The 53,849-nt window shown below is 70.9% G+C and carries 62 protein-coding genes (1 of these 62 running past the window's edge); 30 read left to right on the forward strand and 32 right to left on the reverse strand.

The window, feature by feature from the left end:
- Positions 1–209, reverse strand: a 209-nt coding sequence (locus IEY91_RS28785; protein ID WP_189176242.1) for a DUF2637 domain-containing protein, incomplete at its 3' end; no start/stop codon positions are given.
- Positions 210–451: 242 nt separating this feature from the next.
- Between IEY91_RS28785 and IEY91_RS28790 the strand changes: the two genes are divergently transcribed.
- Together IEY91_RS28790 and IEY91_RS28795 are read left to right on the forward strand one after the other, a co-directional pair.
- Positions 452–1,135: a L,D-transpeptidase gene (locus IEY91_RS28790; RefSeq protein WP_189176243.1), complete on the forward strand. Its 684-nt coding sequence runs from the start codon at positions 452–454 to the stop codon at positions 1,133–1,135.
- Between the two features lie 125 nt (positions 1,136–1,260).
- Positions 1,261–1,782, forward strand: a complete 522-nt coding sequence (locus tag IEY91_RS28795) for a hypothetical protein (protein ID WP_229697314.1) — start codon at positions 1,261–1,263, stop codon at positions 1,780–1,782.
- A 92-nt stretch (positions 1,783–1,874) separates the two neighbouring features.
- Here IEY91_RS28795 and IEY91_RS28800 read toward each other — a convergent pair whose 3' ends face one another.
- Together IEY91_RS28800 and IEY91_RS28805 are read right to left on the reverse strand one after the other, a co-directional pair.
- Positions 1,875–2,768 carry a DUF3558 domain-containing protein gene (locus tag IEY91_RS28800; protein ID WP_229697289.1) on the reverse strand — a complete coding sequence of 298 codons (894 nt, stop codon included), beginning with the start codon at positions 2,766–2,768 and terminating at the stop codon, positions 1,875–1,877.
- A 125-nt stretch (positions 2,769–2,893) separates the two neighbouring features.
- The gene (locus IEY91_RS28805) at positions 2,894–3,922 is read right to left on the reverse strand and encodes a DUF3558 domain-containing protein (protein ID WP_189176245.1); all 1,029 of its coding nucleotides are present in this window, start codon (positions 3,920–3,922) and stop codon (positions 2,894–2,896) included.
- A gap of 225 nt (positions 3,923–4,147) precedes the next feature.
- Here IEY91_RS28805 and IEY91_RS28810 point away from each other — a divergent pair, with 225 nt between their 5' ends.
- A complete protein-coding gene (locus IEY91_RS28810; RefSeq protein ID WP_189176246.1) occupies positions 4,148–5,341 on the forward strand; it encodes an RtcB family protein in 1,194 nt (397 codons plus the stop codon).
- On the opposite strand, the gene IEY91_RS28815 is transcribed toward IEY91_RS28810, so the two are convergent.
- The 3 genes from IEY91_RS28815 to IEY91_RS28825 all read right to left on the reverse strand — a co-directional run bounded on the left by IEY91_RS28815 (position 5,342) and on the right by IEY91_RS28825 (position 6,808).
- Entirely contained in the window at positions 5,342–5,551 is a 210-nt protein-coding gene (locus IEY91_RS28815; RefSeq protein ID WP_189176247.1) for a hypothetical protein, read from the reverse strand.
- Positions 5,551–6,330 (reverse strand): SDR family NAD(P)-dependent oxidoreductase, encoded by a 780-nt coding sequence (locus IEY91_RS28820; protein ID WP_164322071.1) that lies wholly within the window; start codon positions 6,328–6,330, stop codon positions 5,551–5,553. The genes IEY91_RS28815 and IEY91_RS28820 overlap by 1 nt, the downstream gene beginning before the upstream one ends.
- 142 nt (positions 6,331–6,472) lie before the next feature.
- Positions 6,473–6,808 (reverse strand): YnfA family protein, encoded by a 336-nt coding sequence (locus tag IEY91_RS28825; RefSeq protein WP_189176248.1) that lies wholly within the window; start codon positions 6,806–6,808, stop codon positions 6,473–6,475.
- A gap of 80 nt (positions 6,809–6,888) precedes the next feature.
- On the opposite strand from IEY91_RS28825, the gene IEY91_RS28830 reads away from it, so the two are divergent.
- Positions 6,889–7,380 carry a hypothetical protein gene (locus IEY91_RS28830; RefSeq protein WP_229697290.1) on the forward strand — a complete coding sequence of 164 codons (492 nt, stop codon included), beginning with the start codon at positions 6,889–6,891 and terminating at the stop codon, positions 7,378–7,380.
- 46 nt (positions 7,381–7,426) lie between these two features.
- Here the strand turns inward: IEY91_RS28830 and IEY91_RS28835 are convergent, their stop codons facing one another.
- Positions 7,427–7,981: a GNAT family N-acetyltransferase gene (locus tag IEY91_RS28835; protein ID WP_189176249.1), complete on the reverse strand. Its 555-nt coding sequence runs from the start codon at positions 7,979–7,981 to the stop codon at positions 7,427–7,429.
- Positions 7,982–8,048: 67 nt separating this feature from the next.
- Entirely contained in the window at positions 8,049–8,867 is an 819-nt protein-coding gene (locus IEY91_RS28840) for a helix-turn-helix domain-containing protein (RefSeq protein WP_189176250.1), read from the reverse strand.
- Positions 8,868–8,983: 116 nt separating this feature from the next.
- Between IEY91_RS28840 and IEY91_RS28845 the strand changes: the two genes are divergently transcribed.
- On the forward strand, positions 8,984–9,580 hold the full coding sequence (locus tag IEY91_RS28845) for a TIGR03086 family metal-binding protein (protein ID WP_189176251.1): 597 nt from the start codon (positions 8,984–8,986) through the stop codon (positions 9,578–9,580).
- 64 nt (positions 9,581–9,644) lie between these two features.
- Here IEY91_RS28845 and IEY91_RS28850 read toward each other — a convergent pair whose 3' ends face one another.
- Both IEY91_RS28850 and IEY91_RS28855 read right to left on the reverse strand, forming a co-directional pair.
- On the reverse strand, positions 9,645–10,529 hold the full coding sequence (locus IEY91_RS28850) for a serine hydrolase (protein WP_189176252.1): 885 nt from the start codon (positions 10,527–10,529) through the stop codon (positions 9,645–9,647).
- Positions 10,526–11,488 carry a LysR family transcriptional regulator gene (locus tag IEY91_RS28855; protein WP_229697291.1) on the reverse strand — a complete coding sequence of 321 codons (963 nt, stop codon included), beginning with the start codon at positions 11,486–11,488 and terminating at the stop codon, positions 10,526–10,528. The genes IEY91_RS28850 and IEY91_RS28855 overlap by 4 nt, the downstream gene beginning before the upstream one ends.
- An 85-nt stretch (positions 11,489–11,573) precedes the next feature.
- Between IEY91_RS28855 and IEY91_RS28860 the strand changes: the two genes are divergently transcribed.
- Positions 11,574–12,677: a CE1 family esterase gene (locus IEY91_RS28860; RefSeq protein ID WP_189176253.1), complete on the forward strand. Its 1,104-nt coding sequence runs from the start codon at positions 11,574–11,576 to the stop codon at positions 12,675–12,677.
- Positions 12,674–14,149, forward strand: coding sequence for a peptidoglycan D,D-transpeptidase FtsI family protein (locus tag IEY91_RS28865; protein ID WP_189176254.1), 1,476 nt, complete (start codon positions 12,674–12,676; stop codon positions 14,147–14,149). The genes IEY91_RS28860 and IEY91_RS28865 overlap by 4 nt, the downstream gene beginning before the upstream one ends.
- A gap of 58 nt (positions 14,150–14,207) precedes the next feature.
- Here the strand turns inward: IEY91_RS28865 and IEY91_RS28870 are convergent, their stop codons facing one another.
- Positions 14,208–14,645 carry a hypothetical protein gene (locus IEY91_RS28870; RefSeq protein WP_016640275.1) on the reverse strand — a complete coding sequence of 146 codons (438 nt, stop codon included), beginning with the start codon at positions 14,643–14,645 and terminating at the stop codon, positions 14,208–14,210.
- Positions 14,646–15,012: 367 nt separating this feature from the next.
- Here IEY91_RS28870 and hemL point away from each other — a divergent pair, with 367 nt between their 5' ends.
- The 10 genes from hemL to IEY91_RS28920 all read left to right on the forward strand — a co-directional run bounded on the left by hemL (position 15,013) and on the right by IEY91_RS28920 (position 25,381).
- Positions 15,013–16,347 (forward strand): glutamate-1-semialdehyde 2,1-aminomutase, encoded by a 1,335-nt coding sequence (hemL, locus tag IEY91_RS28875; protein WP_164328297.1) that lies wholly within the window; start codon positions 15,013–15,015, stop codon positions 16,345–16,347.
- Complete coding sequence (locus tag IEY91_RS28880; protein ID WP_189176256.1) at positions 16,344–17,042, forward strand: histidine phosphatase family protein; 699 nt, start codon at positions 16,344–16,346, stop codon at positions 17,040–17,042. Before hemL ends, IEY91_RS28880 begins: the two co-directional genes overlap by 4 nt.
- A 194-nt stretch (positions 17,043–17,236) precedes the next feature.
- Positions 17,237–18,565, forward strand: coding sequence for a polysaccharide deacetylase family protein (locus tag IEY91_RS28885; RefSeq protein WP_189176257.1), 1,329 nt, complete (start codon positions 17,237–17,239; stop codon positions 18,563–18,565).
- Between the two features lie 113 nt (positions 18,566–18,678).
- A complete protein-coding gene (locus IEY91_RS28890; protein WP_189176258.1) occupies positions 18,679–19,323 on the forward strand; it encodes a TlpA family protein disulfide reductase in 645 nt (214 codons plus the stop codon).
- Positions 19,324–19,385: 62 nt separating this feature from the next.
- Positions 19,386–20,108 carry a cytochrome c biogenesis CcdA family protein gene (locus IEY91_RS28895; RefSeq protein ID WP_164328295.1) on the forward strand — a complete coding sequence of 241 codons (723 nt, stop codon included), beginning with the start codon at positions 19,386–19,388 and terminating at the stop codon, positions 20,106–20,108.
- 3 nt (positions 20,109–20,111) lie between these two features.
- Entirely contained in the window at positions 20,112–21,977 is a 1,866-nt protein-coding gene (gene resB / locus IEY91_RS28900) for a cytochrome c biogenesis protein ResB (RefSeq protein ID WP_189176259.1), read from the forward strand.
- Positions 21,974–23,131: a c-type cytochrome biogenesis protein CcsB gene (ccsB, locus tag IEY91_RS28905; RefSeq protein ID WP_189176260.1), complete on the forward strand. Its 1,158-nt coding sequence runs from the start codon at positions 21,974–21,976 to the stop codon at positions 23,129–23,131. The genes resB and ccsB overlap by 4 nt, the downstream gene beginning before the upstream one ends.
- A 77-nt stretch (positions 23,132–23,208) precedes the next feature.
- Positions 23,209–23,844, forward strand: a complete 636-nt coding sequence (locus IEY91_RS28910; protein WP_189176261.1) for an RNA polymerase sigma factor — start codon at positions 23,209–23,211, stop codon at positions 23,842–23,844.
- Entirely contained in the window at positions 23,841–24,791 is a 951-nt protein-coding gene (locus IEY91_RS28915) for a CU044_5270 family protein (protein ID WP_189176262.1), read from the forward strand. Before IEY91_RS28910 ends, IEY91_RS28915 begins: the two co-directional genes overlap by 4 nt.
- A gap of 53 nt (positions 24,792–24,844) precedes the next feature.
- Complete coding sequence (locus IEY91_RS28920; protein ID WP_189176263.1) at positions 24,845–25,381, forward strand: SRPBCC domain-containing protein; 537 nt, start codon at positions 24,845–24,847, stop codon at positions 25,379–25,381.
- Positions 25,382–25,400: 19 nt separating this feature from the next.
- Here IEY91_RS28920 and IEY91_RS28925 read toward each other — a convergent pair whose 3' ends face one another.
- Both IEY91_RS28925 and IEY91_RS28930 read right to left on the reverse strand, forming a co-directional pair.
- Positions 25,401–26,321, reverse strand: coding sequence for an isopenicillin N synthase family dioxygenase (locus IEY91_RS28925; protein WP_164322040.1), 921 nt, complete (start codon positions 26,319–26,321; stop codon positions 25,401–25,403).
- A 252-nt stretch (positions 26,322–26,573) separates the two neighbouring features.
- The gene (locus IEY91_RS28930) at positions 26,574–26,870 is read right to left on the reverse strand and encodes a PLDc N-terminal domain-containing protein (RefSeq protein ID WP_164322038.1); all 297 of its coding nucleotides are present in this window, start codon (positions 26,868–26,870) and stop codon (positions 26,574–26,576) included.
- An 88-nt stretch (positions 26,871–26,958) separates the two neighbouring features.
- Between IEY91_RS28930 and IEY91_RS28935 the strand changes: the two genes are divergently transcribed.
- Genes IEY91_RS28935 through IEY91_RS28945 form a run of 3 tightly spaced genes read left to right on the forward strand, consistent with a single transcriptional unit; the run spans position 26,959 to position 30,030 of the window.
- Entirely contained in the window at positions 26,959–28,410 is a 1,452-nt protein-coding gene (locus IEY91_RS28935; RefSeq protein WP_189176264.1) for a menaquinone biosynthesis decarboxylase, read from the forward strand.
- Complete coding sequence (gene mqnP, locus IEY91_RS28940) at positions 28,407–29,315, forward strand: menaquinone biosynthesis prenyltransferase MqnP (protein ID WP_164322035.1); 909 nt, start codon at positions 28,407–28,409, stop codon at positions 29,313–29,315. The genes IEY91_RS28935 and mqnP overlap by 4 nt, the downstream gene beginning before the upstream one ends.
- Before the next feature lie 25 nt (positions 29,316–29,340).
- The gene (locus tag IEY91_RS28945) at positions 29,341–30,030 is read left to right on the forward strand and encodes a UbiX family flavin prenyltransferase (RefSeq protein WP_164322033.1); all 690 of its coding nucleotides are present in this window, start codon (positions 29,341–29,343) and stop codon (positions 30,028–30,030) included.
- Here the strand turns inward: IEY91_RS28945 and IEY91_RS42400 are convergent.
- Complete coding sequence (locus IEY91_RS42400; protein WP_268240930.1) at positions 30,027–30,155, reverse strand: hypothetical protein; 129 nt, start codon at positions 30,153–30,155, stop codon at positions 30,027–30,029. The genes IEY91_RS28945 and IEY91_RS42400 overlap by 4 nt on opposite strands.
- Before the next feature lie 139 nt (positions 30,156–30,294).
- On the opposite strand from IEY91_RS42400, the gene IEY91_RS28950 reads away from it, so the two are divergent.
- The 5 genes from IEY91_RS28950 (at position 30,295) to IEY91_RS28970 (ending at position 35,077) form a co-directional block, all read left to right on the forward strand.
- A complete protein-coding gene (locus tag IEY91_RS28950; RefSeq protein ID WP_164322031.1) occupies positions 30,295–30,750 on the forward strand; it encodes an Lrp/AsnC family transcriptional regulator in 456 nt (151 codons plus the stop codon).
- Positions 30,751–30,805: 55 nt separating this feature from the next.
- Positions 30,806–31,969: an aminofutalosine synthase MqnE gene (gene mqnE, locus IEY91_RS28955; RefSeq protein WP_189176265.1), complete on the forward strand. Its 1,164-nt coding sequence runs from the start codon at positions 30,806–30,808 to the stop codon at positions 31,967–31,969.
- 105 nt (positions 31,970–32,074) lie between these two features.
- Positions 32,075–32,368 (forward strand): DUF4229 domain-containing protein, encoded by a 294-nt coding sequence (locus tag IEY91_RS28960; RefSeq protein WP_164322027.1) that lies wholly within the window; start codon positions 32,075–32,077, stop codon positions 32,366–32,368.
- A gap of 381 nt (positions 32,369–32,749) precedes the next feature.
- Positions 32,750–34,075, forward strand: coding sequence for a dicarboxylate/amino acid:cation symporter (locus tag IEY91_RS28965; RefSeq protein ID WP_189176266.1), 1,326 nt, complete (start codon positions 32,750–32,752; stop codon positions 34,073–34,075).
- Between the two features lie 384 nt (positions 34,076–34,459).
- Positions 34,460–35,077, forward strand: coding sequence for a TetR/AcrR family transcriptional regulator (locus IEY91_RS28970; RefSeq protein ID WP_189176386.1), 618 nt, complete (start codon positions 34,460–34,462; stop codon positions 35,075–35,077).
- Here the strand turns inward: IEY91_RS28970 and IEY91_RS28975 are convergent.
- Complete coding sequence (locus IEY91_RS28975) at positions 35,063–35,974, reverse strand: MaoC family dehydratase (protein ID WP_189176267.1); 912 nt, start codon at positions 35,972–35,974, stop codon at positions 35,063–35,065. The two genes, IEY91_RS28970 and IEY91_RS28975, sit on opposite strands and share 15 nt — an antisense overlap.
- A gap of 55 nt (positions 35,975–36,029) precedes the next feature.
- The gene (locus IEY91_RS28980; protein WP_189176268.1) at positions 36,030–37,424 is read right to left on the reverse strand and encodes a 3-oxoacyl-ACP reductase; all 1,395 of its coding nucleotides are present in this window, start codon (positions 37,422–37,424) and stop codon (positions 36,030–36,032) included.
- Positions 37,425–37,710: 286 nt separating this feature from the next.
- Between IEY91_RS28980 and IEY91_RS28985 the strand changes: the two genes are divergently transcribed.
- Positions 37,711–39,276, forward strand: a complete 1,566-nt coding sequence (locus IEY91_RS28985) for an alpha/beta hydrolase (protein WP_229697292.1) — start codon at positions 37,711–37,713, stop codon at positions 39,274–39,276.
- Positions 39,277–39,298: 22 nt separating this feature from the next.
- Here the strand turns inward: IEY91_RS28985 and IEY91_RS28990 are convergent, their stop codons facing one another.
- Positions 39,299–40,168, reverse strand: coding sequence for a helix-turn-helix transcriptional regulator (locus IEY91_RS28990; protein ID WP_189176270.1), 870 nt, complete (start codon positions 40,166–40,168; stop codon positions 39,299–39,301).
- A gap of 151 nt (positions 40,169–40,319) precedes the next feature.
- Between IEY91_RS28990 and IEY91_RS28995 the strand changes: the two genes are divergently transcribed.
- On the forward strand, positions 40,320–41,759 hold the full coding sequence (locus IEY91_RS28995) for an MFS transporter (protein ID WP_189176271.1): 1,440 nt from the start codon (positions 40,320–40,322) through the stop codon (positions 41,757–41,759).
- Positions 41,760–41,797: 38 nt separating this feature from the next.
- Here the strand turns inward: IEY91_RS28995 and IEY91_RS29000 are convergent, their stop codons facing one another.
- The 7 genes from IEY91_RS29000 to IEY91_RS29030 are packed head-to-tail and all read right to left on the reverse strand — an operon-like array spanning position 41,798 to position 48,118.
- On the reverse strand, positions 41,798–42,052 hold the full coding sequence (locus IEY91_RS29000) for a hypothetical protein (protein ID WP_164322013.1): 255 nt from the start codon (positions 42,050–42,052) through the stop codon (positions 41,798–41,800).
- Positions 42,039–42,299 carry a hypothetical protein gene (locus IEY91_RS29005; RefSeq protein ID WP_229697293.1) on the reverse strand — a complete coding sequence of 87 codons (261 nt, stop codon included), beginning with the start codon at positions 42,297–42,299 and terminating at the stop codon, positions 42,039–42,041. The genes IEY91_RS29000 and IEY91_RS29005 overlap by 14 nt, the downstream gene beginning before the upstream one ends.
- An 11-nt stretch (positions 42,300–42,310) precedes the next feature.
- Entirely contained in the window at positions 42,311–43,174 is an 864-nt protein-coding gene (locus IEY91_RS29010; RefSeq protein ID WP_164322011.1) for a peptidoglycan-binding protein, read from the reverse strand.
- A gap of 54 nt (positions 43,175–43,228) precedes the next feature.
- Entirely contained in the window at positions 43,229–45,640 is a 2,412-nt protein-coding gene (locus IEY91_RS29015) for a hypothetical protein (protein WP_189176272.1), read from the reverse strand.
- Positions 45,627–46,454, reverse strand: coding sequence for a hypothetical protein (locus IEY91_RS29020; protein ID WP_189176273.1), 828 nt, complete (start codon positions 46,452–46,454; stop codon positions 45,627–45,629). Before IEY91_RS29020 ends, IEY91_RS29015 begins: the two co-directional genes overlap by 14 nt.
- Before the next feature lie 5 nt (positions 46,455–46,459).
- Positions 46,460–47,611: a hypothetical protein gene (locus tag IEY91_RS29025; RefSeq protein WP_229697294.1), complete on the reverse strand. Its 1,152-nt coding sequence runs from the start codon at positions 47,609–47,611 to the stop codon at positions 46,460–46,462.
- A 30-nt stretch (positions 47,612–47,641) separates the two neighbouring features.
- Positions 47,642–48,118 (reverse strand): hypothetical protein, encoded by a 477-nt coding sequence (locus tag IEY91_RS29030; protein ID WP_189176274.1) that lies wholly within the window; start codon positions 48,116–48,118, stop codon positions 47,642–47,644.
- 33 nt (positions 48,119–48,151) lie between these two features.
- Between IEY91_RS29030 and IEY91_RS29035 the strand changes: the two genes are divergently transcribed.
- Positions 48,152–48,730: a hypothetical protein gene (locus IEY91_RS29035; RefSeq protein ID WP_164322002.1), complete on the forward strand. Its 579-nt coding sequence runs from the start codon at positions 48,152–48,154 to the stop codon at positions 48,728–48,730.
- Positions 48,731–48,767: 37 nt separating this feature from the next.
- On the opposite strand, the gene IEY91_RS29040 is transcribed toward IEY91_RS29035, so the two are convergent.
- The 7 genes from IEY91_RS29040 to IEY91_RS29070 all read right to left on the reverse strand — a co-directional run bounded on the left by IEY91_RS29040 (position 48,768) and on the right by IEY91_RS29070 (position 51,996).
- Positions 48,768–49,091 (reverse strand): hypothetical protein, encoded by a 324-nt coding sequence (locus IEY91_RS29040; RefSeq protein WP_189176388.1) that lies wholly within the window; start codon positions 49,089–49,091, stop codon positions 48,768–48,770.
- 65 nt (positions 49,092–49,156) lie between these two features.
- Positions 49,157–49,447, reverse strand: a complete 291-nt coding sequence (locus IEY91_RS29045) for a hypothetical protein (RefSeq protein WP_164322000.1) — start codon at positions 49,445–49,447, stop codon at positions 49,157–49,159.
- Positions 49,448–49,519: 72 nt separating this feature from the next.
- Complete coding sequence (locus IEY91_RS29050) at positions 49,520–50,155, reverse strand: phage tail tube protein (RefSeq protein WP_164321998.1); 636 nt, start codon at positions 50,153–50,155, stop codon at positions 49,520–49,522.
- 90 nt (positions 50,156–50,245) lie between these two features.
- A complete protein-coding gene (locus IEY91_RS29055; RefSeq protein WP_164321995.1) occupies positions 50,246–50,647 on the reverse strand; it encodes a hypothetical protein in 402 nt (133 codons plus the stop codon).
- Positions 50,648–50,873: 226 nt separating this feature from the next.
- Positions 50,874–51,065 carry a MerR family transcriptional regulator gene (locus tag IEY91_RS29060; RefSeq protein ID WP_164321993.1) on the reverse strand — a complete coding sequence of 64 codons (192 nt, stop codon included), beginning with the start codon at positions 51,063–51,065 and terminating at the stop codon, positions 50,874–50,876.
- Complete coding sequence (locus IEY91_RS29065) at positions 51,062–51,709, reverse strand: hypothetical protein (protein WP_189176275.1); 648 nt, start codon at positions 51,707–51,709, stop codon at positions 51,062–51,064. The genes IEY91_RS29060 and IEY91_RS29065 overlap by 4 nt, the downstream gene beginning before the upstream one ends.
- On the reverse strand, positions 51,706–51,996 hold the full coding sequence (locus tag IEY91_RS29070; protein ID WP_164321989.1) for a WhiB family transcriptional regulator: 291 nt from the start codon (positions 51,994–51,996) through the stop codon (positions 51,706–51,708). Before IEY91_RS29070 ends, IEY91_RS29065 begins: the two co-directional genes overlap by 4 nt.
- Positions 51,997–52,237: 241 nt before the next feature.
- On the opposite strand from IEY91_RS29070, the gene IEY91_RS29075 reads away from it, so the two are divergent.
- Entirely contained in the window at positions 52,238–52,684 is a 447-nt protein-coding gene (locus IEY91_RS29075; protein WP_164321987.1) for a helix-turn-helix domain-containing protein, read from the forward strand.
- A 36-nt stretch (positions 52,685–52,720) separates the two neighbouring features.
- Positions 52,721–53,179, forward strand: a complete 459-nt coding sequence (locus IEY91_RS29080) for a hypothetical protein (protein WP_189176276.1) — start codon at positions 52,721–52,723, stop codon at positions 53,177–53,179.
- A 171-nt stretch (positions 53,180–53,350) separates the two neighbouring features.
- Here the strand turns inward: IEY91_RS29080 and IEY91_RS29085 are convergent, their stop codons facing one another.
- On the reverse strand, positions 53,351–53,849 hold the final stretch of the coding sequence (locus IEY91_RS29085; protein WP_164321983.1) for a lipase family protein. The gene runs 692 nt beyond the window's last position; 499 of the gene's 1,191 nt are visible here — the last part of the coding sequence; its start codon lies beyond the right edge, outside the window — the gene reads right to left on this strand; it ends in the stop codon at positions 53,351–53,353.

Genomic DNA, 53,849 nt, shown 5'->3' on the forward strand with positions numbered 1-53,849 from the left:
AGCAGCAGATCGAGGGCGAGCAGCACACAGATGCCCGCGTCGATGCCTATGGGGAAGACGATCGAGAAGGTGCCGAAGCCCTTCTTCTCCGCCAGTTCCCGCACGGCCGCGTACGACCCCGCGAAGCCGATCCCGGCGATGACCAGAGCCCCGGCGACGACCACCCCGATGAGTACCCGGTGTGTGCGTGTCAGTTGCATCGCGGCCACCCGCGAACCCCTCCCTGCTCGGTGTGTTGCGAGCGACAGCCTGGCACACGCGTACGGGAGCGCGTGGCCCGGTACGGGTACAGCCCGGCTCGGGGGCGGTGCGGCGGGGCGAGTTGAGGGGACCTTTCTCCACAAACGCCGCGGCGCGTGCGGGTGAAGTTCGGTTCCGCGGGGCTAGGCCCCGGTGCGGCGGTGCACCTGTAGGCACTATGCGGAACTTCCTGCGGGCCAGGCTTCTTAAGGTGCTGATCCCCGTCACGGCGTCCCTTGTGACGGCTGCCGGAATGCCTCCCGCGCAGGCCGCGTACGTATCCCACGTACCGCACACGGGCGTCCGTGACAGCTGCGCGCGGGCCGGCGGCCCCTATCAGCGCCAGGTCGAAGGGCTGTTGCGACTGCGTGTCGACGGGGTGCAGTCGGCCGCCGACTGCCTCGCGATCCAGCGGTACCAGAAGAGCCAGGTCATCGTCCCCGCCGACGGCTTCGCCGGGCCGATCACCTACACGGCCCTGTACCGGGAGTGGGCGCTGAACCACCCCGGACAACTGCACGGCTGCCCCCCGAAGCGGGGCCGGGTCGCGTGCGTCGACCTGGGCCACCAGATCATGTGGGTCCGCTCGGCGGGGAAGGTGGTCTTCCCGCCCGTCGCCATCCGCTCCGGCCGGGCCGCGTACGCCACCCGCACGGGCTGGTTCCGCGTCGGACGGCGCATCCTCGACGAGTGGTCCACGCGGTATCGGGCGCCGATGCCGTTCAGCCAGTACTTCAGCGGCGGCCAGGCCATCCATGGCGTCTACAGCAACCTCTATGCGGGCCCCGGCTCCCACGGCTGCGTCAACCTTCGCTACGACGACGCCCGACGCCTCTGGAAGGCCATCAAGCGGGGCACCCCGGTCCACGTGTGGGGGCGCAAGCCCGGCACCTGACGCCCGCTCCGGACGCCGCTTCCGATGGCGGCCTCTCGGGGGCTGATGCATCGTGACAAACACTCACAGAACGCACCTGCTGAAGGAACAGATCAATGAACGCTCGTGCTCGTAGGGCAGCTCGCGTGGTGGTGGCCTCGGCCGTGGTGATGGGTGTCGGCGTACTGGCGGCTCCGACCGCCTCGGCCGTCGCACCTCCCGGCGGTGACGACGACTGCAAGCGCAAGGGGCAGCACATCATTTGCCGCGGCCCGCAGGGGCCCGCCGGTCCGCAGGGCCCTGCGGGGCCGAAGGGCCCTAAGGGTCCCAAGGGGGACATGGGGAAGAAGGGCGAGAAGGGGGACAAGGGCGAGAAGGGCGACAAGGGTGATCAGGGTCCCGCGGGGCCGTCCGGAGTGACGAAAGCGCCCTTCCACGTATACAGCGCCATCACTCGCGTCGATCCCGGCAACTTCTCGTCCGCCATCGCCAGGTGTCCGGCCGGAACAGGCGTCACCGGCGGCGGCTTCCAATACAGGACCGAGTACAGCGGTCTTTCCGTGGTGACGTCCCACAGGGTCGGACAGGACTGGATCGTCACGATGAACAACACGGGAACCGAGGAACGCAATTTCCAGGCCCAGGTGATCTGCCTGCCGATCGGCTGAGCGGGCGGGAACGGCGGGAGCCCGGCCGCGTGGGCGACCGGGCTCCGGCAACTCATGTGCGTACGCAGCCGATTCGGGCTGCTCGCGAGTGACTAGCTCTTGGGCTTGGCGTCGGACTTCGGCTTGGCGCCGGAGCCCTCGTTGGACTCGTCGCCCTTGCCGCCCTTGTCGGCGGAGCCCTTGTCCGAGCCGCCCGACGGCTTGCCCGCACCCGAAGTGCCCGAGCCGCCCGCCTTGTTGGCGGCGGCGACCGCCGCGACGGCCTCCTTGCCGGCCTTCTGCGTGTCCTTGGCCAGGTCCGCCGCTTCCGGCGACTTGTCGCCCGCGAGACCCGCGCCGTTGTAGTCGACCGTGACGACGGCGTTCTCCACGCGGGCCACCAGCGTCTGCTGCTTGAAGGTGTCCTTGTCCTTCTTCACGTCATAGCTGACCAGCGTCGCCTGGTCGCCCACGCCCTGCACCGGCGTGGTCTTCACGCCCTTGGCGCCCTTGGCCGCCTGGGCGTCGGTGACCTGCTTGGTGAAGTTCGTCTGGGCGCGCTTGGCGCCGCTGCCGAGCGACTGGTCGGACTCGAAGCGGTTCAGCGAAACGCGCAGCCAGCGGAACTGCGAACCGTCGACGCCGTTGTTGTCGAGGCTGTCCCAGGTGCAGTTGCCACGCGTCGACACATCGTCCGACGTGCCCGTCTTGCCGGTCTTGTCCTTGGCGGCCGGGACCAGGTCGCCGAGCGTCTTCTTGGAGAGCGTGGCGCAGGGCTCCGGGAGCTTGGCGAAGGCCGCCTTCTCCACGGTCGCGGCCTTGTCGCCGGAACCGCCGGTGCCGCCGCCGGACGCGGACGCCGAGGGCTTGTCGCCGGAGTCCTTCTTGTCCCCGTCCGAACCGGAGTCGCTGCTGCAGGCGGAGGCGAAGAGGATCACCGGTACGGCGGCCGCGCCCACAAGAACGCGGGTGAGTCGCTGTCGCTGTCGCTGTGCGGGTCGGTGCATGGTTCCTTCACTCGTGTTCGCTCGTTGGCGGCCGTGCCGTTCGATGGGTCCGTTGGGTCACGGTACGCGGTGTGCGACGCGGGTGGCCCGGCTTCCCGGCAGCCCGTACGCGCTCCGGGCGGACGTCAGTCGTCGAACCTGTCGGCGAGGTTTTCGGCCAGTTCGCGCGCGTTGTCCTGCATTTCCTTGGAGTCGGGGACCTCCGTGCGGCGGGCCGGCTGCTCGTCGTACTCGACCGTCACGATCACGTTCGACGTGCGGAACACCACAGTCACGGTGCGCTGGCGGGTGGACGAGGCGGCGGTGGTGAGCACGTCGTCGAGGAAGGCCACGTCACCGAGGTCGTCCAGGGTGCGCGGCTCGTAGCCGGGGGGAGTGGCCTCGCCGGTCGCGCCCGAGCCGTCGCCGTCGCCGTCGCCCTCGCCGGAGGGGGAGACGCCGGGCTCGTCGTCGCCCTCGGGGGCGGGGGCGCCGTCGCCCTTCTTGGCGCCCTTCTTGAGGTCCTTCTTGACGTTCTTGGCGCTGACGGCGGAGGCGCGCTGGGCCTGGCGGGAGCTGTTGTCGCCGCCGGCGTCGTCAGAACCGTCAGAACTGCCGGATTCACCGGGACTCCCCGACTTGCCCGGCTTGCCGGACTCGTCCGAGTCATCCGGCTCATCCGGCCCCTCCGAGTCATCCGAATCATCCGGCTCGCCCGACGCGGACGGCTCCGGAACCCCCGCGTCGCGGAGCTTCGTCCGATAGATCTGCTGCGCCCGGTCCTCGTCGCTGACGGTCCCGTCGTACGACACCACGCGCTCGAAGTCGACGAGGAGGTGGTGGGTGGCGTCCGGCGCCTCGACCTTCCAGCGGCAGCCCACGCGCCGGTCGGTGTCGTACGTGGCCGTCGCGGAGCCCTCGTACGCCTTCTCGCGCTGCTCGGTGTTCTCGATGTCCGCGAGGCCGGGGAGCATCGAGTCGAGCGTCGAGCTGTCGACGGAGCCGCAGGGCTCGGGCAGGGTGTGGTACTTGCCGGGCTCGGCGGCCGCTGTGGAACTGCCCGAGTCGCCGGACTTGCCGTCGTCGTCGTTCGCGGTCCCCGAGCTGCCGGTGCAGCCGGCGAGCAGCGCCACGAGGAGCGCGGCGACGCCCGGTACGTAGACCCTCCGCTGCACCGTGCTGGCTCCTCTCGACGTGGACGGTTCCGGTCGGTCGGCCGTCGGGCCGGTCCGCCGGGCCTGTCCGGCCTGGTTATTCGGTTGCCGCCGGCGGACGGCCGGTGGACACAATGTGTATCGCACGCGCCGCTGTGGATGCCGGTCCGTTATCCCATACGTCGACCTTGGCACCAGTAATTGCGCTTCAAGTCTTTTGTTGTCGTACGGGGGAATGAGGAAGCTATGTCGTACGTGGAGATGCCGGGTGCGAACGTACCCATCCGGATGTGGGCGGACCCGAAGACGGTCGAGGGCGCGGCGATGCAGCAGCTGCGGAACGTCGCCACACTCCCCTGGATCAAGGGCCTCGCCGTCATGCCGGACGTCCACTACGGCAAGGGCGCGACGGTCGGCTCCGTCATCGCGATGCAGGGCGCGGTGTGCCCGGCGGCGGTCGGCGTCGACATCGGCTGCGGGATGTCGGCGGTCAAGACGTCGTTGACGGCCGCCGACCTGCCCGACGACCTTTCGCGCCTGCGGTCGAAGATCGAGCAGGCGATTCCGGTGGGGCGGGGGATGCATGAGGATCCCGTTGAGCCGGGGCGGTTTCATGGGGTGCCGACGGGAGGCTGGGACGACTTCTGGGGGCGGTTCGACGGCGTGGCGGATTCGGTCAAATTCCGTCAGGAACGAGCCGTAAAGCAGATGGGATCGCTCGGAAGTGGCAACCACTTCATCGAGTTCTGTCTCGACGAGTCGGGCTCGGTCTGGCTGATGCTGCACTCCGGCTCCCGGAACATCGGCAAGGAACTCGCCGACCACCACATCGGCGTGGCCCGCGAACTGCCGCACAACCAGGGCCTGGTGGACCGTGACCTCGCTGTGTTCATCGCGGACACCCCGCAGATGGCGGCGTACCGGAACGATCTGTTCTGGGCGCAGGAGTACGCGAAGTACAACCGCGCGCTGATGATGGCGCTCTTCAAGGACGTGATCCGCAAGGAGTTCAAGAAGGCCGCGCCGAGCTTCGAGCAGGAGATCTCCTGCCACCACAACTACGTGGCGGAGGAGCGGTACGACGGCATGGACCTGCTGGTCACCCGTAAGGGAGCGATCCGCGCGGGCTCCGGGGACTACGGCATCATCCCGGGCTCCATGGGCACCGGCTCGTACATCGTGAAGGGTCTCGGCAACGAGGCGTCCTTCAACTCCGCCTCGCACGGCGCGGGCCGCAAGATGAGCCGCAACGCGGCGAAGAAGCGGTTCTCCACCCAGGACTTGGAGGAGCAGACGCGGGGCGTGGAGTGCCGCAAGGACTCCGGTGTCGTGGACGAGATCCCCGGGGCGTACAAGTCCATCGACAAGGTCATCGAGCAGCAGACGGACCTGGTCCAGGTGGTGGCGAAGATCAAGCAGGTGGTGTGCGTGAAGGGCTGACTACTTCCCGTGCGTCACCGCGTAGATCATCACGAACGCCACGATGTGGATGCCGAAGAGGAAGTACGCGAGGTACCACCACACCAGGCGTTCGTTCTTCTTTTCCTGGGCCAGGCGGCGGGACTCCTGTTCGTAGCGGAGTCGGTCCAGGGGGTCGGGGGAGTCGGGCGAGCCGCCGGGGGTGCCGGGGTCGTCGGCGGCGTACGTCATCACTGCTCCCGGTGGACCTTCGTGTTGGAGGCCTGGGCGCGGGGGCGGACCACGAGGAGGTCGATGTTGACGTGGGGCGGGCGGGTCACCGCCCAGGTGATCGTGTCCGCGACGTCGTCCGCCGTCAGGGGCTCGGCCACGCCCGCGTAGACCTTGGCGGCCTTCTCCTCGTCGCCGCCGAAGCGGTTCAGTGCGAAGCCCTCGGTCTTGACCATGCCGGGGGCGACCTCGATCACGCGGACCGGGGTGCCGACGATCTCCAGGCGCAGGGTCTCGGCGAGGACGTGTTCGGCGTGCTTGGCGGCGACATAGCCCGCGCCGCCCTCGTACGTGCCGTGGCCCGCCGTGGAGGAGACGACGACCACCGTGCCGTCGCCGCTCGCGGTGAGGGCGGGGAGCAGGGCCTGGGTGATGTTCAGGGTGCCGATGACGTTCGTCTCGTACATCTGGCGCCAGTCCTCGGGCGAGCCCGTCGCCACGGGGTCGGCGCCGAGCGCCCCGCCCGCGTTGTTCACCAGGACCGCGATCTCGCGGAACGCGGTCGCGAAGGTGTCGACCGCCGCGCGGTCGGTGACGTCGAGCGGGTACGCCGTCGCGTCGTGCCCCGCCGCCGTCAGCTCGGCGGCCAGCGCCTCGATGCGGTCCTTGCGGCGGGCGGTGAGGACGACGCGGTGGCCCGCTGCCGCCAGTCCCCGCGCGGTCGCCGCGCCGATGCCGCCGCTGGCACCGGTGACGATCGCGATACCGGGCTTGCGGGGCGTCGCTTCTGCGGCGGACATGCGGGCTCCCTCGGAGTCGTGCGTACGCCGTTCCGTCAACGCGCGTACGTTGTTCGGTCAGCATAGGCGCGAGGTCCGTGGCGGTGGTGGGCGGACGGCTCGGCGCCGGGGCCCGCCCCCGGTGCCCGGTCCCGCGGCCGCCTCAGTCGCCGCGCGGCGCGTACATGATCACGGCCATGCCCGCCAGGCAGATCAGCGCCCCGGCCACGTCCCAGCGGTCGGGGCGGTAGCCGTCCGCGACCGCGCCCCAGGCGATCGAGCCCGCCACGAAGATCCCGCCGTACGCGGCCAGGATGCGGCCGAACTCGGCGTCGGGCTGCAGCGTCGCGACGAAGCCGTACGCCCCCAGGGCGATGACCCCCGCGCCGATCCACACCCAGCCCCGGTGCTCCCGCACTCCCTGCCAGACCAGCCAGGCGCCGCCGATCTCGAAGAGGGCGGCGACGAGGAAAAGGGCTGCGGAGCGGGCGATGAGCATGGTCAACAGGGTGGCATGTGGGGGTTTGGGGGGTCCGGAGGGGCGGTGGGTGGCATGGATCCCCGTGGCCGGTCTCGCTCGTGTTCGTCGTGGAGGTTGTCGTGCGGGTGCTCTGTGTGGGGGCCGTCGTCGTGGGCGCGGTGTTGTGGGGGAGCGGGGGCGCGGTGGCCGGCGGCGGTGGGCCGGTTCCGGAGGCGGATGTCGCGTACCACGGGCAGGTGGCCATGACCCGGGGGCTCGCGGCGGTCTCGCTGACGCCGGAGAACCACGGCCCCGACGACGTGCCGGGCGCCACGGTCCGGCTCTCGTGGTCCGTGCCGCTGGAGGACGCGATGCGGCTGCCGGACTCCTGCGTGCGGGCGGGCGAGCGCGGAGTGCTGTGCCGCACGGGCGCGCTGCCCGCGGCGGGCCGGGGCGGGCGGCTCGACCTCGCGGTCCGGCTGCGCGGGGAGCCGCGCGAGGTGACGGTGACGGTGGGCACCGTCTGGAACGGTGGCGCGGTCGACCGCAACCCGCGGAACAACGAGCACACGGTGCTGGTCCTGGACACCGGGGACTCGTACTTCTTCTGAGGTGCCCCACTTCTGAGGTGCCCCACGCCCACGCCTGCGCCTGCGCCTACGCCTGCTGCTCCAGGTCGAGGCGCCAGTCGTTGCACCGCATCCAGTGCCCCTTCGGATACTCCATGTCCTCCTCGCCGAGGAGCGTGAAGCCCGCCTTGCGGCACACGCCGTTGGAGGGCGCGTTGTCCGCGGCGGGGTACGCGTGCAGATGGCGGTGGCGGCCCGTGCGGCGCGCCTCGGCCACCGCCAGGCGGACCGCCGCGGCGGCGATGCCGCGGCCCTGGCACTCCGGCAGGACGCCCCAGCCGGCCTCCCAGACGTCCTCGCCCTGGTGCGTGGTCTCCCAGAAGCCGACGATGCCCGCGGTCTCGCCCTCGGGGTGCGTCACGATCCGGAACATCCCGCCCTGGCGGTCGTCGAGGCCCAGATAGCGCTGGTGGCGGTCGAGCAGCTTCTCGTGGGTCTCGGGGCCGCCCAAGTGGGCCGTCATCTCCGGTGCGTTGTGCCGCACGAGCAGGTCGAAGTCGCCCTCGGACCAGGGCACGAGCCGTACGTGCGACGACGTCTGTGTGCTCGCAGCGCTCTCTGTGCTTCCCGTTGCTCTCTCCATGTCCTCACGGTAGGCGGAGGGTCTGACAATCCCCGGTGCCGAACGCGCGCACCGCGCCCGCCGCGCCTCAGCCCGGCGCGTACGCCGTCGGCGGCACCCCCACCGTCGCCGTGAAGTCCCGTACGAGATGGGCCTGGTCGGCGTATCCGAGTCCGGCCGCGAGGTCCGCCCAGTCCACGGCCGCCGCCGACTCCGCGTGTTCCAGGGCCTCGTGGATGCGGTAGCGCAGGATGACCCATTTCGGGCCGACACCGACGTACGCCGAGAACAGCCGTTGCATGGCCCGCACCGACAGGCCCGCCTCGCGCGCGAAGTCGCCGACCCGCAGGGCCGTCCGGTCGGCGCGGATGCGGTCGACCAGGTCCATGGCGAGCTCGGCACGCGGGTCGGGCGCCGGGCCGTGGCGCAGCAGGAAGGCGTCGAGGGCGGCCACGCGCGTGTGCTCGTCGTCGGGGCCCAGAACGGCGCCCGCGGTGTCCGCCGGGTCCGGTCGTACGTCTTCGAAGACGTCCTCCAGGGGCAGCTCCCGCCCGGTCAGCTCCGTGACCGCGAGGCCCGGTGCGAAGGCGCGGAAGCCGCCCGGCCTGAACTGCACGCCGCACACCCGCCCCCGCCCGGCCAGCTCCTTGCTGAAGAGCCCGAGGCCGATGCCCGCCACCACTCCGAACGGCCGCTGCCCCGGCAGGTCCTGGAAGACGACGTTCACGGACGGGTGCGGCACGACGTGGGACACGTACGGCTCGGTGAGGTCCCAGTCGATCAGCCAGTAGTGCTCCAGGTGGCGGCGGAGCGGCTCGGCGGGCGCGTGGCGCCGGAAACGTACGCGCGTCATCAGGCCGGAGGCGTCGACGATGCCCCGGGTGTCGCGGCGGGGAGCGGCAGGCATGGCGCGAGCGTAGGACGCGGGTCTGACATGTCCCGCTCGCCACACTCCTGCGCCGAGCCCCGAGGCTGTCGCGTTTGTTCAAGACGGGGCGCGCCCCCGCTGCCTACCGTCGTCCCATGAACACCACCCACAAGACCGGCGATCTGCTCGGCATCGCCGCGGCCCACGCACTCCCGGTGGTCCACAGCCTCCCCGACGACCGCCTCGACGCCCGCACGCCCTGCGCCGAGTACGACGTACGGGCCCTGATGAACCACGTCTTCCACGTCGTCGTGCAGTTCCAGGAGCTGGCGGCCAAGCGGAACGCCGACTTCGGCGGCGACACGCCCGACTATCTGGCCCAGGGCGCCGACTGGCGCGAGCGGTTCGCGGCGGAGACGGAGAAGCTGGTCGCCGCCTGGTCCGAACCCGGCGCCGACGAGGGCCTCACCGGCGCGATGAACATGCCCGCGCGGACGGTCGGGGCGATGGTGCTGCTCGATCTGACGGTGCACGCGTGGGATCTGGCGCGGGCGACGGGCCAGGATTATGGGACGCCCTCTGGGCAGGAGGGCGCGGGCGACGTCGTCGGCGTACTGCGCGAAGCCGTCGCCGGACTGGGCCCCACCGCCCGCTCCATGGGCGTCCTCGCGGAGCCGGTGTCGGTGGCCGACGACGCGACGGAGTTCGAGCGGCTGCTCGCGGAGACCGGCCGGGACCCGTACTGGAGCTGAGTCCCCGGAGCCACCGGAGCCCCGGAGCCACCACAGACGAGGCCGACCTCAGCGGACGCACCGCTCACTGCCCCCGCAAAGCCTCCACAGCCATCCGCGCCGCCGTCCCGATCACCGCGTCCGCCGAAGGCAGCGTGGCCGCGGTGCGGGCGGCGCGGGTGAAGACGGCGACGGCGTAGCGCCCGCCGTCGGGGTACTCGACGACGCCGACCTCGTTGCGCACGGTCGGCAGGCTGCCGGTCTTGCCCGCGACGTGTACGTCGTCGAAGGGGAACCCGGCGGCGAGGCGGTGGGGCCAGACCTGGAGGCCGAGGACGCGGCGCATGGCCGCGCCGTGTTCGGGGGTGCAGGCCTCGTCCCGCCACAGGGCGCCGAGCAGGCGGGTCATGTCGCGCGGGGTGCTGTGGTTGGTGCGGGCGGGGTCCAGGGCGCGCAGGCGGGCGATGACGTAGGGGTCGGTGAGGGCCTGCGCCCCGGCGGGGCCCGCGTCCTCGCGCATGGACGCGAACATCTCGCGGAAGGTGTGCACGGCCCGGGTGCGGGTGAGGCCGAGGCGGGCGGTGGTGGCGTTGACGGCGTCCAGGCCGACGCGTTCCAGGAGGAGTTCGGCGGCGGTGTTGTCGCTGACGGCCATCATCAGGTAGGCGGCGTCGCGCAGGGAGAGGCGGACCGGGTCGAGCATGGCGGCGAGCCCGGTGGGGCCCGAAGTGCGGCCGTCCACGGGGCATTCGACCTGCTCGGTGAGGTCGAGGAGGCCCGCGGCGGCCTGTTCGTGGAGCGTGACGAGTACGCACAGCTTGTGGACGCTCGCGGTGACGACGGGCTGGTCGGCGCCCGCGCCGAGCTCCGCGCCGGAGTCGATGTCGAGGGCGTGGAGGCGGCCCGTGACGCCGGCTTCGGCGAACGCCTCCTGGAGGCGGGTGACGGTGTTGCTCGCGGCTTTGGTCACAGCCAGTACTCCGCGGTCGGGCGCAGGTGGAGCGGGCGCGGGGGCGTATCGGAGGTCACGGCGGCGGTGCTGCGCAGGGCGTCGGTGACGGCCTGCGCGAACGATGCCACGGCGGCGTCGCCGCGCCCCTTCGGCCAGGCCACGGAGTGCCGCCAGGCCAGCGGGGCGCCCGCGAGGGGCCGCCAGACGATGTCGGGATCCGCGCCCTGCGGTGTGTGCGTGTCCTGGGGGCTGAAGGCGACGGCGTGCGAGGACAGGAGCAGGCCGCGGACGAAGCTGGCGCCCTGGCCGTGCCGGACGGCGGTCGGGGTGTAGCCGTCGCGGGCGCAGGTGGTGAGCAGGTCGTCGTGCAGGGCGGGGGCGGCGGTGCGGTGGAAGAGCACCAGGTCGTAGCCGGTGAGCGCGGTGAGCGGTACCTCGTCGAGGGTGGCGGCGGGGGCGCCGCGGGGCAGCAGCACGCCGACCTCGCGGCGCAGCACGGGCCCGAGTTCGAGTCCGGCGACGTCGCAGGGGTGGTGGATGAGGCCGACGTCGAGGTCGTGGGCGGCGAGCTGGTCGAGCTGCTGGGCGGTGGTGAGCTCGCGCAGTTCCAGTTCGACGCCCGCGTGCCGCCGCCGGAAGTCGGCGAGGAGCGCGGCGACGGTCTCGCCCGCGATGTCGGGCGGGAGCGCGGCGCGCAGCAGTCCGCTCTCGCCGTCGCGGACGCGGCGCGCGGTGGCGAGCAGTGCCTCGGAGCGGGCGAGGAGTTCGCGGGCCTCGTCGAGCAGGAGCGTGCCTGCCTTGGTGATGGTGACGTGGCGGCTGGTGCGTTCGAAGAGGCGTACGCCGAGGTGGCGTTCCAGTCGCTGAATGCGCTGGGACAGGGGTGGCTGGGCCATGCCGAGGCGCTCGGCGGCCCGGCCGAAGTGTGACTCTTCTGCAACAGCCACAAAGCACTCCAGGTGCTTCATCAGGTCCACGAGCAGCGACGATATCGCAGATTAATGAATACGTAAGTGATATCGAACTTGGACATAGAGTGCGGGACGCTGTTCTGCTCGGGGCATGACCTTGCTCTCTTCGCCACGTCGTCCTTCCCTTTTCTCGGTACGTCGTCGAAGCACCGCCCGCCTCTGCTCGGGCCTGCTGGTGGCGGGCCTCGCGCTGGCCACGGGCTGCTCCGCGGAGGACGACTCCGGCTCCCCGAAGTCGAAGGCCGCCTCCTCGGGTGCCTCCTCCTCGAAGGCCGCGCCGACCGGCACCTCCGCCGACTCCCGCGAGCACCTGCGCGTCGGCGGCACCACCCGCGCCTACCTCCTGCACAAGCCCACCGCCCCGGCCTCGGGCCCCCGCCCCCTCGTCGTCGCCTTCCACGGACGCGGCGCGGACCCGGCGGAGATGCGCGAGCTGTCCGGCCTGAACAAGGCGGCGAAGGCGCGCGGCATGCTGGTCGCCTACCCCGAGGCCCTGCGCAAGGCGTGGGGCGCGGGCACGGCGCCGAACCGGAAGCGGCCCGACCCCGAGGCCGATGTGCGGTTCGCCGAGGCGCTGGTGGCCGAGCTGGTGCGGACGCGGCAGGCGGATCCGCGGCGGGTGTACGTGGTGGGGTTCTCCAACGGCGGTTCGATGGCGCTGCGGGTGGCGGCCGAGCGGCCGCGCCTGGTGGCCGGTGCCGTGTCGGTCGCGGGTCAACTGCCCACCGGGCGGGCGGAGGTGCGGCCGACGGGTCCGGTGCCGGTGATGATCGTGTACGGCGGCAAGGATCCCGTACGTCCTGTGACGGGACTGGCGCGCCCGGGTCCGGCGCCCAAGGGCGAGGAGCCGATCACGGCGACCATGTCGGCCCGCGCCAGCGCGCAGGCCTTCGCCACGGCGGGCCGTACGAAGGATCCGGCCGAGCAGGCCCGCAAGGGCTACGACCACACGGTGTGGCGTCCCGGCGCCGGCAAGGTCCCCGTCGAACTCCTCGTCGTGCGCGACGCGGGCCACACCTGGCCCGGCACGACCGTCACCCCGCCGAAGGGCTTCGGCCCGGCCAGCAAGTCCCTGGACACGACGGGCACGGTGCTCGGCTTCCTCAAGGATCAGGCACCCCGGCCCGCAGCCAATACCGCCGACACGGCCGACACGGCCGAGGCGTCCAAGTCCCCGGAGCGCAGCGACCGATGAACAAGACCGTCCGCCGCAGCGCCGTCTTCTGCGGCCTGCTCGTGCTGGCCCTGCTGGTGCGCGCCACCTGGGTGCAGTTCGTACAGAGCAACACCCTGGCCGAGCACGACCAGAACCGGCGCGTGAAGATAGCGAGCTTCGGTCAGCCGCGCGGCGACATCATCGTCGGTGGCGAGGCGATCACGGGCTCGGTGGCGACCACGGGCTCGGACTTCAAGTACAAGCGGGTCTACAAGAGCGGGCCGATGTACGCGCCGGTCACCGGCTTCTTCTCGCAGGCCCAGGGGTCGACGTTCCTGGAGGGCGTGCACGACGACGTGCTGAGCGGCGAGGACAGCCGGCTGCTCGGCTCGCCGGTGGACGCGCTGACGGGGGAGCGGCCCAAGGGCGGCGACGTGGTCACCACCATCGACCCGAAGGCGCAGAAGGCCGCCTACAAGGGCCTCACGGACCTGGACGCGAAGGGCGCGGTGGTCGCCCTCGACCCGCGCTCCGGCAAGATCCTGGCGATGGCGAGCACGCCCTCGTACGACCCGTCGGTGTTCGCGGGGATCTCCGGCAAGGACGGCCGTGCGTTCAAGAAGCTGAACGAGCGCAAGGACAAGCCGCTCAACAACCGGGCGTTCCGCGAGGCCTATCCGCCCGGCTCGACCTTCAAGATCCTCACCGCGGCCGCCGCCCTGGAGCACGGCACGGTCGGCGACATCAACGCGCGGTCCGGCGCGCGGGCCCCCTACCGGCTGCCGCAGAGCTCCACGGAGATCGGCAACGTCGTGCCGAACGCGATGTGCGACAAGGCGTCGATGAAGACCGCGATGCAGTGGTCGTGCAACAACGTCTTCCTCGACGCCGCGCTGAGGACCGGCAAGGACAGGATGCGGGAGACGGCGGAGAAGTTCGGCTTCAACGAGGAGCAGTTCATGCCCGTACGCACCGCCGCGAGCGGCTACCCGGAGGAGCTGGACAAGCCGCAGACCGCGCTGACCGGCATGGGCCAGGGCAGTGTGACGACCACGCCGCTGCAGATGGCCATGGTCACCGCCGGGCTCGCCAACGACGGCAAGGTGATGAAGCCGTACCTGGTGGACGAGTTGCGGGGCGCCGATCTTTCGACGATCGACAAGAGCGAGCCCGAGGAGCTGGAGCAGGCCGTCTCGTCGGACACGGCGCGCACGGTGCAGCAGATGATGGAGTACACGGTGACCGACGGCACCGGCGACAAGGTGGCGATCGACGGCGTCACGGTCGGCGGCAAGCCCGGTACCGCGCAGCACGGCGCGGACGTGCGCGACGAGCGGCCGTACGCGTGGTTCGTGTCCTACGCCAAGCAGAGCGACGGTTCGTCACCGGTGGCGGTCGCCGTCCTCGTCGACCCCGAGGACATGGACATCTCCCGCTCCGAGATCGCGGGCGGCAAGCTGGGCGCGCCCATCGCGAAGGCGGTGATGGAGGCGGTCCTGAAGAAGTCCTGACGTCAGGCCCTGCCTGGTGTCCTCAAGGCCCTGCCCGGTGTGCTGCTCCGGTGCGGTGCTAGGGCCACACCAGGCAGTACGCCTGGTGCCCCGCGTCGTGCAGGCGGTGGCTGAAGTCCTGCCACTCGTGCAGGAGTTGGTAGACGTTGAAGGCGTCCCGCGGGCCGCCGCGGTCGGGGACCGTGGACCAGATGAACGCCGCCGCGCCGACCGACTCCTCGCCGATGCCGCGCAGCGGGTCGACGACCGTCATGGGGAGCTTGACGACGGCGTAGTCGGGGTGGAGGACGACGAGTTCCAGCGGGGGGACCTTGTGCAGGGGTATGCCCTCGATGCCGGTGAGGACCATCGCGGCCATCGTCTCCGGCTTGATCTTGGTGAACATGCCGCCCATGCCCAGCTCGTCGCCGCCGAGCTCCTCGGGGCGCATCGAGATCGGGACGCGGGCCGCCGTGGCGCCGTCCGGGGCGCCGAAGTATTTGTACGTCACCCCCACCCCGCCGCTCCTGTTTCCCGCACGGTCACGCTTCACCCTGTCCGGCGTCCGCTGCTCGGGGGCCGGGACCGCCTCTGCCTCTCGCCGGTGCTTTCCCCGCCGGGCACGCCGGGGACCCAGGCCGTCGGTCCCCTCGCCCAGTCCGCCACCGCGCTGCATATCTCCACCCGACTGCTTTTCTAGGGTGCCCGGACCCTGCCGCGCAACCCGATCATCGTGTCAGTGACCTCCCCCACGGTCACCCGCCGAAACGTGGGGTGAAACACCAGTCCACGGGATTTCCGCGCATACGGCCCCTGCCGGGGTCGGCAGCGCGGAAAGCCGCCGCACAGGAGGCCCGGCCACGATGTCCGGACCCTCTGACACCATGGTTCATGTGAGCTTCCCGTATAGCGCCCCAGTTTCGCAGACTCTTTTCGACCGTGCGGCGGCCGTGACGCCCGGCGGTGTGAACTCCCCCGTGCGGGCCTTCCGCGCGGTGGGCGGTACGCCCCGTTTCATGGTGTCCGGTACCGGTCCGTACCTGACGGATGCCGATGGACGCGAGTATGTAGACCTCGTGTGTTCCTGGGGACCGATGATCCTCGGGCACGCCCACCCCGAGGTGATCGCCGCCGTCCAGGAGGCCGTCGCCCGCGGCACCTCGTTCGGTACGCCGGGTGAGGGCGAGGTGGCCCTCGCCGAGGAGATCGTCGCCCGGGTCGGCCCGGTCGAGCAGGTCCGCCTCGTCTCCAGCGGCACGGAGGCGACGATGTCCGCCATCCGCCTCGCCCGCGGGTTCACGGGCCGCGCCAAGGTCATCAAGTTCGCCGGGTGCTACCACGGGCACGTGGACGCGCTCCTGGCCGCGGCCGGGTCCGGCGTCGCGACGTTCGGCCTGCCGGACACGCCGGGCGTCACGGGCGCCCAGGCGGGCGACACCATCGTCCTCCCGTACAACGACATGGAGGCCGTGCACGAGGCCTTCCACAGGTATCCCGGCGAGATCGCCTGTGTGATCACGGAGGCCTCGCCCGGAAACATGGGCGTGGTGCCGCCGCGGCCCGGATTCAACGAGGGCCTGAAGTCCGCGTGCGCGAAGAACGGCGCGCTGTTCATCTCCGACGAAGTCATGACCGGATTCCGGACAAGTAAAGCCGGATGGTTCGGAGTTGACGGAGTGACACCCGACCTCATGACCTTCGGAAAGGTCATGGGCGGCGGATTCCCGGCCGCCGCATTCGGTGGCCGCGCCGATGTGATGGGGCATCTCGCGCCCGTCGGCCCGGTTTATCAGGCGGGCACGCTCTCCGGTAATCCCGTCGCCACGGCCGCGGGTCTCGCGCAGTTGCGGCTGCTCGACGACGCGGCGTACGAGAAGGTGGACGCCGTCTCCGCCGAGTTGCGCGCACTCGTGAGCGACGCGCTGAACAAGGAAGGCGTCGCGCACCGCCTGCAGAACGCCTCCAATATGTTCTCCGTGTTCTTCGCCGACCGAGAGGTCCGCAATTACGAGGACGCGAAGGCGCAGGAGTCGTTCCGCTTCACCGCGTTCTTCCACTCGATGCTGTCGCAGGGCGTGTATCTGCCGCCGTCGGCCTTCGAGTCCTGGTTCGTCTCCACCGCCCACGACGAGCGCGCCATCGAGCGCGTCGCCGCCGCCCTGCCGGGGGCCGCGCGCGCGGCCGCCGAAGCCACGAATTCCCCGGAGGCCACCGCATGACCGCGGCAAGCACGCCCGCCGACGGCGAGCTGACCGTCGTCCACCTGATGCGCCACGGCGAGGTGCACAACCCCGACGGGATCCTGTACGGCAGGCTCCCCGACTACCACCTCTCCGACCTGGGGCGGCAGATGGCCGACCGCGTCGCCGAGCACCTGTCGTCGCGGGACGTCACGCACGTCGTGGCCTCCCCCCTCGACCGGGCCCAGGAGACGGCCACCCCCATCGCCAAGGCGCACGGCCTCGACCTGGCCTCCGACGCGCGCCTCATCGAGGCCGACAACGTCTTCGAGGGCAAGACCTTCGGGGTCGGCGACGGCGCCCTGAAGAACCCGGAGAACTGGAAGCACCTGGTCAACCCCTTCAAGCCGTCCTGGGGCGAGCCGTACGTCGAGCAGGTCGTGCGGATGATGGGCGCACTCGACGCCGCGCGCGACGCCGCGCGCGGGCACGAGGCCGTGTGCGTCAGCCATCAGTTGCCGATCTGGATCGTGCGGAGCTTCGTGGAGAAGCGGCGTCTTTGGCACGACCCGCGGAAGCGGCAGTGCACGCTCGCCTCTCTCACTTCGTTCACTTACCGCGGCGACAAGATCGTTTCTGTGGGTTACTCGGAGCCTGCTCGGGATCTTGTTCCGAAGCATCTTCTGGCGGGGGCAAAGCCGGTGAAGGGCAAGAGCAAGGCATTCGGTGCCTGACGCTTGCGTCGGCGCTTCCTGTGTGTCCGCTGTGTGCGCCGGGTAATTGCGCGGACACCCTATGGCGCGAAATGTCTTCTCCCTGTAATAGATCCCATATAGGCGTAGCTGTTCGGAACCTGCCCCTTCATCGCACCCTCTAAGGAGTCGTCCTTCCGCCCGGGGAGGACAGAGGCGCGATGAATGGGGTTGGAATGCGCGACGACAGCCGCACGGATATGGGCGGTGGAGCGCCCGCTACCGGCCGGAACTCCCTGAGTCGCCGAGGTGCGATCGGACTTGGAGTCGGTGCCGCGGCGGCCTTCGGCCTGACTGCCTGCGGCTCCGGTTCCGGCGATTCGGGATCGGGCGCGGACGCGGCCAAGGACGGAAACGGAAAGCCGGGCGAGCCGAGCCGCCCCGCGAAGCCGATCGGCGACGGTTCCACGGCATTCACCGGCAAGCAGCCGAACCAGCCCGAGAAGCCGCGCCCCCTCGAGCCGGGCGAAACGCCCCCGCAGTTCGTCGTGTTCTCCTGGGACGGCGCCGGCGAAGTCGGCAACGGACTGTTCCCGCGCTTCCTGAAGCTCGCGAAGGAGCACGACGCGCGGATGACGTTCTTCCTCTCCGGGCTCTATCTGCTCCCCGAATCCAAGAAGCGGCTCTACCGGCCGCCGAACAACGGCGTCGGCGCCTCCGACATCGGTTATCTCACCGACGGTCACATCAAGGACACACTGAAGTACGTGCGGCAGGCGTGGCTGGAGGGCCATGAGATAGGCACGCACTTCAACGGCCACTTCTGCGCCGGCACCGGTTCCGTCGGGAACTGGACGCCCGCCCAGTGGCAGTCCGAGATCGACCAGGCCAAGTCCTTCGTGACGAAGTGGCGTACGAACACCGGCTGGGACGACCTGCCGCCGCTGCCCTTCGACTACGAGAAGGAACTCATCGGCGGCCGCACCCCCTGCCTGCTCGGCCAGGACAACCTGCTGCCGACCGCCAAGAAGCTCGGCTGGCGCTACGACGCCTCCTCGCCGGGCGGCCGCCAGAAGTGGCCCGACAAGAAGATGGGCATCTGGGACCTGCCGCTGCAGGCCGTGCCCTTCCCCGGCCACTCCTTCGAGGTCCTCTCGATGGACTACAACATCCTGGCCAACCAGTCGAAGAACTCCACCAAGGCCCCGCCGGCCAACTACCCGGGCTGGCGCAAGCAGGCCACCGCGGCCTACCTCAAGGGCTTCGAGCGGGCCTACGGCTCCAACCGCGCCCCCTTCTTCATCGGCAACCACTTCGAGGAGTGGAACGGCGGCATCTACATGGACGCCGTCGAGGCCGCCCTCAAGGGCATGGCCGGCAAGAAGGACGTACGCCTGGTCTCCTTCCGGCAGTTCGTGGACTGGCTCGACGTGCAGAAGCCCGAGGTCCTCGCCAAGCTGCGCGGCCTGGAGGTCGGGCAGAAGCCGGCCGGCGGCTGGAAGAGCTACCTCGGCGGCGCCTCGTCCGACAGCCGCACGGACGCCGAGAAGGACAACGCGGCCTGACCGGCGCCGGGCAACGCGGCCTGAACTCGCCCGGAAAGCCCGTCTGAAATGGGACTTTCCGCTACTGCGGGGGGCGTCGAAGATCCCCGAAACGGGCATGCGAAACTTTTCACATGAGTGCCGCCTGCCGCGCCCCCCGCAGCCCGAACCGCAGCCTCCGTCGAAGCGCCCGCAGTCGTCGCAGTCGCGCGACGCTGCTGGCGGCGGGCGCCGCGGCGGTTGCCCTGACCCTGTCGGCGTGCAGCTCGGGCGGCACCTCCGGCGGCTCCGGCAAGACCAACTTCATCACCGGCAAGGACGGCATCGCCACCGTCAAGAAGGGCGACCGGCACGACGCGCCCGGCCTCGACGGCGAGACCCTCGACGGCAAGCAGCTGAGCATCGACGACTACAAGGGCAAGGTCGTCGTCCTCAACGTCTGGGGCTCCTGGTGCCCGCCCTGCCGGGCCGAGGCGCCGAACTTCGTGAAGGTCGCGGCCGCCACCAAGGGCGACGTGCAGTTCGTCGGCATCAACGCCCGCGACCCGCAGAAGGGCCCGGCGATCTCCTTCGAGAAGGACTACAAGGTCACCTACCCGAGCCTGTACGACCCGATGGGCAAGCTGATGCTGCGCTTCCCCAAGGGCACGCTGAACCCGCAGTTCATCCCGTCGACCATCGTCGTCGACCGGGACGGCAAGATCGCGGCGCGCTCCCAGCAGCCCCTCAACGAGGAGAAGCTGCGCAAGATGGTCGACCCCGTGATCGCGGAGAAGTGAGCGCCTTGTCCGCCACCCTCGCCACCACGACGCTCGCCGCGTACGGCCAGAACGACACCGTCATGAGCGGCGCGCTGCTGCTCGCCCTGCCGCTCGCCCTCCTCGGCGGGCTCGTGTCGTTCTTCTCCCCGTGCGTCCTGCCGCTCGTGCCCGGCTATCTGTCGTACGTCACCGGCGTCAGCGGCACCGACCTCGCCGACGCCCGGCGCGGGCGGATGGCGGCGGGCGCCACCCTCTTCGTGCTCGGCTTCACCGTCGTGTTCGTCTCCGGCGGCGCCCTCTTCGGCTACTTCGGCCAGAACCTCCAGGACTACCAGAGCGTCATAACGCGAGTCCTCGGCGTCCTGATGCTCGTGCTCGGGTTCTTCTTCATGGGCCTCATGCCCTGGCTCAGCCAGCGCGAGTTCCGCTTCCACAAGAAGCCCGCCGTCGGGCTCGCGGGCGCGCCGCTGCTCGGCGCGCTCTTCGCCGTCGGCTGGGCGCCCTGCGTCGGACCGACGCTCGCGTCCGTGAACGCGCTCGCGATGAGCGAGGCGAGCGCCGGGCGCGGGGCCCTGCTGAACGTGGCGTACTGTCTGGGACTCGGGCTGCCGTTCATCATCGCGGCGGTCACCTTCCGCAAGGCGCTCGGCGCGTTCGGCTGGGTCAAGCGGCACTACGTGTGGGTGATGCGCGCGGGCGGCGGCATGATGATCGTGACCGGCCTGCTGATGCTGACCGGCGTCTGGGACAGCGTGCTTCAGCAGATGCAGGTCTGGAGCAACGGTTACTCGGTGGGGATCTGATCCATGAGCAAGACCACGACCAGCGCCGACCGCGACGCCACCGGCGCCAAGGGCGACCGTGACACCACCGGCGCCCAAGACGAAGTCGGCGAACTCGGCGCCGCGGGCGCGCAGCTCTCCACCGCCCCCCTCGACGACGCCGCGGGCCCCGCCTCCGGGCCGAACATGCCCGCGCTCGGCGTCATCGGCTGGATCCGCTGGTTCTGGCGGCAGCTCACCTCGATGCGGGTCGCGCTCCTGCTGCTCCTGCTGCTTTCCCTCGGCTCGATCCCGGGCTCGCTGATCCCGCAGGAGAACCCCGACGCGCTGAAGGTCGAGGACTTCAAGGCGGCCCACACCACGCTCGGGCCGCTCTACGACAAGCTCGGCCTCTTCCACGTCTACAGCTCGGTGTGGTTCTCCGCGATCTACATCCTGCTGTTCGTCTCGCTCATCGGCTGCATCGTGCCGCGCACCTGGCAGTTCGTCGGCCAGCTCCGCGGCCGCCCGCCGGCCGCCCCCAAGCGGCTGACCCGGCTGCCCGCGTACACGACCTGGCGCACCGAGGCCACGCCCGACGAGGTGCACGAGGCCGCGCGGCACCTGCTGAAGCAGCGCCGCTTTCGCGCGCACGAGACGGGCGGGTCCGTCGCCGCGGAGAAGGGCTATCTGCGCGAGGCCGGGAACCTGATGTTCCACGTCGCGCTGATCGTGATGCTGATCGCCTTCGCCGCCGGACAGCTCTTCAAGTCCGAGGGCGGCAAGCTGATCATGGAGGGCGACGGCTTCTCCAACACCCTCACGCAGTACGACGACTTCAAGTCCGGCAGCCTCTTCGACACCGAGAACCTCGCGCCGTTCAGCTTCAGGCTGGACCGCTTCGAGGGGACGTACGAGAACTCGGGCCCCGAGCGCGGCACCGCCCGCACCTACAAGGCCCACGTCACGTACAGCGAGGGCGCGCACGGTCCCGAGAAGAAGAAGGCCATCGAGGTCAACAAGCCCCTTGAGGTCGACGGCTCGAAGGTCTACCTCATCGGCCACGGCTACGCGCCCACCGTCACCGTCCGCGACGGCAAGGGCAAGGTCGTCCAGCGGGTCTCCGTGCCGCTGCTTCCCATCGACTCCATGGGTACGGCCACCGGCGCCATCAAGATCCTCGACGGCTACCGGAACAAGGACGGCAAGAAGGAGCAGCTCGGCTTCAACGCCTTCTTCGTGCCGACGTTCGCCGGTGAGGGCAACGGCCAGATGTTCTCCCAGTTCCCCGCGCCCTTCAATCCGCGGCTCGCGCTGTCGGCGTACCACGGCAGCCTCGGCGTGGACTCCGGTGTGCCGCAGAACGTGTACCAGCTGGACACGCGGAAGATGAAGAAGTTCAAGGACGCCAAGGGCGAGCTGCTGAAGAAGCGGCTGAAGATCGGCGAGACCCTGAAGCTGCCCGACGGCGCAGGCTCGATCACCTTCGACAAGGAGCTCAAGCAGTGGGCGAGCTTCCAGATCTCGCAGGAGCCCAGCAGCAAGTGGGCGCTCGGCGGCGCGATCGCCGCCATCGCGGGCCTCGCCGGTTCGCTGTTCATCTCGCGGCGCCGCGTGTGGGTCCGGGCCACGGCGGGCGCCGACGGCGTCACCGTCGTGGAGATGGCGGGCCTCGGCCGCAGCGAGTCCGCGAAGGTCCCCGAGGAACTCGGCGTCCTGGCCGCAGCCCTGCACGAAACCGCGCCGAGCGCGCCGGACGCGGACACGGACCCTGACACCGGGTCCGACACCGACACGGCCGCCGAGTCGACCGAAGCCGGTGCCGAAGCCGGTGCCGAAGCCGACTCCAAGACCCCGTCCGACCCCGACCCCACCCCCGATGTTGTTCCTGCCGAAGGGGCTGAGAAGTGACTCTCGCCACCACCCTCGCCGCCGAGCCGAACGAGAACCTCGCGCACATCAGCAACGTGCTGATCTACTCCGCGATGGCCGTCTATCTGCTGGCCTTCTTCGCGCTCATGGCGGAGTGGCTGTTCGGCAGCCGCAGCAAGGTCTCCCGCACCGCCGCCGCGCTCACCGCGCAGACCGGTGACGCCGCCGCGCCCGCCGCCAAGGCGGCTGGTTCTTCCGGTCCCGCCGTCACCGTCCGCGCCAAGGGCGGCACGGCCACCCTGGAACGCCCCAAGCAGGCGGCCAAGGCGGCCGAATCCGGCGCGCCGAAGGTCGTCACGCGCGCCGCCGCGGGCAGCCGCGACGTGCCGGACGGCCCCGGCGCCGCCGCGGGCGACGAGCAGGGCGACCTCTACGGCCGCATCGCCGTCTCCCTCATCGGCCTCGGTTTCCTCATCGAGGTGGGCGGTGTCGTCACCCGCGCCATGTCGGTGCAGCGGGCGCCGTGGGGCAACATGTACGAGTTCAACATCACCTTCTCCTCGGTCGCCGTCGGCGTCTTCCTGACGCTGCTCGCCCTGAAGAAGAACGTGCGCTGGATCGGCCTGCCGCTGATCACCTCGGTCCTGCTCGACCTCGGCCTCGCGGTCACCGTCCTGTACACCGAGTCCGACCAGCTCGTCCCGGCCCTGCACTCGTACTGGCTGTGGATCCACGTCTCCACGGCGATCTTCTGCGGCGCCGCGTTCTACGTCGGCGCGGTCTCCACGATCGCGTACCTCTTCAAGGACAGTTACGAGGCCAAGCTGCAGAGCGGCGGCACGCCCGGCCGCTTCGCGACCTCCGTCATGGAGCGGCTGCCCGCGTCCGCCTCGCTCGACAAGTTCACGTACCGCATGAACGCGGCGATCTTCCCGCTGTGGACGTTCACGATCATCGCGGGCGCGATCTGGGCGGGCGACGCCTGGGGCCGCTACTGGGGCTGGGACCCCAAGGAGGTCTGGTCCTTCATCACCTGGGTCGCGTACGCCTGCTACCTGCACGCACGCGCCACGGCGGGCTGGAAGGGCCGCAAGGCCGCCTACCTCGCCCTGATCGCCTTCGGCTGCTGGCTGTTCAACTACTACGGCGTCAACATCTTCGTGAGCGGCAAGCACTCGTACGCCGGGGTCTGATCCGGCGGTCGGCAGGGGCCGGTTTCTGTGGCGCGGGTCACAGGAACCGGCCTTTGTCGTACGGACAGTTAGAGGGCGTGGACACGAATCAGGGGGAACTCGCGGCACAGCGGCGGCAGGCGCGCGTACGGATCCGGGGCTCGGACCCCGACGCCTTCGGCGAACTCTTCGACGCCTACGCCCGCTCCGTCTACAACCACGCCTACCGCCTGACGGGCGACTGGTCGGCGGCCGAGGACATCGTCTCGCTCACGTTCCTGGAGGCGTGGCGGCTGCGCGAGAAGGTGGACGTCGACGGCGGTTCGCTGCGCCCGTGGCTGCTCGGCATCGCCACGAACGTGACCCGCAACCAGCGCCGCGCCGCCCGCCGCCACACGGCCGCCATGGCCCGCCTCCCGCGCGACGAGTCCGTCGCCGACTTCGCCGAGGAGGTCGCGGGACGCGTCGACGACAAGGAGCAACTCGCCCTTGTCCAGGCTGCGTTGGCGAAGCTGCGGCGCGCGGAGCGTGAGGTGCTCGCGCTGTGCGTGTGGTCGGGGCTCGGGTACGAGGCGGCGGCAGCGGCGTTGGACATTCCGGTGGGGACGGTACGTTCGCGGCTCTCCAGAGCCCGTACAAAACTCGCGAAAGCGATGGAACCGCCCCAGGGGCGCGGACAGGTGAGAGGTGACCGCGCGACCGCGGTCAGGCCCATCCAGGAGGGAAACCGATGAAGTCCCAGGCCGACCCCGACTTCCCGACCTCCCCGTCGCCGAGCGAGCGGGACCTCCCGCCGGGCCGTCACCTTCTGCTCAGGGAGCACCTGATGACCGAGATCCGGCAGAGCGAGAGCAAGACCCGGGCCGAGGCCCCCGAGCCCGCCGCTCCGCGACGGCGCAAGCCGTGGCTGCGGCCCGTGCTCGTCGCGGGCGCGGTGGCCGCGTCCGTCGCGGCGGGGCTGCTCGTCGCCTCGCCGTTCGGCGGCGACTCGGCGGAGGCCGCGCCGTCCAAGGAGGCGGTGGCCATGCTGAAGGAGATCGCGGCGGCCGCGAAGCGCTCGCCCGCGCCCAAGGACGTACGGGACGACCAGTTCACCTACATCAAGAGCAAGGTGGCCTACAGCTCGGAGGAAGGGCTGGACCCCCTGCACCAGCGGGAGATCTGGCTGTCCGTGGACGGCAGGCACACAGGGCTGCTGCACGAGCCCGTGAACGACCACAAGAACGTGCGCATGAAGCCGGAGCTGCCCCTGGCCGATTACGACAGCAACTACCGCAACCTGGAGAAGCTGCCGACCGACCCGGTCAACATGTTCGACTGGCTGAACAAGGTGGCCGACCGGGACAGCAACGGCAAACCCTTCGTGGTCGTCGGCGACATCACCCGCGAGGCCCTGATGCCGCCGGAGCAGGCCGCCGCCCTCTACCTCGCCGCGGCGAAGATCCCCGGCGTGGAGCTGGACGACGACGCCGTCGACGCGGCGGGGCGGCACGGCGTCGCCATCACCTGGGAGAACGACGGGACGCGCGAAGAGCTGCTCTTCGACAGGAAGACCAAGGCGTACCTGGGCGAGCGCAGCGTCCTGACGGAGGACAAGCCGTTCGGCAAGAAGGGCGAAGTGTTGGCCGACACCGCCGTCCTGGAGCGGAAGGTCGTCGACAAGGCGGGCGAACGCCCGTAGCGGGACGCCGCCGGGTGCGTGACCCCGGGGGACGTGTGCGTGAGGCTTGGCCCATGAGCGAAAGCAACGAAGCTGTCGAACACGGGACGAGCCGGACACGGGGGGACACGCACACGCTGCACTGGGTGCTGAACCTGCAGCACCCCGTGGCGGAGGTATGGGCGGCGGTGGCCACCCCGGAGGGACTGCCGGGGTGGCTCGCCGCCGCCGACGTGCTGGAGCCGCGCCTCGGCGGGGCGGTCACGCTGCGCTGGCTCACTGTGCCTGCTCAGGGGGCTCCGCCCCCGGGTCCCGACCCTGCCGTCGCCGTGCACTCGGGCCGCGTCACCGCGTGGGACCCGGACGTCGTCGCCGAGTACAGCATCGACCTGCACGGGCGGTGCCGGTTCCACCTGGAGCCGGCCGGCACCGGACGGTCGACGCTGCGCTTCACCAACGAACTGGTCAGCGACGACTCGTTCCGGCGGGACTGCCTCGCCGGGTGGCACCACCACTTCGAGTTCCTGGTGGACGCGCTGGGGGGCAGGCCGAAGGATTGGTCGACGTGGAGTGCGGACCGCTGGAGCGAGCTGCGAAGCCAGTACGACTAGGCGCGTGTCGTTGGTTTCCTCACGTGACCGTGATCGCGTCCAGCTGCGCCCGCAGATATACGTGCGAGTCCGTGCCGCGAACGTCCGTGCCCGGGTCGCACTCGTAGAAGTACACGAGCGACATCAGCTCCTCGGTGGGCGCGTCCGCCGGCGGCGGGAGCACGCGGTGGCGGCCCGAGCGCCAGCGGCCGTCCGTCCAACGGGCCATCAGGTCCCCGATGTTGATGGTGAACGCGTCCGGGTCGAACGGCGCGTCCTGCCAGCCGTCGGCGTCCGTGAACACCTGGAGTCCGCCGCGGCCCGCCTGCCGGTCCAGGACGGTGACCGTGCCGAAGTCCGTGTGCGCGCCGATGCGGAACTGGCCCGGCTGCGGTTCGCCCAGGACGTCCCTGGCCGGGTACCAGTTGATGTTGAAGCCCCAGGTGGGGTGGCCGGTGTGCCGGGTGAAGCAGTCCTCGTTCTCGCCGAGGGTGACGGCGAGCAGTTCGAGGAGCTCGTCGGAGAGGGTCCGCATCTGGGCCAGGTACGTCTGTACGTCGGCGCGCAGGGCCGGGGTTTCGCTCGGCCAGGTGTTGGGGGCGAACCACTCGGCGTCGACCTTCGCGTTGCCCGTCGGCTCGTCCGCGGCGAAGGAGAAGGACTCCTTCAGGTCGGGTGGGGAGGGGGCGCCCTCGGCGTACGAGTTCGCCTCGGCGCCGGGGCCGAGCCAGCCGCGGCCGCCGACCTTGGCGGTGTACGCCTCTTTGGTGGCGGGCGGGAGCAGGAAGAAGGCGCGGGCCTCGCGGCGGATGGCCGCCCGCAGGGCGGGGTCGACGCCGTGGCCGGTCACCAGGAGGAACCCGGCCGTGCGCAGCCCTTCGTCCACGGCGGAGATGATCTCGGCGCGAGCGCGGGGACTGGCGGTGCGCCAGCTACGCAGGTCGACGGTGGGGATCGTCATGCCCTCATGTTGCCCTCGCGGGGCGCCCCAGACCCGCCCCTTCACCGTAACCAGGGGCTGCCGCCCCTGGACCCCGCTATCGGCGCTCCGCGCCTCGTCCTCAAACGCCGGACGGGCTAGAAGGGGGCTGGGCTGGGCGGCAGCCCAAGAAGGGCGGGTGGGTGGGGAAAAAGCCCGCCCGGCGTTTGAGGGCGAGGCGCGGAGCGCCGAAAAGCGGGGGAGAGGGGGCGCAGCCCCCATCAGGGGATCAGGTCAGGGCTCGTCGCGGTTGTCGCGGTCCTTCTCAAGGCCCTTGAGGAAGTCGGGGTTGTCGTCGGGGGCGACCCAGCCCCCACGGGGGCGGCCGCTGCGCCCGCCGGCGGGTGCACGCTTCTTACCGGTCACGAACCACGCGATCGGCCCCAACAACACCTCACCGAACAGCAGCACGATGATGACCCACACCACCTTCGGCAGGTGCCGCACTTCCTTCTCGGGGGTGTTGAGGACATCGATGAACGCGTAGATCCACACGGCCAGGACCAGCAGGAACGGCAGATACCTGAGCATGTGTAGGAGTTCCCCCAGGGAGCGGAGTGGGGGCGCCGGACGCCCCCGGTGACCTGGCCAGGGTAGCCGGTGACCGATACTTGACCGCATGGCTTATGACGATCTCCGCTCTCTGCTCCGGGCCCTGGAGCGCGAGGGCGATCTCAAGCGCATCAAGGCCGAGGTCGACCCGTATCTGGAGGTCGGCGAGATCGTCGACCGCGTACAGAAGGCCGGCGGCCCCGCCCTGCTGTTCGAGAACGTCAAGGGCAGCGCGATGCCGCTCGCGATGAACGTGTTCGGCACGGACCGGAGGCTGCTCAAGGCCCTCGGCCTGAAGTCGTACGGCGAGATCAGCGAGAAGATCGGCGGGCTGTTGAAGCCCGAGCTGCCGCACGGTTTCGTCGGCGTCCGGGAGGCCTTCGGGAAGCTCGGCGCGATGGCGCACGTACCGCCGAAGAAGGTGAAGGACGCGCCGGTGCACGAGGTCGTGCTCACCGGCGACGACGTCGACCTGGACCAGCTCCCGGCCCTCTTCACCTGGCCGAAGGACGGCGGGTCCTTCTTCAACCTGGGGCTCACCCACACCAAGGACCCCGAGTCCGGCATCCGCAACCTCGGGCTCTACCGCCTGCAGCGCCACGACAAGCGCACCATCGGCATGCACTGGCAGATCCACAAGGACAGCCGGAACCACTACCAGGTGGCGGCGAGGAGGGGCGAGCGGCTGCCGGTCGCGATCGCCTTCGGGTGTCCGCCCGCCGTGACGTACGCGTCCACCGCTCCGCTGCCCGGCGACATCGACGAGTACCTCTTCGCGGGCTTCCTCCAGGGCAAGCGCATCGAGATGGTCGACTGCAAGACGGTGCCGCTCCAGGTGCCCGCGCAGGCGGAGGTCGTCATCGAGGGCTGGCTGGAGCCCGGCGAGATGCTGCCCGAGGGGCCGTTCGGCGACCACACCGGTTTCTACACGCCGCAGGAGCCCTTCCCCGCGCTGACCATCGACTGCGTGACGATGCGCAAGCGTCCGCTGCTCCAGTCGATCGTGGTCGGCCGTCCGCCGACGGAGGACGGCCCGCTGGGCCGCGCCACCGAGCGGTTCTTCCTGCCGCTGCTGAAGATCATCGTGCCGGACATCGTGGACTACCACCTGCCCGAGGCGGGCGGCTTCCACAACTGCGCGATTGTCGCGATCGACAAGAAGTACCCGAAACACGCGCAGAAGGTCATGCACGCCGTCTGGGGCGCGCACATGATGTCCCTGACCAAGTTGATCGTGGTCGTGGACTCCGACTGTGATGTGCACGATCTGCATGAAGTCGCGTGGCGTGCGCTCGGCAATACCGACTACGCCCGTGATCTGAGCATCGTCGAAGGACCCGTCGACCACCTCGACCACGCCTCGTACCAGCAGTTCTGGGGCGGCAAGGCGGGCATCGACGCGACGAAGAAGTGGCCCGAGGAGGGCTACACCCGGGACGGGGGCTGGCCCGACATGGTCGAGTCCGATCCGGACACGGCGGCGAAAGTCGACCGCCGCTGGAGGGAGTACGGCCTGTGAGTTCCGCTTCCGCCGCGCTGCCCCAGCCGCAGCCGAGCCGTACGAGGGCCTTCCTGCGGCTCGTCATGATCGAGCACTCCGTCTTCGCGCTGCCCTTCGCCTACATCGCCGCCCTGACCGCGATGTTCCAGTGGGACAAGAACATCCACTGGGGGCGGCTGCTGCTCGTCACCATCTGCATGGTCGGTCTGCGTACGTTCGCCATGGCCGCGAACCGGATCATCGACCGCGAGATCGACGCCCGCAACCCCCGCACCGCGCACCGCGAGTTGGTCACCGGCGCCGTCACCGTGAAGTCCGCCTGGACCGGCGCGCTGATCGCGGTCGTCGTGTTCCTGGGCTCGGCCGCGCTGCTCAACCCGCTGTGCCTGGCGCTCGCGCCGGTCGCGGTGATCCCGATGGTCGTCTATCCGTACGGCAAGCGGTTCACCAACTTCCCGCAGGCGATCCTGGGCCTCGCCCAGGCCATCGGCCCGGTCGGCGCATGGCTCGCGATCACCGGCGAGTGGTCGTGGACGGCCGTCATCCTGGGCCTCGCGGTGGGCGTGTGGATCGGCGGCTTCGACCTGATCTACGCCTGCCAGGACGTGGAGACGGACCGCGAGGTCGGCGTGCTGTCGGTGCCCGCGCGCTTCGGGATCCCCGCCGCGATCCGGGGCGCGCGCGTCTGCCACGCGATCACCACGGCGCTCTTTGTCTGGTACGCCGTGGAGACCGACGCGGGCCCGTTCCTCTGGCTCGGCCTGGTGATCGTCGCCGGTGCCTTCCTCTACGAACACACCCTCGTGCGCCCGCACGACCTGTCCCGCCTCAACCGCGCCTTCTTCCAGGTCAACGGCTTCATCGGGATCGCGCTGTTCGGCTGCGCCCTGCTCGACCTGCTCGTCCGCGGCCTCACGGTCTGAGGGGCGGGGGCGGGCGCGTACGGCGATGGATAGGCTTCACAGTGTGAACGCAGGAGATACGCAGCGTAGGCCTTGGATCGTGGGGGTGTCCGGCGCTTCAGGGACGCCCTATGCCGCCTCGGTGCTGCGGGGGCTGCTCGCGGCCGGGGAGAGCGTGGACCTGGTGGTGTCGCGGGCCTCGCGCCTTACGCTGCTCGACGAGACGGGCATCGCGTTCCGCGACGCGCACTGGCGGGACGACCTGGTCGAATGGCTGGGGCGCGGGGCCGACGGGAAGCCGGGGACGTTCCGCGTCGACGTGTCCGACGTGCGGTACTGGGCGGCCGGGGACCTGGCCGCGGGGCCGTCGTCGGGGTCGTACGCCACGAAGGGGATGCTGATCGTGCCGGCGTCCACGGCGGGTGTCGCCGGTGTCGCGCTCGGGCTTTCGAAGGACCTGCTGCAGCGCGCGGCGAGCGTGACGCTCAAGGAAGGCCGACGGCTTGTCGTCTGCGTACGCGAGACACCGCTGGGCGGACAGACGCTGAAGCACCTGGTGAGCCTGGACGAGGCGGGCGCGATCGTGCTGCCCGCCTCTCCGGCGTTCTACGCGGGGGCGACGCACATCCAGGATCTGGTGGACTTCGTCGCGGGGCGGGTGCTGGACGCGGCAGATGTGCCGCACGAGCTGTACCGCCGGTGGAAGGGGGAGCTCGGGAGCTCCCGTGAGGGTTAGCCCTTCTTCGCGGCGCGGGGCTTCTTGCCCTTGCGCGCTGCGGTGGCGGACTGGTGGGCACGCGAGCGGTTGGCCAGATCCTGCAGCTCGCGCATACGGGCGTAGGCCATCTCGATCGTGTACACGGGGAACACTCTCCAAGGATTCGAAGGATCGTCGTTGATCGGCTGAGATTCCGAAAGATTCACAGGGCCTAGACCCTGCAACGCCTTAGATTCTACACGTAGACTCGGGAAAACGCTAAATAATGAAAGGCTCAGACCTATGGACGCCGTGGACAGGCAGCTCATCCAGGCTCTGCGCGAGAACGGCCGCGCCTCCTACGCCGAGCTCGGGCGCCTCGTCGGCCTCTCCGGCCCCAGCGTCACCGACCGCATCAACCGCCTGGAGGCGGCCGGCGTCATCACCGGCTACCGCGCGACGGTCGACTCCGCGTCCCTCGGCCTCGGCGTCACCGCGCTGATCGGCATCTCGCTCTCCGACGCCGCCGACCACGAGGACGTGGCGCGCCGCCTTCGGGACCTGCACGAGATCGAGGACTGCTGGTTCATCGCGGGCGACGACTCGTACATGCTCAAGGTGCGGGTCTCCGACGTGGACGGCCTGGAGAAGACGATCCGCAGGCTCAGCGGCACGAAGGGGGTCTCGCGGACGCGTACGACGATCGTGCTGTCCACGAAGTGGGAGAACCGGGTCGGGGAATTGCCGGAAGAGGTCTAGGCGTACCGTTGGTCGGGTCTGTCGCAGGTCGTCGGAGAGATTGAGGTACGGGCACATGGACGCAGGGCTCAAGCGCGATCTTGAGGAGAAGGTCCGCGCCGGTGAGCGGCTGTCCCGCGAGGACGGCGTCGCCCTGTACGAGTCCGACGACCTGGCCTGGCTCGGCGGTCTCGCCCACGAGGTGCGCACCCGCAAGAACGGCGACGTCGTGCACTTCAACGTCAACCGTCACCTCAACATGACGAACGTGTGCACCGCCTCCTGCGCGTACTGCTCCTTCCAGCGCAAGCCGGGGGAGAAGGACGCGTACACGATGCGCATCGAGGAGGCGGTGAAGCTCGCCAAGGCGATGGAGGGCGAGAACCTCACCGAGCTGCACATCGTCAACGGCCTGCACCCGAACCTGCCGTGGCGCTACTACCCGCGCTCCCTGCGTGAGCTGAAGGCCGCGCTGCCGTCCGTCTCCCTCAAGGCCTTCACCGCCACCGAGATCCACCACTTCGAGACGATCTCCGGCCTCACCGCCTCGGAGATCCTCGACGAGCTGATCGACGCCGGTCTCGAGTCGCTGACCGGCGGCGGCGCGGAGATCTTCGACTGGGAGGTCCGGCAGCACATCGTGGACCACCGCACCCACTGGGAGGACTGGTCCCGGATCCACCGGCTCGCCCACGAGAAGGGGCTCAAGACCCCGGCCACGATGCTGTACGGCCACATCGAGGAGCCGCGGCACCGTGTCGACCACGTCCTGCGGCTGCGTGAGCTCCAGGACGAGACCGGCGGCTTCCAGGTCTTCATCCCGCTGCGCTACCAGCACGACTTCGTCGACATGAAGGACGGCAAGGTCCGCAACAAGCTGCAGGCCCGCACGAAGATGGCCTCCGGCGCCGAGGCCCTGAAGACCTTCGCGGTCTCCCGCCTCCTCTTCGACAACGTCCCGCACGTCAAGGTCTTCTGGGTCATGCACGGCGTCGCCACCGCGCAGCTCGCCCTGCAGCACGGCGCCGACGACATGGACGGCTCCGTCGTCGAGTACAAGATCACCCACGACGCGGACAACTTCGGCACCCCGAACAAGCTCGGCCGCGACGACCTCCTCGACCTCATCCGCGAGGCGGGCTTCCGCCCGGTCGAGCGCAACACCCGCTACGAGACGATCCGCGAGTACCCCGGTCCCGACCGGGAGCTCCGCGAGACGCCGCAGCCGATGCGGTTCTGAGCCCCCCGACCCCCCTCGTACACGGCGCGGGCCCCGTGCTTCACTGGAAGGGCTCGTCCCGCTCGGGCACTCTCGGGCTATTTCGGAACGGAAGAGTGGATTGACATGCTCCGCTACACGCTGATGCGCCTCGGGGTCTTCGCGGGCTGCTTCTTGGTCGTCTGGGGCCTCGTCTACTCCGGCGTCGTACCGCGCGGCCTCGGCGGCTCCAACCTCCTGTGGGTGGCCCTGCTCTCGCTGGTGATCTCGGCGCCGATCAGCTTCATCGTGCTGCGCAAGGAGCGCGACCGCGCCTCGGAGAAGGTCGTGGCGAAGGTCGACAACGTCAAGGCCAGCCTGGAGCGCAACCGCACGCAGGAAGACACCGCCGACGACGCGGCGCGCACCGCGCAGTCGTAGGACAACGCGGACCGGCGCGCGCCGCGCAGCCGTAAGGTTCGTCACACACGTCACGTACGCAGAAAACCCCGGTACCGGAGCATGCCGCTCCGCTACCGGGGTTTCGCCGTTCCTGAGACCCTGAGGGCTCCTCCTACCTCAAACAAGTCCTTTGATGAACTCAAAGTTCAAGTGTTAACGTGTTCGACATGAAGACAGCAGCCATCCACCGCATGCCCATGAGCGTCCCGCTCGTGGCGCGGCTGCACGTCGATCTCTGCCGCTGCATGTCCGCGGCCTGTCGCGTCATCTGAACGACTTCGACATCTGCACTGCAGCGGCGCCCGTGACCCTTCGCGGTCGCCGCTCCTCACGTCCCCCGTCTTTACCCGGAGTGTGTCCGTGTCCGCGAATTCCGCGTCCCCCGCCGAGGAGCCCAAGTCCGGGTTCCGGATACCCAAGTTCCTCAAGATCCCCTTCTGGGCCCAGATCCTCGGCGGTCTGGTCCTCGGTGTCCTGCTCGGCTGGCTGGCCCGCAGCCAGGACATCAGCTGGCTGGTCACCACCCTCTCGAAGGTCGGTGACACCTTCATCGGCCTGCTGAAGCTGGCCGTCGCCCCGCTGGTGTTCTTCGCCATCCTGATCTCGATCACCAACCTGCGTAAGGTCAACAACGCCGCCCGGCTCGCGACCCGCACGCTGCTCTGGTTCATGATCACCTCGCTGATCGCGGTCGCCATCGGCCTCGTCATCGGCCTGGTCACCAACCCGGGCGCCGGCACAGGCCTGACCCCGAAGGACGGCGCCAAGCCCGAGCACGAGGGCTCCTGGATCGACTTCCTCACCGGGATCATCCCGACCGACGTCATCACGCCCTTCACCGAGCTGAACGTCCTGCAGATCGTCTTCATGGCCGCCGTCGCGGGCATCGCCATCCTCAAGATCGGCGACGAGAAGGCCAAGCCGATCCTGGACCTCAGCGAGTCCGTCCTCGCGCTGCTCCAGAAGGCCCTGTGGTGGGTCATCAAGCTCTCCCCGATCGGCACCATCGGCCTCATCGGCTTCGCCATCGCGGACTACGGCTGGAACCTCATCAGCAAGTACGCCACGTTCACCGCGGACATCTACATCGGCTGCGCCCTGGTGATGTTCGGCGTCTACCCGCTGCTGCTCGCGTTCGTCGCCAAGGTCAACCCGCTGCAGTTCTTCAAGGGTGCCTGGCCCGCGATCCAGCTCGCCTTCGTCTCCCGCTCCTCCGTCGGCACCATGCCGGTCACCCAGCGGGTCACCGAGCGTCTCGGCGTACCGAAGGAGTACACGTCCTTCGCGGTGCCCTTCGGCGCCACCACCAAGATGGACGGCTGCGCCGCGATCTACCCGGCGATCGCCGCGATCTTCGTCGCGCAGATCTTCGACGTGAACATGGGCATCAAGGAGTACCTGCTCATCGCGTTCGTGTCGGTGGTCGGCTCCGCCGCGACGGCCGGTCTGACGGGCGCCACGGTCATGCTGACCCTGACCCTCTCCACCCTGGGCCTGCCCATGGAGGGCGTCGGCCTGCTCCTGGCCATCGACCCGGTCCTGGACATGATGCGCACGGCCACGAACGTCGCAGGCCAGGCGCTGGTGCCGGTCGTGGTCGCGGCCCGCGAGAAGATCCTCGACCGGGAGGCGTACGACAGTGCCTCGGCGTCGCCGCTGGAGGAGCCGCTGCCCGCCACGGCGTGAGCATGCGGCCGCTCGTCCGCGCGGCCGTCGTCCTTCAGCCTTCGGCTGAGATCGTGCCCCGTACCGGGATTCCGGTGCGGGGCGCGGTCGTTGGGGGGACCTTGCGGGGGGATGAGCGGTGGTTGATCTCCGGATGATGTCCGGGCGACCTACGGGTGGGGCGAGGGCCGCCGTACGCTGATCGGTGGACGGTTGGTGCGGAAGGCGGGGGCCGGGGTGGCGGATGTGAAGGCCGTGAGTGCCGTGAAGGCTGCGACAGCGGCGAAGGCTGTGCCCGCTGCGAAGTCGGCGAAGGCGGCCAGAGCCGCGAAGGCTGCGCCCGCTGCGAAGTCGGCCAAGGCGGCGCCTGCTGCGAAGTCCGCCAAGGCCGTGCGGCAGAAGCGGATGCCCCGGGCCGTGCGGGAGCGGCAGATGCTCGACGCGGCGGTGCACACCTTCGGCCAGCGCGGCTACCGGGCCGCGTCCATGGACGAGATCGCCGAGCTCGCCGGAGTCTCCAAGCCGCTCGTCTACCTCTACCTGAACTCCAAGGAAGACCTCTTCACCGCCTGCATCCGCCGCGAGGCCGCCGCGCTCACCGACGCCGTGCGCGACGGCGTCACCCCCGGCGAGCCCGCCGACCGCCAACTCTGGGACGGGCTGCGGGCGTTCTTCACGCACACCGCCGAGCACCCCGACGCCTGGGCCGTCCTGCACAGCCAGGCCCGCACGGTCGGCGAGCCGTTCGCCGCCGAGGTCAACGTGTTGCGCGAGGAGATCGTCGCCTTCGTGACGACGCTCATCGCGGAGGCCGCCCGCGAGGCCCACCACGACCCGTCGCTGCCCGACCGCGAGGTCGCGGGCCTCGCCCACGCGCTGGTCGGCGCGGCCGAGTCGCTGGCCGGCTGGTCCATCACGGAACCGTCCGTCTCCGCCAACCAGTCCGCCGCGACGCTGATGAACTTCGCCTGGGCGGGGCTCGGCAACCTGATGGAGGGGCGGCGGTGGCTACCGCCCCGGTAGCCGGTCCGGCTCCGGGGCCTTCGTCGTAGCCGTCAGATGCACCCGGCCCGAAGGCCCGCGCAGCTCGAAGGCCTCGCTGTCGGCGGCGTACGTCACCACGCCGGGCAGGAGAACGATGCTTCTGAAGTGGGCGGAGACGTACTGGGGGGTGGGGCTGCCGCTCGAATCGGCCCCGGTCCCGGCCCCCGCCCCGGCCTCGCGTCGGTGCTCGGCGACGCAGCGCGCCAGCGTCCACATGCCGTGCGCGATGGCGCGCGGGAAGCCGAAGAGGCGGGCCGTGAACGGATACAGATGGATGGGGTTGCGGTCGCCGGACACGGCGGCGTAGCGGCGCCCCAGGTCCGTCGGGAGCCGCCAGTCGGCGAGGGCGGGAAGGGGGTCGGGCTCCGCCGGGGGAACGGGAGCGCTAGTGGCGCCGGTGGCTCTGCGATGGCGGGACAGATACGTGCTGCGGGACTCCCACACCGGCGTGCCGCCGACGGCCACGAGGGTGACGACCGTGACCTCGGTGCCACGCCGGTGCGGTGTCAACTTCTCGGTGTACGTGGTGACTTCGAGCTCCTCGTCGGGCAGCAGGGCGCGCTGCTGGACGATCTCGACGGACGTGTGCACGAGCCCGAGCAGCGGGAGCGGGAAGTCGCGGGCCGCCATCAGCCGCATGGTGAGCGGGAACGCGAGGACGTGGGGGTAGGGGAGGGGGAGCGGGGCGTCGCCCCTGATGCCCTCGTGCTCGGGGGCGAACCCGCAGAGCCGCTCGTAGGCGATGAGTTGCTGGATGTCGACCCGTACGCGGGCGGTACGGGCGCCGGAAGGCGGGGTGGCGCTCGGGCGGGGCGGCCGTCGCTTGAAGGGGGAGAGGGCCGCTCCCCGGAGGAGGGTGAGCGCGAGGGAGGTCATGGGGGACCTTTCTGGCAGCGGGGCGCCGGTCGCGGGACGGGGGCGAGGAAAGGGCCTACGCGCCCAGAAGGCTCTGCCCGCACACACGGATCGTCTGCCCGTTGACGGCCCCCGTGGCCAGCCATGCCACCGTCTCCGCGACGTCCACGGGAAGCCCGCCCTGGCCAAGGGAGTTCATGCGCCGCCCCGCCTCCCGGAGGAGCAGCGGCACCGCCGCGGTCATGCGGGACTCGATGAACCCGGGGGCGACCGCGTTCACCGTCACCCCGTACTCCGCGAGAGCGCGGGGCGCGAGGCACCGTACGAAGCCGACGACACCGGCCTTGCTGGCCGCGTAGTTGGTCTGCCCGGCGTTACCGGCGAGACCCGAGATGGATGCCGTGGCCACGATCCGCCCGCCCCGGCGCACCGTCCCGGACTTGAGCAGGAAGTCCGTGGTGCGAAGGACGCTCGCGAGGTTGACGTCGACGACCGAACTCCACCTGTCCGCAGCCATGTTGGCGAGCCTGCGGTCACGGGTGATGCCCGCGTTGTGCACGAGGATGCCGAGGTCGCCCGGCAGCGCGGCGGCGATCCGCTCGCCCGCGTCGTTCGCGGTGATGTCGAGGGGCAGCGCGGTGCCGCCGACGCGCTCGGCGACCCGGACCAGCTCCTCCTCGGCCGACGGCACGTCGAGCACCACGACCCGCGCCCCGTCCCGGGCAAGGACCTCCGCCACGGCGGCCCCGATCCCGCGCGCGGCACCGGTGACGAGAGCGGTACGGCCCGCCAACAGCCGTGCCGGGTGCGGCAGTTCGATCACGGGCTCGGAGCCGGGGCCCGCGCCCGCGTCGGCCACCACGGCTGCCTCGAAGTCCGCGTCGGCCCAGGCCTCCGCCTCCGCCGCCACCTCGTCCGCGGCCTCGATGACCTGCCCGCTGACGTACGCAGACTTGGGCGAGAGCAGGAACCGCAGCGTCGCCTCGGCGGCGGGCGCGGACGGCGTACGGACGAGCTGGACCGTCCTGCCCCGGCCTATCTCCTTGCCGAGCGAGCGGACGAAGCCCTCCAGTGCCTGCTGGGCCGCGGCCTGGTGATGGTCGTCGGGGGAGAGCGGCGCGCCCAGGACGACCACGCGCCCGCTCGGGGCTATGGAACGTACGACGGGGTGCAGCGTGGTGTGCACGTCGGCGAGCGCGGCAACCGTCGAGACGCCGGTCGCGTCCAGGACGACAGCGGCGGGACGGCGGCTGCCCAGCGGTCCGGCGTGCGGGGGAAGGCCCGTACGGGTCAGGGCCTCGTGCAGGCCGGCGAGCGGGATGTCGCCCGCGGTGAGGAGCAGCAGCGGCCCGCCGAGGCGCGGGCGGCGCGGTGACCAGCGGTGCAGGGGGACGGGCTGGGGCAGGCCGAGTCTGCGGGTGAGGAACCGGCCGGGGGCGGTGCGGGTGAACGTGACGTAGCGGTCGGCCATGGGTGAAGCTCCTGGCTAGGTCGTGCTCGGTCCTGAATGCCTGAGCTCCGGAATGCCTGAGCTCCCGAGTCCTGAATTTACTTCCCAGTAAGGTTACTTGGGAGTCAGTCGGCCGGTCGAGGGGGCGGCCGGAGAAGGATCGAGGGGTGAGAGCGCTCGTACCGGCGCGTTCGACGGAGCGGGCGCCGGGCCGGGCCCGTCACGGAGAGTGACTGAGCTGAACGGGCGAGGTGGCTTCCGGCCGCCTAGGGTGACCGGAGGGGAACCGCACCTCTTGGAGGTCGCTGTGCGCAGCACACCCGCGCTCACCGCCGCCGCAGTCCTGGCCCTGGCCCTCGCGGGCCTGCCCGTGGCGGCGGACCAGGCGGCCCCGGCGGATCCGTCGGGGCCCGCGAAGGCGGATCTCAGGCGCTTCTACACGCAGAAGATCAAGTGGGCCGCCTGCAAGCCCGACGTGCAGAACCTGCCCGAGAACATCACCAAGGACAAGGACGTGAGCTGCGGCAAGGTCACCGTCCCCCTCGACTACGCGAAGCCCGGCCGCGGCACCCTCGGCCTGGCGATGATGAAGATCAAGGCGAGCGGCGACAAGCGCGGGTCGCTCCTGGTGAACTTCGGCGGTCCCGGCGGAGCGGGCGTCGCCGGGCTCGCGGGCGCCAAGAAGGACTTCGGATACGTCGGCAAGGGCTACGACGTCGTCGGCTTCGACCCGCGCGGCGTGGGCCTCAGCGAGCCGGTGAGCTGCGGCGGGGAGCCGGAGGAGGACCCGGAGGCCGCCGCGGACGACGCCGCGGCCGTGCTGCGCCAACTGCGCGAGACGGCCGCCAAGTGCAAGAAGGAATCCGGTCCCGTGCTGCCCTACATAGGCACCGTCAACGTATCCAGGGACCTGGACGTGATGCGCCAGGCGCTCGGCGACAAGAAGCTCAACTACCTGGGATTCTCTTACGGGACGCGGCTCGGCGCGGTGTACACGGCGCAGTTCCCGAAGAAGGTCGGCCGGGTCGTGCTCGACGGCGTGGACACCCTGACGGAGAACGTGGAGGAGCAGGGCCTCGTCGGCGCGGAGGGACGGCAGACCGCCCTCGACAACTTCCTGCTGTGGTGCACCAAGAACGCTGGCTGCGTCTTCGGCGAGGACTCACGGAACGCCCGGCACGCCATGGTCAAGCTCATCGACGACCTGGACGCGTACCCGCTCAAGTCCATGGACGGGCAGGAGTTCACCGGCCAGGACGTGGTGAGCGTGCTCGGCACCGCGCTCTACAGCAGGCAGGCGTGGCCCGCCCTCTCGCAGGCGCTCGGCGCGCTGCTCGCGGACGGCGACCCGCGGGCGCTGCTGCGGATGGGCGGCGCGATGGGTGACGCGCCGGGGCGGGCGCGCGTGGCCGCAGGCGGTCGTACGGAGGTTCCCGAGGACAATTCCTCCGCCGCGCTCATGGCCGTGAACTGCGCCGACGACCCGGACCGGCCGGGCGCGAAGCGCGTCGAGAAGGAAATCAGCCGCCTCGAGACGGAGTTCGAGGAGGCCTCGCCCGTCTTCGGCAGGTCGATGCTGTTCCCCGTGCTGCTGTGCTTCGGGCGGCCCGCGGGCACGGACTACATCCGGGACGACGTACGTGACGTCGACACCCCGAAGTTCCTGCTCGTCGGCACGCGCGGCGACCCCGCCACGCCGTACCGCTGGACGGTGGAGACCGCCGAACGGCTCGGCTCCTCCGCCGTCGTCCTCGACAACAAGGGCGACGGGCACACCGGGTACTTCGGGTCGAAGTGCGTGAAGGACAAGGTGGACGCGTTCCTGCTGTACAAGGAGATGCCGAAGAACGGGAGTTCGTGCGCGGCGGAGTGACGACGACGGCTCGGCCGGGTGGCTACGGCGTCGACCGTGCCGCCGTGTCCAGGCTCAGCATCGCCGCCTCGTCCGCGCTGCCCGGCTCCGCCTGGTACGTGACCAGGCGCTGCCCGCCCGTTCGCGCCAGCCTCATCACCTCGTACGTCAGCGTCATCGGGCCCGCCTTGGGGTGCGCGAACCGCTTGATGCCGCCGCCGCGCTCGCGCACCTCGTACTGGTTCCACATGCGTACGAACTCCGGCGACTTCAGGCACAGTTCGCCGACGAGGGAGGCCAGTTGGGGCGAGTCCGGGTCGCGGCCGCCGACAGCCCGCAGGTGTGCCACGGACTGCGCGACCGTGTCCTCCCACGGCACGTAGAGCTCGCGGCCGACGGGGTGCAGGAACAGGTAGCGGGTCACGTTGCGCTGCTCGGCGGGCCAGTCCCACAGGCCGGGAAGGAGGCGCCGGCCCGGGGTGTTCGCGGCCAGCATGTAGCTGTGCGGGCTGACCACGTACGCGGGCAGCGGGCGCAGCGCCTCCAGCATCCGCACCACCGAGTCGCGCACCGCGAACTCCGTGGTGGGGTGCGGCTCGGTGAGCCGGCCCGACGCCAGCTCGGCGAGGTCGTGCAGCCGCTCGTGGGCGTCGCCGCTCAGGTGCAGGGCCCTGGCGAGGGCGTCGACGACGGCCGGTGAGGGGTTGGTCTCGCGGCCGCGCTCCAGGCGCGTGTAGTAGTCGACGCTGACCCCGGCGAGCGTCGCCAGCTCCTCGCGGCGCAGGCCGGGGGTGCGGCGCAGGCCCGTGCCCGCGGGGAGGCCCGCGTCGGCGGGGCTGACCTGGGCGCGGCGGGCGCGCAGGTAGCGGCCCAGCTCGGTGCCGTTTCTCTCCGGGGGAGTGCCGTGCGTCATGGGTCCAGTGTCCGTGAGACGGCGGAAAAGTGGGGGGCCGTGTCAGGGCCAGGAACGCTGCGGTCTGCCGGGGCGGGCACGGGCGGCGGAACCTGGGTACGGCCCACCCGGCCACGCACCCCCGCACCGCTCTCGTACCCAGGAGTTCCGCATGCCGTCCACCGTCTCGCGCGTACAGCGGACCGCCCCGCCGACGGAGCCCGCGGCCGTCGCGACCGAGCTGCCCGCCGGGGAGCGGACCCGCCCCGCCCGCGCCTCCGTCGCCCTCGTCGCCGCCCTCCTCGGCTTCACCGTCATCACCGTCGACGTGTCGGCCGTGAACATAGCCCTGCCCGGCATCCGCGCCGACCTGCACGGCGGCATGACGGGCCTGCAGTGGGTCGTGGACGCGTACACGCTGATGTTCGCCGCGCTGATGATCTCGGCGGGTGCCCTTGCGGACCGGGCGGGCGCGCGGCGCGCGTACGCCTGGGGCACCGGCCTTTTCGCGCTCGCCTCCCTGGCGTGCGCGCTCGCGCCGGACATCGGGACGCTGATCGCGGCCCGGGTGGCACAGGGCGCGGCCGCCGCGGTCGTGATGCCCGCCTCGCTCGCGCTGATCCGCCAGGCGTACGACGACGCGCGGCGCCGCGCCCGCGCCATCGCGCTGTGGACGGTGGGCGGCTCGGTCGCGATGGCCGCGGGCCCGGTGCTCGGCGGGGTGCTGTCGGAGACGGTGGGCTGGCGCGCGGTGTTCCTCCTGAACCTGCCGGTCGGCGCCCTGATCCTGCTGCTCCTCGCCCGGGTCGCGCCGTCCCCGCGCCGCCCGTCCCCGCTCGACCTACCCGGCCAGCTCACCGCCGTACTCGCCCTCGCCGGACTCGCGTACGCGGTCATCGAGGGCGGCCACGCGGGCTGGACCGACCCGGGGGTCCTGGCCGCGGCGGGCGTGGCGGTGGCGGCGGCCGTGGGCTTCCGTGCCGCCGAACGCCGGCATCCCGCGCCGATGGTGCCGCTCTCGTTGCTGCGGCGGCGTGAGGTCGGGGTGTCGCTGGCGGTCGGCTTCGCGGTGAACGCGGGGTTCTACGGAGTGGTGTTCCTGCTCGGCCTGTACTGCCAGCAACTCCTCGGCATGTCGGGCATCGCGACGGGTCTGATGTTCGTGCCGCTGGCCGCGCTCATCACGTCCACGAACCTGGTCTCGGCGCCGCTCGCCGACCGCGTCGGGCGCCGCGCGGTCATCGTCACGGGTCAACTGATCCTGTCCGGCGCCATGTTCGCGCTCCTCCCGCTCGGCGCGGGGACGCCGGTCTGGCTGATCCTCGTCCTCCTCGTCCCGACCGGAATCGGCGGCGCCCTCGCCGTCCCCGCCCTCACCGCCCTCCTCATCGACGCGGTCCCCGCCCACCGCGCGGGCACGGCCTCCGGCCTCCTCAACTCCCTCCGCCAGACGGGCGGGGCGCTGTCGGTGGCGGTGTTCGGTGCGCTGATCGCCTCCGGCGAGGGGTTCGCGGTGACGGGGATGCGGGCGGGGCTCGTGGTGGTGGGCGTACTCCTTGCGGGGACGGCGGGGCTGTCGTGGCGGCTGTTGGCGGGGGGTGCGGGGCGCTGAGGGCGGCGCCGCCCCTGGGGTGGGGCGGCGCCTGCCCCTCACCGCCCCGACCCCTGCCACAACGTCACGGCCAGTGCCGTGCACGACGTCACGGCCGCGAGGGACGGCAGTGGCCAGCGGGTGCGTTCCAGGGCGTCGAGGCGCTCCTCGTGCTCGCCCAGGGCCTTGTCGGTCTGGTCGACGCGCTGGAGCAGGAGCGCCAAGTCGCCCCGGGTGGTGGCGAATCCCACGTCGACGGAGCGGTGCAGCCGCTCCAGCTCCAGGGCGATGCCGTCGGTGTCAGGGTTGGTCATGCGTGACCTCCGCACTCGGCCCCGACCGGCCCCGGCCCCCGTCCGCGCCCCGCAGCCAGGCCGGGAGCAGCCGTTCGACGGCGGGGGCGGACATCAGCCGGCTCAGTGCCCCGGCGACGGCCACCGCGAGGGCGACGCCCGGCAGTTCGCGTACCGCCGGATCGTCCGCGAGCAGTGGCACCGCGGCGGCCAGGGCGAACAGGGTCTGCACCAGGGTGCGAAGGGCGCGACGGCCGGCGTCGGACATGGCGGCCCCCCTCACGTGCGCGGCACGCGCAGCCGGTCCCAGCTGGCGCGCCCGGGTGTGCCGTCGGCGTCGCCGCCCGCGTAACCGAGCTTGCGCTGCCAGGCGGCGTACGACCGCACGTCGGCCTCGCTCCACTCGGGCCCCGGCCCCACGGCGTACCGCCCGCAGCCCTCGGCGACGAGGCGCCGCCCCACGGCCGTGCACAGCGCGCTGCGGCGGCCGGGGACGAAGAAGGCGGCGCCGGGGAACGGGGCGTGGGCGGAACCCGGCTCGTCCGGCCGCCCCGGAGGGCGCGTCCCGAGGCGGCGCCCGACGCGCGCCCGCATCGCCGCCATCGAGAACGACGGGTCGATCTTGCGCCGGGTCCACTCCTTGTGGCCGATCACACTGGCCTCGGACCACCCGTGCGCCCGGCATATCGCCGCCGCGAGCCGCTCCACGGCGTCGAGTTGCGCGGCGGGGTACGGATCACGGCCGTTGCCCAGGTTCTCGATCTCGAAGCCGTAGAAGCGCGCGTTGCCGTCGACTGCGTCCGGCCCGGGCCGGACGGGCGGTGCCTGCTCGGCCCGCACGGCGGCGAGCGCTGCGGCCGAGCCGTTCCCCGCGTGGTTCGTCCGGCCGTGGCCGAGGAGGTGGACGGTGCCGTCCTTGGTGACCAGGCCGAGGCAGAGCGGCCCCGGCAGGTCGGGCAGGCCGTGGCGGCAGGCGGAGAGGCTGTTGGACCCGGCGGTGTGGTGCAGCATCACGCCGTGGACGGGGCCCCAGGGGCCTTTGTGGTTGCGGTTGTGGGTGCGCCAGTTGGGGTGCTGCTGAGTGGTGGTGCCTTCCCGGTGGAGGGCGGCGAGGAGGGTGGTGGGGGTGAGAGGGGTGGCCATGGGGTGCCTCCTTGGCTCACGTCGGTGTGGGTGGCCGCGCGGCGTGGTGCGTGATCACTGCTCCCAGGGCGGCGGCAGCAGGTGATCCAGGTCCATGCCGTCGTCCCCGGCGCGCGCGTCCGGGTCGTCGATCGGTACGGGGGTGACGGGGCGAGGCTCGGTCGCGGCGGACGTGAGCGCCCGGACGGCGCGCGGGGCGGCCGAGCCCGGGGGCGCGCCGGTGTCGACCGGCCCGTCCGGGGTGAGACCGGCGTCGACGGGGACGCCGTTGTAGGACGTGCCGCGCAGGGTGAGGGTCTGCTGCGGGACGCCCCCGGCCGCGCACGTGGTGCGCAGTCCCACGACCCAGGCCAGCGTGTTCAGTTCGGCGCCCGCCCTGTCGACGACGCGGACGACGTCACCGAGCTGGATCCGCGGATCGTGCAGGACCTCCACCGCGTCGAGCACGGGCACCGGATAGCGCCCGGCGTCCAGCACGGTCGAGGCGAGAGCCCGCGCGATGACGGCGCTCTGCACCCACGAGGACTCCGGGGCGAGGTACTGCTGTTTGCCGTAGTGACCGTGGCTCGGTGTGCTCCAGCGGGCCCACTTGCGCTTCTTGGGGTCGACCGCCCGCTGGATCGGAACGATGGACACGGAAGGCTTGCCGTCCTTGGTGACGGTCCACAGCGGTGTCGTACCGCGGTTGGTGAACCGGACGACGTACGACGGACCCTCACGCCAACTGCTGACCGTGACCTTGCCCTTGACCGAGCGCCCGCCGTCCTCGGCGTCGCCGATCCGGACCACGTGCCCCGCCTTCGGGTCGGCGTCGTCCACGACCACCAGCGGGCCGATGTCGTTCTCCTCCTCGAGCATCGCGTAGCTGACCTCGACGGGGACCCCGGGCATCAGCTTGCGCACGGAGGTGTCAAGGACGGGATCGCCGTTCTTGTACTCGAACTGCTTCCAGTCCTCGTAGGGCTGCACGCAGTAGTTGCGGCAGGCGTCGATCTCCTCGGTGACCGTGAGCGCGGCGATGTCCCTGCGGGTGGTCACCGTCAGATGGGGCTTCGTCGGCGCCTTCGTGAACCGGCCGGGGCCGCGCCACCGGAAGATCCCGCGTTCGTCGAACTCCGCCGTCGACATGCTCACGCGGGCGATCTCCGAGATGACGTCCCACTGCGACCCCGAGACCTTCGGCACGTCGAACAGCGCCAGTTCGGGCGTGTCCAGCTCCGCGCCCTTGACCCACTCGCCGCGCTGCTCCCACGCCGCCTGGGTGAAGGCGCTCGCCTTCGCCGCCACGCGGTCGGTGACCTGGACGCACTCGACAGCCATGTCGGTCGTCACGTCGATCTGCCGCAACTCGGACAGCTGCTGAGCCCCGGCCGCCTCCGTGAACTCGAACTCGCGGCTCTCGATGTACTCACCGTCCGGCGCGGTCATACGTATCTGCATCGTGGGGCGCGGACTGGTGGGCTTCGTCTGGACAAGGAGTCCCAGATGCCAACGGCCCTTCAGCGCCCCGAACTTCGTCGGGTTGAAGGACTGGCTCTCCGGCGTGCCGCCCAGCGTTTCCGACCGCATGGTCACGTACGACGTCTTGGCGTCGAACACGACGGAGATCACCCCGAACTTCCCCGCGCTGCGGTCGAACAGCGCCGACAGGGTGATCTTGTCTCCCCGGGCCAGGGCCGTGTTGACCCAGCACTCCATCAGGAACACGCTGCCCGGCATGACCATCCGCGAGCGCGGCATCCACGATGTCCTGAGCCCCGGCCCGTTCGGCATCAGCGCCATCTCGAACGGCGCGCCCTCGCGCTCCCAGGTGTACGTGGTGGGCTCGGGCAGGGCCTCGGGCTGGCCGTACGTGGAGTTGAAGCCGCCGTGCAACGAGGCATAGATGATCGACAAGGGGGCCTTGTCGTCGTCATCCGCGACGGGGGCGCGCGGCGGCGGGCAGCTGTGAATGCCGCCCTGGCGCAGGAGTTCGTCGACGCACCAGGTGGCGGTGGCGACGGGCTTGCCCCAGAGATAGCCGTGGTACGGGCGGGGCAGCGCGGCGGGACCGCGCAGCCGCTCCGCGCCGTCCAGCGCCTGCACGGTGACGGTGTCGCCGCCGGACGCGGCCGAGCGGGAGCGGACGGTGCCGCGGAAGGCGGGCAGGGTGTGGCCCGCCGCTCCCACGGCGTGGACGACGGACTGGCCGGGCCGGGCGATGTCACCGGTGGCACGGCCCGCCCAGGCCGAGTACAGCTGCGGCGCGGGCACCCCGTCGTGCCCGCCGAGCTGGAGCTCCAGCTGCGCGGACGCGCTCCCGGAGAACGCCCGCACGGCCTCCGGCAGGTCGGTGGCGTACGCCCGCTCGACCGTCCAGGCCTGCACGTCCGGCCCCACCTCGCGCCCGCCGAGGCGGGTGGAGTGGGCCGGTTGGCGCTCGGGGGCCGCGAGCGCCGCGTCGAGGGCCGGGTCAGAGGGTTGCACGGGTCACCTCCACGAGGTCGATGCCGATGTTGCGGTACGGAAGGCGGGCGGCCGGCACGTCGGAGTAGCCGGTGACGGACATCGCCGGGCAGCCGTCGCCGACGGCGAAGGCCTGGGCGGCCTCGCCGACGGACAGGCAGGCGCCGCCCAGCGGGATGATGCCTGCGCTGTTCAGGGAGCCCTGCGGGGTGACGAAGGCCGCGTCCGCGGGAGCGGTGCCGGTGACCGAGACGTTGGTGCCGCTCGTCTCCTGCAAGGCCTTCCCGTCGGCGTCCTTCCAGGCCAGGCGCGCGACGGCGTCCGTGCCCCAGCCCGGCGGCAGCAGCCAGGACACGTGCATGCCGGGGGCCACCGGCCAGCCGGGCCAGGTGCCGTGCACCCAGCCGACGACCGAGGGCACCGTTCCGCCCACCGCCCAGCCCTCGCGGACGAACCGCTTGAAGGTCGGCTTGCCGCTCACCGCGAACCAGTGGTCCAGGCCGTCCTCGCGGCCGCTCTGCCCGGCGGCCTGTGCGGGGCCGAGCAGGTTGACGGCGACCGGGTCGAGCACGGCCACGGGGCCCGCCGCCCGGCCGGTCCTGCCGTCGGGGGCGCGGCGCGCGAGCCGCGCCAAGTGCTGTGCGTCGGCGGGCTCCAGGCCCTCGAAGGAGAACTTCAGCCTGCGCGTGGTGTGAAACGGCGCGAAGGTCGTGACCTGGCCCTCGAGTGCCCTGAACTCGCTGACGTTCAGCTCGGCGCTGCGGTCCCAGCTCTTGGCGGCCTGGGGGATCTCCCGGAGCAGACCCGGGGTGCCGATCCACAGATTCCTGGCCATGCGGCTCACCTCCGTGCGAGCTTGCGCTGCCCGCTGAAGACGGCGCGGGCGATGGTCTGGGCGTCGACTTCCACGTGCACGGGGCGCTCGGCGAGCCGCTCCACGGCCTCCGCGAGCCTGCGCAGCGCTGCGCCGCTGTTCTGGTTGCCGAGCATCCGTTCCAGCCTGCCGAGCGGGATCACCGCCTCGCTCTCGCCGCGCTCCGCGACGAGAGCGAGCGTGCCGCCCGGCCGGGCCCGCACGACCCCGCCCTCGGCGAGATGCGGCACCGGAATCCGCGGCAGATCGAACCCGAACCCCTTCCCGCCGAGCCCCGGCACCCACCCCGGCACCTTGAACTTGATCCGGTTCATGGCGCCGATGAGGACGTTGAGCCCGCGCACGAGCTGTACGACGGGTGAGCGGAAGGCGTTCACGACCCCCGCGAACAGCGGCTTCAGGAACCGCGAGGCCGACGAGGACGCGCCTCGGATCCCGTCCCACGCGGCGGAGACGCCCCGGCGGACGAGCCTCGCGACCTTGTCCATGTCGACGAACTTCGTGATGAGCGGGGCGAGCAGCGCCATCACGAGGCCGAACGGGTTCGCCGCCATCGCGAGGTTGAGGCCGCGCTGCGCGGCGGAGGCTCCTCTGGCCCCCTTCCCGAGCTGCCCCATGGACTTCCCGCCCCGGTCGGCGTTCCGCCCGGCCTTGCCGACGGACCGCTCGACGGCGTCGGCCTGCCGCTTCACCCCCTGCAACGCGCTCTTGGCCCGGTCGGCGGACCGACGCATCCGGTCGAGCGACGACTTGAGCTTGTCGGACCCGCCCTTGGCCTTGTCGAACGCGCCGTCGGCGCTGCGCACGCCGGAACGGAGCTTGCGGACGGCGTCGTCGCCGCGGCCCGCCGTGGTGCGGAGCCTGCCGAGGGACTCGTTTCCGTTCCGGGCGCTGGTGCGGAGCTTGTTGAGGGCCTCGCTCCCGTTTCTCGCGGCGGTACGGAGCTTGCCGACGGAGGTGCCGGCCGGCTCGGCCGACTTCTTGATCCCGTCGACTGCCTTGGCGGCGTTGCCCGTCGACGTTCGGAGACGGGTGAGGCCCGTCGCCGTCTGCCCCACGGACGTCCGCATGCGGTTGAGTTGGGTGACGGTCGTTCTGAGGGATGTGTTGAGTGCCATGAGTGCTCCTCTCGGGACACGGATCCGGCGTCAGAACTGGCTGTTCAGGTGGGCCACCGCGCCGTAGAGCCGCTGCAACTCGTCGTGCGCCCGGCTCGCGCTCCGCTGGAGATCCCGGATCTCGTTGTTCTGCCGGGTGTTGACACCACCGACGGCGGACCGGTCGGCCTTGCGGCGGATCTTCTGGTTGAGGTCACGGTTCATGTCCCGGAGCCGCCGGTCGGCTCTGCGGTCCACTTCGACGATGTGGTCGTGAAGAGAATCGGGGTCCTTTCCATCGCGTTGAAGCTTCTTGTCCTTGAGGTGCTGACGCAGATCGAAGTCGAAAGTGGCCAGCTTCACGCTGCTGGTGACGAGGGAGGCCTCGCCGGAGACTCCGGTGGCTGTGCCTGTGGCCGCTGCGGCGTCCCCTTTGAAGTAGCCGGCCTCCAGCTTCTTCTTGAAGGGCTGGAATTCATTCTCAAGATCTGCGATCCTCTTCTTGAGTGATGCCAATTCGTCGCCCATTCATGCTCCCTTTCCGGATTGTGAGGCAGTGGAATGCCCGAGAAGTCTGCGGTCGAGTTTTCTGGACGCGGCGAGTCCGAATTTGAGATTCCTGATCATTTGGTCGGCAGGACACTCCTTGCCGAGACGTGGGGAGGGTTACTCGGCAAGGGGTTCTTCGTCAACGGTGAAGGGGTTTCCCGTAACTCGAGGAAGAGGGAGAAGATAGGGAATTCCGCGTGGGGTAGGGAAAGAACCAACATGTTCATCCCGGCGAAGTACTCACGCCTCACCATCAGTGGTGGCGTGCACAGCGTCGGAGCGTGGAATGTCGTGTTGCGGGACGTGTCCGAAGCCGACGAGTTGGGTGACGCCCGGTCGGCGACGGCATCGCGCATCTTCTCGTACCCGGGAGGGAAGTGGCAGGCCGACGTTGAGTTCGGCTGCAGAGGGTGTATCGCCATGCATTCCGTTGACGGCAGTGGTGGACAGAATTTAATTTCCCACGGAGATAAATTCAGCGGGACGATCGATCTGCCGAAGAAGCCGGGGCTCCTCGTCGTCAGTGCGACGAGCGAGTACCTGGGCTGGGGCAGCATGTGCCGCTGGCGCATCAAGCTCCGCCCGCGCTAGAACTGCCCAGAGCGCTGCCGTGGTCTCCTGCGCGCTGTCACAGGGCGAAGAACGCTGCAACATCGCGCTCCGTGGTGACGCGCGGGGTCCCGGCTTCCTCCCGGTGCTCGTCGCCGGGTCGCCGCACGGGTGTCGGGTACTCCAGCGGCTCGGCGTCCTCGTCCCGATTGACCATCGCGAACATCCAGTTCGCCTCAGCCAGTTGATCCACCACGTGCGCCAGCAAGTAGTCCGTCACCGACCACTCCGCCGCCTCCCCCTGCACCTCCCGGTGCAGCGCGCTGTCCCGCGGCAGGTACCGGACGAGGGTCGCGAGCCGCCGCGAAGAAAGGCGGCCGCGGTGCCAGTCCAGGAGGTCGATGCCGTAGTGGCGGAGCAGGTCTGCCTCGAGGGCCTCGGCGTGTTCGTCCACGAGCTCGCCGAGGCTCAGTCTTCCCCCAGGCCGAGTCCCGTCTCCTTGCCGTAGGCGTCGAGGATCGCGGCGATGTCCTGCATCGTCGTCTCGTGCCGCGCGAAGCGGGCGAACTGGGCCTCGCCGAGGAGGAGTTCGAGCAGGCCGTCGACGTCGTTGTCGTCGAGGGCGCGGAGCCGGTGCGCCACCGCGCGGGTCAGCTCCGTGGGGAGTTCGAAGGCGTCGCCGTCGAGCTCGAAGGACCAGGCGCGGCCGACGGCTTCGAGGCGCTGGGCGCGGGCGGCGTTGACGTTGAAGGGGGCCATGGGGGCTCCAAGGGGTGGGAGAGGGGAAGGGGGAGTGGGGCGGCCGGGTGGCCGCCCCACTGGCCTGAGGACTTACGCGTACGCCTTGTCCTTCATGATCCACTTGGCCAGCTCGCCGTTCGGCCCCTCCAGGGCCGTGAACGTCACGCCGAGCTTCAGCGCGCCGGTCCGGGTGAGCCCCAGCTCCTCGGTCTCGGTGACCTGGCCGCGCGGGACGATGAAGCGGTACGTGATGTCCGCGCCGTCCTTGAACTCGATGCCGAGGGCCCGCTCGTCCTTCTGCGGGTTGCTGGGCAGCTGGAACTCGTAGGTGCCGTCGACCGGCTTCGGCGGGGAGTCGGCGGTCGTGGTCTGCTTGATCTCCGACGCAGGGATGCCCATGAAGAACGCGAGCGTCTGCTTGTTCATCTGCAGCAGCTGGAACTTCACGGTGAGGTCGCGGTCGGAGTAGATGAACCGGGCCGGCGACGCCGACTGCCAGGTGTCGACGGGGTCGATCTTCTCCTTCTTGTTGAACTTGATGCCGTCGGTCGTGGTGAACCCCAGGTCCTGCCAGTGCGCCGCCGGCCAGTCGTCGGTGGTCGTACGGGGGACGGGGACCGGGGCGGGCTCACCGGCGCCGACGGGCGGGAGGGTGACCGGGGCGACCAGGATGCGGCCGGTGCCCGCGACGCGGATCTGACCGCCGTTTCCGGAAGTGCTGGGCATGTGAACTCCTCAGGATTTCAGTGGGTTTCGGGCATGACGAAGGCCCCGCCGGGCATCGACGGGGCCCGTGGGTGAGGGAAGGAGCAGGGGTCAGGCCAGGCGCAGCCGGAGCTGGACGGTGGCCAGGTAGCGGTTGCCCTTGGGGCGGTTGAAGTCCGGCAGCCAGCGCGGCCCGTCGGACTCGGCGACGTCGGTGACGACCGCGGTGCCGTACGTCGTGCCGGACAGTTCGAGGACGCAGGCGCGGGCCGCGAGGGCCACCGCGTGCGCCGTCGTCTTGTCCGGGCCGTACGTCTCCAGGTCGAGCAGCGGCTGGTCCAGGTGCTGGTCGTCTAGCCAGGCGCCGCCGACGCGGGAGACGAGGACGGCCTTCTCGGTGCCGTCGAAACCGGCGGGCGGACGGTTGTCGACCGTCGTACCGGCCAGCTCGGGGCGGTTCTTCAGGAAGTCGACGACCAGTCGTTCCGCGTCGGGAAAGGTCAAGACGCTCACATGGATGCTCCCTTCTCAAGGGGCTCAAGGGGCTCTGGTGCGGGGGCAGCAGAAAGCGGCAGGTCCGCCGCCCCGGGTCGGGGCGCAGCTCTGCCGCTGCTTCAAGTGTGAGGGGAGGAGGTCGCGACCGCAACTGACGTACGGGGAAGGCGAGTTGGCGTACGCACGCGAAGGCGGGGTCACCGGTCGGCACCGGTGACCCCGCCTCCAGCCGAAGAGCGACGGGCTACACCCCCCGCCCCCGAACCACCCGCTCCGCCGCGAACACGTCCTCCAGGCGGTACAGATGCCGCCGACCCTGCCGCCCCGCCGCCACCAGATGCCCGAGCTGCACCCATTTCCGGACAGTCGCGGGCGCCACCTGCACCTCGGCCGCCGCCAGCTCGCCCGTGACCAGGGCGCCTCCGTATCCGGTCATCCGGCGACCTCCTGCTCGTCCCGACCGTCCCGCTCGTCCCGCTCGGCCCCCTCTTCCTCGCACGCGCCCTCAAGCACGTGCCGGCACACGGGGTTCACGCACATCACCACCGCCCGCTCCGGGAACGCCCGCAGGGACACCGAGTCGCAGGCGGGGCAGCGGCCCGCGACGCGGACCAGTTGCTCGGGGGCGCCGAGGACGCGGGAGCAGCGGTGGACCATGCGGCGGGCCTCGTCGGTGACGTGCGCGGTGAGGTCCGCGTGTTCGGTGACGCGGTCGAGGAGCCCCGCGATGCGACGCAGGCGTACGGGTACGGGCGCGGGCGCCACCGGGCGCAGACCGAGCCGGTCCCGTACCGCCTCCTCCAACTCCACGACCCCGTCGGTGACATCGCGGATCGCGTCCGAGACGCAGAGCCGTACGGGGGCGGAGGTTCCGCCGACGCGGGCGGCGCCGGGGCGTTCGCGCAGGGCGCTGCCGGGGCTCGGCGCGAGTTCGCCGAGGAGGTCGGGGAAGCGGCGGGCCAGCGCGCCGAGCCACACCGCGGGGCCGTCACTGGCCGGCGCGTACGGCTTCGACGGCACCGGCGCTGTGGACGGCGCCGACTCCGCGGCCGCCCCGGACGGAGACGTACGGCGGCTCACGCGGCAGCCACCTCGCGCCCGTTGCGCCATAACCGGCCGCCGCTGACCCCGTCGAACCACGTGCGCGCGGGGTTCACCACGGCTTCGCACTCCTTACGGATGGGGCACTGATTGCAGGCGCGCAACACCTCGGCCGCTTCGGAAGGGACGCGCGCGAAGACCGAACGTTGCGGAAGTTGGGCGCAGGCGGCGGACCTGCGCCAGTCGAGCCGCTCGCCGGTCGGGGCGGAGTTGGGGGAGTCGTTCCAGGTCAGGGCGGGTGGCTGCGACGTAGTCCGAGCAGGCATGTGTAAGCCCTCCCAAGAGGTGGGAACAATCGTTCGAGTGTGGCGAACGAGCTCTCAGCGTTGCATGGTGCGTGTGCGCACGCAAGCGGCTGCCGGTCGGAGTGGAGGGGTGCGGTGCTGTACCAACTGCCCTGCTCAGTAGGACTGTTGACAGAATCTCCACGAATGCGTGCGAGCACGCACACACGAGGGTGCGTGCGCGCTCGGTACGCTGCCCTCGCTACGAGGGGAGAGCGATCACATGCGTGCGAGCGTGGGGGAGGGCGCGGGCCGCGGCCGCGGCGACGGACTTGACGAGTTCGCCGCGTGGGTCGAGGAGCTGATGCGCCGCCGCGGCTACGACATCGACAGTCCGCGGGGCGGCGGCAAGTCCAAACTGGCCGACGACGCGGGCGTGCACCGCGCGGGCGTCAGCCGCCTGTTGCAGCGGCAGAGCATGCCGGACCTGGAGACGATGCGCCGCCTGGCCGTCGTCCTGGACGTGTCGCTGCGCGACATGCTGATCCGGTCGGGGCGGCTCACGGAGGACGACCTTCCGCTGTCCGGAAACCGGCGGTACGAGGACACGGCGGCGGAATCCCGGATGAGTCCCGAGGAGGCCGCCTGGAGAATGGAAGTGCCCGTGGAGCAACGGGAGTTGTTCGTGAGAGTGGTACGGCAGTTCCTGCCGGAGGGCGGCAGTACGTAGGACCGGACGGTCCGCGGGGGCGCTGAGGAGGGGGCGATGGACAAGGCGGGGGACGGCCCGGCCGGGCCGGTCGGCGCGGCGGAGCCCGGTCGGCGGCTCGTGGCCGAACTGCTGGCCGAGCTGAACCGCAAGGTGGCCGAGGCGGGTGCGGAGCACGTGCGCGTCGTCACCGACGAGGAGATCGAGCGCGAGCGCGCACGCTGGTTCCGCGAGGGCTGGCGGCAGCACGCCGGGGCCGCGGGGTCCGTCCGGCACGAGGCGGGCGATCCCGTCGGTGGCGGCGGGCACGAGTCCGCGAGGGGTGCGGGACACCCCGATACGGAGGGGTTGCCCGGGCCGCCTGTCCGCGTGCCCGGGGTTCCGGGGGCGGCCAGGACCCCGGGTGAGAGGACCCCGGACGAGAGAGCCCGCGGCGAGAGGGCCCGGGGCGTGCCGGGAGCCGACCCGGCCCGCCCCGCCCGCGTACTGCGCTTCCCGTACGCGGAAGACACCTGACGGCGCCGGTCGGCGCCGGACCCGGTGCCGCCGCGTCCGGTTGGTGGACGCCGAACGGCCGGGCGGGCGTCGTTGCGGGCGCCCGCCCGGCCGGTGTGTGGTGCCCCCGGCACAGGCGCGAGCCGTACCGTCAGCGAGGCACCCTCAGTGAGGCACCCCCAGCGAGGCCCCTCAGCAGTTCCCCTTGGCCGCCTTCCCCGCGAACCTCTCCGCCAGCCACTGCACCGCCAGCGGCGACTGGGTGATCACGCCGCTCACGTGCTCGCCGAGCAGGATCGTGTGCCACTCCACGTTCGCGTTCCGCGCGCACCAGTCCGTGCGGACCTGCTTGCCGACTCCGTACGGGATGAGTTCGTCGGCGAGGGCGTGGTAGAGGTACACCGGGGCGTCGGGGGCGCGGGTGCCCACCTGGGAGTCGCGCAGGCGTTGCTGCCAATCCGGCTGGTCCAGGGGGTTCTTGGTCGTCATGTCCTTGATGCGCTTGAAGGAGCCGAGGACCGCGCCGTCCGCCACGCAACTGTTGCGCAGCGCGCCGATCAGGGCCTTGCCCGCCGGGTTGAGGTAGGACTCCAGCTTCAGTTCGGGGTACGCCGCGTTCTGGCCGATCGCCGCCATGAAGATCAGGCCCGAGCCGTACGAACCGTCGTTGAAGGCCGCCACCTTCATCAGG

It is taken from the genome of Streptomyces lasiicapitis, from assembly GCF_014646335.1.
GTDB classification, from domain to species: Bacteria; Actinomycetota; Actinomycetes; order Streptomycetales; family Streptomycetaceae; genus Streptomyces; species Streptomyces lasiicapitis.

What these genes read in the sequence shown, in the direction of transcription:
- IEY91_RS28800 (WP_229697289.1), bottom strand. Translation starts at nt 2,768, where the DNA reads ATGCACCGACCCGCACAGCGACAGCGACAGCGACTCACCCGCGTTCTT.
- IEY91_RS28810 (WP_189176246.1), top strand. Translation starts at nt 4,148, where the DNA reads ATGTCGTACGTGGAGATGCCGGGTGCGAACGTACCCATCCGGATGTGG.
- IEY91_RS28815 (WP_189176247.1), bottom strand. Translation starts at nt 5,551, where the DNA reads ATGACGTACGCCGCCGACGACCCCGGCACCCCCGGCGGCTCGCCCGAC.
- IEY91_RS28820 (WP_164322071.1), bottom strand. Translation starts at nt 6,330, where the DNA reads ATGTCCGCCGCAGAAGCGACGCCCCGCAAGCCCGGTATCGCGATCGTC.
- IEY91_RS28825 (WP_189176248.1), bottom strand. Translation starts at nt 6,808, where the DNA reads ATGCTCATCGCCCGCTCCGCAGCCCTTTTCCTCGTCGCCGCCCTCTTC.
- IEY91_RS28835 (WP_189176249.1), bottom strand. Translation starts at nt 7,981, where the DNA reads ATGGAGAGAGCAACGGGAAGCACAGAGAGCGCTGCGAGCACACAGACG.
- IEY91_RS28840 (WP_189176250.1), bottom strand. Translation starts at nt 8,867, where the DNA reads ATGCCTGCCGCTCCCCGCCGCGACACCCGGGGCATCGTCGACGCCTCC.
- IEY91_RS28845 (WP_189176251.1), top strand. Translation starts at nt 8,984, where the DNA reads ATGAACACCACCCACAAGACCGGCGATCTGCTCGGCATCGCCGCGGCC.
- IEY91_RS28860 (WP_189176253.1), top strand. Translation starts at nt 11,574, where the DNA reads ATGACCTTGCTCTCTTCGCCACGTCGTCCTTCCCTTTTCTCGGTACGT.
- IEY91_RS28865 (WP_189176254.1), top strand. Translation starts at nt 12,674, where the DNA reads ATGAACAAGACCGTCCGCCGCAGCGCCGTCTTCTGCGGCCTGCTCGTG.
- hemL (WP_164328297.1), top strand. Translation starts at nt 15,013, where the DNA reads ATGGTTCATGTGAGCTTCCCGTATAGCGCCCCAGTTTCGCAGACTCTT.
- IEY91_RS28880 (WP_189176256.1), top strand. Translation starts at nt 16,344, where the DNA reads ATGACCGCGGCAAGCACGCCCGCCGACGGCGAGCTGACCGTCGTCCAC.
- IEY91_RS28885 (WP_189176257.1), top strand. Translation starts at nt 17,237, where the DNA reads ATGCGCGACGACAGCCGCACGGATATGGGCGGTGGAGCGCCCGCTACC.
- IEY91_RS28890 (WP_189176258.1), top strand. Translation starts at nt 18,679, where the DNA reads ATGAGTGCCGCCTGCCGCGCCCCCCGCAGCCCGAACCGCAGCCTCCGT.
- IEY91_RS28895 (WP_164328295.1), top strand. Translation starts at nt 19,386, where the DNA reads ATGAGCGGCGCGCTGCTGCTCGCCCTGCCGCTCGCCCTCCTCGGCGGG.
- resB (WP_189176259.1), top strand. Translation starts at nt 20,112, where the DNA reads ATGAGCAAGACCACGACCAGCGCCGACCGCGACGCCACCGGCGCCAAG.
- IEY91_RS28915 (WP_189176262.1), top strand. Translation starts at nt 23,841, where the DNA reads ATGAAGTCCCAGGCCGACCCCGACTTCCCGACCTCCCCGTCGCCGAGC.
- IEY91_RS28920 (WP_189176263.1), top strand. Translation starts at nt 24,845, where the DNA reads ATGAGCGAAAGCAACGAAGCTGTCGAACACGGGACGAGCCGGACACGG.
- IEY91_RS28925 (WP_164322040.1), bottom strand. Translation starts at nt 26,321, where the DNA reads ATGACGATCCCCACCGTCGACCTGCGTAGCTGGCGCACCGCCAGTCCC.
- IEY91_RS28930 (WP_164322038.1), bottom strand. Translation starts at nt 26,870, where the DNA reads ATGCTCAGGTATCTGCCGTTCCTGCTGGTCCTGGCCGTGTGGATCTAC.
- IEY91_RS28935 (WP_189176264.1), top strand. Translation starts at nt 26,959, where the DNA reads ATGGCTTATGACGATCTCCGCTCTCTGCTCCGGGCCCTGGAGCGCGAG.
- IEY91_RS28945 (WP_164322033.1), top strand. Translation starts at nt 29,341, where the DNA reads ATGGATAGGCTTCACAGTGTGAACGCAGGAGATACGCAGCGTAGGCCT.
- IEY91_RS28950 (WP_164322031.1), top strand. Translation starts at nt 30,295, where the DNA reads ATGGACGCCGTGGACAGGCAGCTCATCCAGGCTCTGCGCGAGAACGGC.
- mqnE (WP_189176265.1), top strand. Translation starts at nt 30,806, where the DNA reads ATGGACGCAGGGCTCAAGCGCGATCTTGAGGAGAAGGTCCGCGCCGGT.
- IEY91_RS28960 (WP_164322027.1), top strand. Translation starts at nt 32,075, where the DNA reads ATGCTCCGCTACACGCTGATGCGCCTCGGGGTCTTCGCGGGCTGCTTC.
- IEY91_RS28970 (WP_189176386.1), top strand. Translation starts at nt 34,460, where the DNA reads ATGCCCCGGGCCGTGCGGGAGCGGCAGATGCTCGACGCGGCGGTGCAC.
- IEY91_RS28975 (WP_189176267.1), bottom strand. Translation starts at nt 35,974, where the DNA reads ATGACCTCCCTCGCGCTCACCCTCCTCCGGGGAGCGGCCCTCTCCCCC.
- IEY91_RS28980 (WP_189176268.1), bottom strand. Translation starts at nt 37,424, where the DNA reads ATGGCCGACCGCTACGTCACGTTCACCCGCACCGCCCCCGGCCGGTTC.
- IEY91_RS28990 (WP_189176270.1), bottom strand. Translation starts at nt 40,168, where the DNA reads ATGACGCACGGCACTCCCCCGGAGAGAAACGGCACCGAGCTGGGCCGC.
- IEY91_RS28995 (WP_189176271.1), top strand. Translation starts at nt 40,320, where the DNA reads ATGCCGTCCACCGTCTCGCGCGTACAGCGGACCGCCCCGCCGACGGAG.
- IEY91_RS29000 (WP_164322013.1), bottom strand. Translation starts at nt 42,052, where the DNA reads ATGACCAACCCTGACACCGACGGCATCGCCCTGGAGCTGGAGCGGCTG.
- IEY91_RS29005 (WP_229697293.1), bottom strand. Translation starts at nt 42,299, where the DNA reads ATGTCCGACGCCGGCCGTCGCGCCCTTCGCACCCTGGTGCAGACCCTG.
- IEY91_RS29010 (WP_164322011.1), bottom strand. Translation starts at nt 43,174, where the DNA reads ATGGCCACCCCTCTCACCCCCACCACCCTCCTCGCCGCCCTCCACCGG.
- IEY91_RS29020 (WP_189176273.1), bottom strand. Translation starts at nt 46,454, where the DNA reads ATGGCCAGGAATCTGTGGATCGGCACCCCGGGTCTGCTCCGGGAGATC.
- IEY91_RS29025 (WP_229697294.1), bottom strand. Translation starts at nt 47,611, where the DNA reads ATGGCACTCAACACATCCCTCAGAACGACCGTCACCCAACTCAACCGC.
- IEY91_RS29030 (WP_189176274.1), bottom strand. Translation starts at nt 48,118, where the DNA reads ATGGGCGACGAATTGGCATCACTCAAGAAGAGGATCGCAGATCTTGAG.
- IEY91_RS29035 (WP_164322002.1), top strand. Translation starts at nt 48,152, where the DNA reads ATGCCCGAGAAGTCTGCGGTCGAGTTTTCTGGACGCGGCGAGTCCGAA.
- IEY91_RS29045 (WP_164322000.1), bottom strand. Translation starts at nt 49,447, where the DNA reads ATGGCCCCCTTCAACGTCAACGCCGCCCGCGCCCAGCGCCTCGAAGCC.
- IEY91_RS29050 (WP_164321998.1), bottom strand. Translation starts at nt 50,155, where the DNA reads ATGCCCAGCACTTCCGGAAACGGCGGTCAGATCCGCGTCGCGGGCACC.
- IEY91_RS29060 (WP_164321993.1), bottom strand. Translation starts at nt 51,065, where the DNA reads ATGACCGGATACGGAGGCGCCCTGGTCACGGGCGAGCTGGCGGCGGCC.
- IEY91_RS29070 (WP_164321989.1), bottom strand. Translation starts at nt 51,996, where the DNA reads ATGCCTGCTCGGACTACGTCGCAGCCACCCGCCCTGACCTGGAACGAC.
- IEY91_RS29075 (WP_164321987.1), top strand. Translation starts at nt 52,238, where the DNA reads ATGCGTGCGAGCGTGGGGGAGGGCGCGGGCCGCGGCCGCGGCGACGGA.
- IEY91_RS29080 (WP_189176276.1), top strand. Translation starts at nt 52,721, where the DNA reads ATGGACAAGGCGGGGGACGGCCCGGCCGGGCCGGTCGGCGCGGCGGAG.